Annotated in this window: 46 protein-coding genes, 3 rRNA genes and 1 riboswitch (2 of these 50 running past the window's edge); of the genes, 32 read left to right on the top strand and 17 right to left on the bottom strand. The window is 55.4% G+C overall.

The features are described from left to right. The 8 genes from secE to rpoC all read left to right on the top strand — a co-directional run. Positions 1–115: the end of a preprotein translocase subunit SecE gene (secE, locus tag KTH07_RS19085; protein ID WP_003862342.1), read on the top strand. It extends 269 nt beyond the left edge of the window; 115 of the gene's 384 nt are visible here — the last part of the coding sequence; the start codon falls outside the window, past its left edge; it ends in the stop codon at positions 113–115. A gap of 1 nt (position 116) precedes the next feature. After that, positions 117–662, top strand: coding sequence for a transcription termination/antitermination protein NusG (nusG, locus tag KTH07_RS19080; protein ID WP_003862341.1), 546 nt, complete (start codon positions 117–119; stop codon positions 660–662). Positions 663–818: 156 nt separating this feature from the next. Beyond that, positions 819–1,247, top strand: coding sequence for a 50S ribosomal protein L11 (rplK, locus tag KTH07_RS19075; RefSeq protein ID WP_003862340.1), 429 nt, complete (start codon positions 819–821; stop codon positions 1,245–1,247). A 3-nt stretch (positions 1,248–1,250) separates the two neighbouring features. Continuing rightward, positions 1,251–1,955 (top strand): 50S ribosomal protein L1, encoded by a 705-nt coding sequence (gene rplA / locus KTH07_RS19070; protein ID WP_006810530.1) that lies wholly within the window; start codon positions 1,251–1,253, stop codon positions 1,953–1,955. Between the two features lie 289 nt (positions 1,956–2,244). Further along, complete coding sequence (gene rplJ / locus KTH07_RS19065) at positions 2,245–2,742, top strand: 50S ribosomal protein L10 (RefSeq protein WP_003862338.1); 498 nt, start codon at positions 2,245–2,247, stop codon at positions 2,740–2,742. Positions 2,743–2,808: 66 nt separating this feature from the next. Further along, a complete protein-coding gene (rplL, locus tag KTH07_RS19060; protein WP_002445276.1) occupies positions 2,809–3,174 on the top strand; it encodes a 50S ribosomal protein L7/L12 in 366 nt (121 codons plus the stop codon). A gap of 319 nt (positions 3,175–3,493) precedes the next feature. Then, positions 3,494–7,522, top strand: a complete 4,029-nt coding sequence (gene rpoB, locus KTH07_RS19055) for a DNA-directed RNA polymerase subunit beta (protein WP_008503453.1) — start codon at positions 3,494–3,496, stop codon at positions 7,520–7,522. Between the two features lie 76 nt (positions 7,523–7,598). After that, positions 7,599–11,822: a DNA-directed RNA polymerase subunit beta' gene (rpoC, locus tag KTH07_RS19050; protein WP_017384083.1), complete on the top strand. Its 4,224-nt coding sequence runs from the start codon at positions 7,599–7,601 to the stop codon at positions 11,820–11,822. Positions 11,823–11,937: 115 nt separating this feature from the next. Here the strand turns inward: rpoC and KTH07_RS19045 are convergent, their stop codons facing one another. The 10 genes from KTH07_RS19045 to KTH07_RS19000 all read right to left on the bottom strand — a co-directional run bounded on the left by KTH07_RS19045 (position 11,938) and on the right by KTH07_RS19000 (position 20,722). Further along, positions 11,938–12,255, bottom strand: coding sequence for a PTS lactose/cellobiose transporter subunit IIA (locus KTH07_RS19045; protein WP_003862327.1), 318 nt, complete (start codon positions 12,253–12,255; stop codon positions 11,938–11,940). Further along, complete coding sequence (locus KTH07_RS19040) at positions 12,255–12,563, bottom strand: PTS sugar transporter subunit IIB (protein ID WP_010425948.1); 309 nt, start codon at positions 12,561–12,563, stop codon at positions 12,255–12,257. Before KTH07_RS19040 ends, KTH07_RS19045 begins: the two co-directional genes overlap by 1 nt. A gap of 180 nt (positions 12,564–12,743) precedes the next feature. After that, positions 12,744–14,285, bottom strand: a complete 1,542-nt coding sequence (locus KTH07_RS19035) for a sensor domain-containing diguanylate cyclase (protein WP_063162058.1) — start codon at positions 14,283–14,285, stop codon at positions 12,744–12,746. 338 nt (positions 14,286–14,623) lie between these two features. After that, complete coding sequence (gene thiH, locus KTH07_RS19030; RefSeq protein ID WP_015569973.1) at positions 14,624–15,751, bottom strand: 2-iminoacetate synthase ThiH; 1,128 nt, start codon at positions 15,749–15,751, stop codon at positions 14,624–14,626. After that, positions 15,751–16,518, bottom strand: a complete 768-nt coding sequence (gene thiG, locus KTH07_RS19025; protein WP_023302917.1) for a thiazole synthase — start codon at positions 16,516–16,518, stop codon at positions 15,751–15,753. The genes thiH and thiG overlap by 1 nt, the downstream gene beginning before the upstream one ends. 1 nt (position 16,519) lies before the next feature. Next, positions 16,520–16,720: a sulfur carrier protein ThiS gene (gene thiS, locus KTH07_RS19020; RefSeq protein ID WP_015569971.1), complete on the bottom strand. Its 201-nt coding sequence runs from the start codon at positions 16,718–16,720 to the stop codon at positions 16,520–16,522. Further along, positions 16,704–17,459 carry a thiazole biosynthesis adenylyltransferase ThiF gene (gene thiF, locus KTH07_RS19015; protein WP_023302918.1) on the bottom strand — a complete coding sequence of 252 codons (756 nt, stop codon included), beginning with the start codon at positions 17,457–17,459 and terminating at the stop codon, positions 16,704–16,706. The genes thiS and thiF overlap by 17 nt, the downstream gene beginning before the upstream one ends. Beyond that, a complete protein-coding gene (thiE, locus tag KTH07_RS19010; protein ID WP_017384079.1) occupies positions 17,446–18,087 on the bottom strand; it encodes a thiamine phosphate synthase in 642 nt (213 codons plus the stop codon). The genes thiF and thiE overlap by 14 nt, the downstream gene beginning before the upstream one ends. Next, entirely contained in the window at positions 18,087–19,982 is a 1,896-nt protein-coding gene (thiC, locus tag KTH07_RS19005) for a phosphomethylpyrimidine synthase ThiC (RefSeq protein ID WP_023302919.1), read from the bottom strand. The genes thiE and thiC overlap by 1 nt, the downstream gene beginning before the upstream one ends. A 78-nt stretch (positions 19,983–20,060) precedes the next feature. After that, positions 20,061–20,170: riboswitch (TPP riboswitch) on the bottom strand. Positions 20,171–20,224: 54 nt separating this feature from the next. Then, positions 20,225–20,722, bottom strand: coding sequence for an Rsd/AlgQ family anti-sigma factor (locus KTH07_RS19000; RefSeq protein ID WP_017384077.1), 498 nt, complete (start codon positions 20,720–20,722; stop codon positions 20,225–20,227). A gap of 95 nt (positions 20,723–20,817) precedes the next feature. Between KTH07_RS19000 and nudC the strand changes: the two genes are divergently transcribed. The 6 genes from nudC (at position 20,818) to KTH07_RS18970 (ending at position 25,170) form a co-directional block, all read left to right on the top strand. Continuing rightward, positions 20,818–21,591, top strand: coding sequence for an NAD(+) diphosphatase (nudC, locus tag KTH07_RS18995; protein ID WP_015569966.1), 774 nt, complete (start codon positions 20,818–20,820; stop codon positions 21,589–21,591). Positions 21,592–21,629: 38 nt separating this feature from the next. Further along, on the top strand, positions 21,630–22,694 hold the full coding sequence (gene hemE, locus KTH07_RS18990) for a uroporphyrinogen decarboxylase (protein ID WP_022650209.1): 1,065 nt from the start codon (positions 21,630–21,632) through the stop codon (positions 22,692–22,694). Between the two features lie 9 nt (positions 22,695–22,703). Further along, complete coding sequence (gene nfi, locus KTH07_RS18985; protein WP_023302920.1) at positions 22,704–23,375, top strand: deoxyribonuclease V; 672 nt, start codon at positions 22,704–22,706, stop codon at positions 23,373–23,375. 41 nt (positions 23,376–23,416) lie between these two features. After that, positions 23,417–24,007 (top strand): YjaG family protein, encoded by a 591-nt coding sequence (locus KTH07_RS18980; RefSeq protein ID WP_003862310.1) that lies wholly within the window; start codon positions 23,417–23,419, stop codon positions 24,005–24,007. A gap of 186 nt (positions 24,008–24,193) precedes the next feature. Next, complete coding sequence (gene hupA, locus KTH07_RS18975) at positions 24,194–24,466, top strand: nucleoid-associated protein HU-alpha (RefSeq protein WP_002445246.1); 273 nt, start codon at positions 24,194–24,196, stop codon at positions 24,464–24,466. Positions 24,467–24,477: 11 nt separating this feature from the next. Continuing rightward, positions 24,478–25,170 carry a DUF1481 domain-containing protein gene (locus tag KTH07_RS18970; RefSeq protein ID WP_017384076.1) on the top strand — a complete coding sequence of 231 codons (693 nt, stop codon included), beginning with the start codon at positions 24,478–24,480 and terminating at the stop codon, positions 25,168–25,170. A 48-nt stretch (positions 25,171–25,218) separates the two neighbouring features. Here KTH07_RS18970 and purD read toward each other — a convergent pair whose 3' ends face one another. Next, positions 25,219–26,511: a phosphoribosylamine--glycine ligase gene (gene purD / locus KTH07_RS18965; protein ID WP_015569963.1), complete on the bottom strand. Its 1,293-nt coding sequence runs from the start codon at positions 26,509–26,511 to the stop codon at positions 25,219–25,221. A 15-nt stretch (positions 26,512–26,526) separates the two neighbouring features. After that, positions 26,527–28,116, bottom strand: coding sequence for a bifunctional phosphoribosylaminoimidazolecarboxamide formyltransferase/IMP cyclohydrolase (purH, locus tag KTH07_RS18960; RefSeq protein WP_017384075.1), 1,590 nt, complete (start codon positions 28,114–28,116; stop codon positions 26,527–26,529). 563 nt (positions 28,117–28,679) lie between these two features. Here purH and KTH07_RS18955 point away from each other — a divergent pair. The 7 genes from KTH07_RS18955 (at position 28,680) to aceK (ending at position 39,658) form a co-directional block, all read left to right on the top strand. Beyond that, positions 28,680–30,210: ribosomal RNA gene (locus KTH07_RS18955) — 16S ribosomal RNA — on the top strand. A gap of 198 nt (positions 30,211–30,408) precedes the next feature. Continuing rightward, positions 30,409–33,307, top strand: a 23S ribosomal RNA gene (locus tag KTH07_RS18950). Positions 33,308–33,378: 71 nt separating this feature from the next. Beyond that, positions 33,379–33,494, top strand: a 5S ribosomal RNA gene (rrf, locus tag KTH07_RS18945). Together the 16S, 23S and 5S rRNA genes form the textbook arrangement of a ribosomal RNA operon. 218 nt (positions 33,495–33,712) lie before the next feature. Further along, the gene (gene metA, locus KTH07_RS18940; RefSeq protein ID WP_017382604.1) at positions 33,713–34,642 is read left to right on the top strand and encodes a homoserine O-succinyltransferase; all 930 of its coding nucleotides are present in this window, start codon (positions 33,713–33,715) and stop codon (positions 34,640–34,642) included. Between the two features lie 270 nt (positions 34,643–34,912). Continuing rightward, positions 34,913–36,514: a malate synthase A gene (gene aceB / locus KTH07_RS18935; RefSeq protein WP_023295752.1), complete on the top strand. Its 1,602-nt coding sequence runs from the start codon at positions 34,913–34,915 to the stop codon at positions 36,512–36,514. 31 nt (positions 36,515–36,545) lie between these two features. Continuing rightward, complete coding sequence (gene aceA / locus KTH07_RS18930) at positions 36,546–37,850, top strand: isocitrate lyase (protein WP_017694726.1); 1,305 nt, start codon at positions 36,546–36,548, stop codon at positions 37,848–37,850. Between the two features lie 56 nt (positions 37,851–37,906). Beyond that, positions 37,907–39,658 carry a bifunctional isocitrate dehydrogenase kinase/phosphatase gene (aceK, locus tag KTH07_RS18925; protein ID WP_017382607.1) on the top strand — a complete coding sequence of 584 codons (1,752 nt, stop codon included), beginning with the start codon at positions 37,907–37,909 and terminating at the stop codon, positions 39,656–39,658. 23 nt (positions 39,659–39,681) lie between these two features. Here the strand turns inward: aceK and iclR are convergent, their stop codons facing one another. Beyond that, positions 39,682–40,509, bottom strand: coding sequence for a glyoxylate bypass operon transcriptional repressor IclR (gene iclR / locus KTH07_RS18920; protein WP_003860353.1), 828 nt, complete (start codon positions 40,507–40,509; stop codon positions 39,682–39,684). Between the two features lie 193 nt (positions 40,510–40,702). Between iclR and metH the strand changes: the two genes are divergently transcribed. The 5 genes from metH (at position 40,703) to rluF (ending at position 47,767) form a co-directional block, all read left to right on the top strand. Further along, on the top strand, positions 40,703–44,386 hold the full coding sequence (gene metH, locus KTH07_RS18915) for a methionine synthase (protein ID WP_032620654.1): 3,684 nt from the start codon (positions 40,703–40,705) through the stop codon (positions 44,384–44,386). Between the two features lie 116 nt (positions 44,387–44,502). Continuing rightward, on the top strand, positions 44,503–46,134 hold the full coding sequence (locus KTH07_RS18910; RefSeq protein ID WP_003860350.1) for a Na/Pi cotransporter family protein: 1,632 nt from the start codon (positions 44,503–44,505) through the stop codon (positions 46,132–46,134). A gap of 95 nt (positions 46,135–46,229) precedes the next feature. After that, a complete protein-coding gene (locus KTH07_RS18905; protein WP_017382609.1) occupies positions 46,230–46,523 on the top strand; it encodes a type II toxin-antitoxin system CcdA family antitoxin in 294 nt (97 codons plus the stop codon). Beyond that, positions 46,523–46,840, top strand: a complete 318-nt coding sequence (locus tag KTH07_RS18900; protein ID WP_017382610.1) for a CcdB family protein — start codon at positions 46,523–46,525, stop codon at positions 46,838–46,840. Before KTH07_RS18905 ends, KTH07_RS18900 begins: the two co-directional genes overlap by 1 nt. Before the next feature lie 54 nt (positions 46,841–46,894). Next, complete coding sequence (gene rluF, locus KTH07_RS18895) at positions 46,895–47,767, top strand: 23S rRNA pseudouridine(2604) synthase RluF (RefSeq protein WP_003860347.1); 873 nt, start codon at positions 46,895–46,897, stop codon at positions 47,765–47,767. Here rluF and KTH07_RS18890 read toward each other — a convergent pair whose 3' ends face one another. From KTH07_RS18890 to lysC, 3 genes are all read right to left on the bottom strand, one after another. Then, a complete protein-coding gene (locus KTH07_RS18890; RefSeq protein ID WP_017382612.1) occupies positions 47,768–48,040 on the bottom strand; it encodes a DUF3811 domain-containing protein in 273 nt (90 codons plus the stop codon). It abuts the gene before it with no gap. A 50-nt stretch (positions 48,041–48,090) separates the two neighbouring features. Beyond that, on the bottom strand, positions 48,091–49,035 hold the full coding sequence (gene panS, locus KTH07_RS18885; RefSeq protein WP_023295757.1) for a ketopantoate/pantoate/pantothenate transporter PanS: 945 nt from the start codon (positions 49,033–49,035) through the stop codon (positions 48,091–48,093). A gap of 93 nt (positions 49,036–49,128) precedes the next feature. Beyond that, positions 49,129–50,478, bottom strand: a complete 1,350-nt coding sequence (gene lysC / locus KTH07_RS18880) for a lysine-sensitive aspartokinase 3 (RefSeq protein WP_006810501.1) — start codon at positions 50,476–50,478, stop codon at positions 49,129–49,131. 374 nt (positions 50,479–50,852) lie between these two features. Here lysC and pgi point away from each other — a divergent pair, with 374 nt between their 5' ends. From pgi to psiE, 6 genes are all read left to right on the top strand, one after another. Then, positions 50,853–52,502: a glucose-6-phosphate isomerase gene (gene pgi / locus KTH07_RS18875; protein ID WP_003860343.1), complete on the top strand. Its 1,650-nt coding sequence runs from the start codon at positions 50,853–50,855 to the stop codon at positions 52,500–52,502. 366 nt (positions 52,503–52,868) lie between these two features. Next, complete coding sequence (yjbE, locus tag KTH07_RS18870) at positions 52,869–53,111, top strand: exopolysaccharide production protein YjbE (RefSeq protein ID WP_032620653.1); 243 nt, start codon at positions 52,869–52,871, stop codon at positions 53,109–53,111. 63 nt (positions 53,112–53,174) lie between these two features. Continuing rightward, positions 53,175–53,813, top strand: coding sequence for a YjbF family lipoprotein (locus tag KTH07_RS18865; protein ID WP_017382614.1), 639 nt, complete (start codon positions 53,175–53,177; stop codon positions 53,811–53,813). Then, positions 53,810–54,547, top strand: a complete 738-nt coding sequence (locus tag KTH07_RS18860; RefSeq protein ID WP_015570167.1) for a capsule biosynthesis GfcC D2 domain-containing protein — start codon at positions 53,810–53,812, stop codon at positions 54,545–54,547. Before KTH07_RS18865 ends, KTH07_RS18860 begins: the two co-directional genes overlap by 4 nt. Continuing rightward, a complete protein-coding gene (locus tag KTH07_RS18855) occupies positions 54,547–56,643 on the top strand; it encodes a YjbH domain-containing protein (RefSeq protein ID WP_032620651.1) in 2,097 nt (698 codons plus the stop codon). Before KTH07_RS18860 ends, KTH07_RS18855 begins: the two co-directional genes overlap by 1 nt. Before the next feature lie 178 nt (positions 56,644–56,821). Beyond that, complete coding sequence (psiE, locus tag KTH07_RS18850) at positions 56,822–57,232, top strand: phosphate-starvation-inducible protein PsiE (RefSeq protein ID WP_000202963.1); 411 nt, start codon at positions 56,822–56,824, stop codon at positions 57,230–57,232. Positions 57,233–57,330: 98 nt separating this feature from the next. Here psiE and malG read toward each other — a convergent pair whose 3' ends face one another. After that, positions 57,331–57,671 carry the final stretch of a maltose ABC transporter permease MalG gene (gene malG / locus KTH07_RS18845; RefSeq protein WP_003860332.1) on the bottom strand. 550 nt of this gene lie beyond the right edge of the window, so only the last 341 of its 891 coding nucleotides appear in the window; its start codon lies off the right edge, out of view — the gene reads right to left on this strand; it ends in the stop codon at positions 57,331–57,333.

Here is a 57,671-nt window from a genome sequence, read left to right as displayed (position 1 = left end):
ATTGCACACCACGCTGATTGTAGCGGCGGTAACCGCTGTAATGTCACTGATCCTGTGGGGACTGGATGGTATTCTGGTTCGCCTGGTATCCTTTATCACTGGCCTGAGGTTCTGAGATGTCTGAAGCCCCTAAAAAGCGCTGGTACGTCGTTCAGGCGTTTTCCGGTTTTGAAGGCCGCGTAGCTACGTCGCTGCGTGAGCATATCAAATTACACAATATGGAAGAATTATTTGGCGAAGTTATGGTTCCGACCGAAGAAGTGGTTGAGATCCGTGGCGGCCAACGTCGCAAAAGCGAGCGTAAATTCTTCCCGGGTTACGTGCTGGTTCAGATGGTGATGAACGACGCGAGCTGGCACCTGGTGCGCAGCGTACCACGCGTGATGGGCTTTATCGGCGGCACATCTGACCGTCCGGCGCCAATCAGCGACAAAGAAGTTGATGCGATTATGAACCGCCTCCAGCAGGTTGGTGATAAACCGCGTCCGAAAACGCTGTTTGAACCGGGTGAGATGGTTCGTGTTAACGACGGTCCGTTTGCTGACTTCAATGGCGTCGTCGAAGAAGTGGACTACGAGAAGTCCCGCCTGAAAGTTTCCGTTTCTATCTTTGGTCGTGCGACCCCGGTAGAGCTGGACTTTGCTCAGGTAGAAAAAGCCTAAGCAGCGATCAAAAAAGCGACGATTTAATCGTTGCACAGGGCGCGAGATTGGAATACAATTTCGCGCCTTTTGTTTTTATGGGCCCCGGCCCGTAAAACGAATTTTATTCACGGGGAGCCTCTCCGAGGCGTTATTACCCAATCAGAGGATTTTAGAATGGCTAAGAAAGTACAAGCCTACGTCAAGCTGCAGGTTGCAGCAGGTATGGCGAACCCAAGTCCACCAGTTGGTCCAGCTCTGGGTCAGCAGGGTGTGAACATCATGGAATTCTGTAAAGCGTTCAACGCCAAAACTGAATCCATGGAAAAAGGTCTGCCAATCCCAGTTGTAATCACTGTTTACGCTGACCGTTCTTTCACTTTCGTTACCAAAACCCCTCCAGCAGCAGTTCTGCTGAAGAAAGCAGCGGGCATCAAGTCTGGTTCCGGTAAGCCGAACAAAGACAAAGTGGGTAAAATTTCCCGCGCTCAGTTGCAGGAAATCGCGCAGACCAAAGCTGCCGACATGACTGGTTCCGACATTGAAGCGATGACTCGCTCCATCGAAGGTACTGCACGTTCCATGGGCCTGGTAGTGGAGGACTAAGAAATGGCTAAACTGACCAAGCGCATGTCCGTGATCCGTGACAAAGTTGATGCGACCAAACAGTACGACATCAACGAAGCTATCGCTCTGCTGAAAGAACTGGCAACTGCTAAGTTCGTTGAAAGCGTTGACGTTGCCGTTAACCTGGGCATCGACGCTCGTAAATCCGATCAGAACGTTCGTGGCGCAACTGTACTGCCACACGGTACTGGCCGTTCCGTACGCGTAGCTGTATTTGCTCAGGGTGCAAACGCTGAAGCTGCTAAAGCTGCCGGCGCTGAACTGGTAGGTATGGAAGATCTGGCTGATCAGATCAAGAAAGGCGAAATGAACTTTGACGTTGTTATTGCTTCTCCAGATGCAATGCGCGTTGTTGGCCAGCTGGGCCAGGTTCTGGGTCCACGCGGCCTGATGCCAAACCCGAAAGTGGGTACTGTAACGCCTAACGTTGCTGAAGCGGTTAAGAACGCTAAAGCAGGTCAGGTTCGTTACCGTAACGACAAAAACGGCATCATCCACACCACCATCGGTAAAGTGGACTTTGACGCTGACAAACTGAAAGAAAACCTGGAAGCTCTGCTGGTTGCGCTGAAAAAAGCAAAACCAACTCAGGCGAAAGGCGTGTACATCAAGAAAGTTAGCATCTCCACCACCATGGGTGCAGGTGTTGCAGTTGACCAGGCTGGCCTGAGCGCTGCTGCAAACTAATGCCTTTACGTGGGCGGTGATTTTGTCTACAATCTTACCCCCACGTTTGCTAACAAAAGTTAGCGGCTAAAAGAATTGTTCGTTGGAGCCTGGCCTATCCAGGCCTCCGTCGAAGACCGCAGGTGTTTCGCAAGAAACTTAATCCCCTGCGTAGACGGTGACAGAACGCTAAGATTATTTTAAATACTCTGGCTTGTTTCTGCTCACCGTATTAAGACGCTCTTCCCGTTGGGTCGAGTGAAGTGAGTTCCGGAACATGAGTTCCGGCAAACATCCAGGAGCAAAGCTAATGGCTTTAAATCTTCAAGACAAACAAGCGATTGTTGCTGAAGTCAGCGAAGTAGCCAAAGGCGCGCTGTCTGCAGTAGTTGCGGATTCCCGTGGCGTTACTGTAGACAAAATGACTGAACTGCGTAAAGCAGGTCGTGAAGCTGGCGTATACATGCGTGTTGTTCGTAACACCCTGCTGCGTCGCGTAGTTGAAGGTACTCAGTTCGAGTGCCTGAAAGACACGTTTGTTGGTCCGACCCTGATTGCATACTCTATGGAACACCCGGGCGCTGCTGCTCGTCTGTTCAAAGAGTTCGCGAAAGCGAATGCAAAATTTGAGGTCAAAGCTGCAGCCTTTGAAGGTGAGTTGATCCCGGCATCGCAAATCGATCGCCTGGCAACCCTGCCGACCTACGAAGAAGCAATTGCACGCCTGATGGCAACCATGAAAGAAGCTGCGGCTGGCAAACTGGTTCGCACTCTGGCTGCTGTACGCGATGCGAAAGAAGCTGCTTAATCGCAGTTATCTTTATAAAGCATTTGCTTACGTATAAACTTATTCTGATTTTCAGGAACAATTTAAATGTCTATCACTAAAGATCAAATCATTGAAGCAGTAGCAGCTATGTCCGTAATGGACGTTGTAGAGCTGGTTTCTGCAATGGAAGAAAAATTCGGTGTTTCTGCTGCTGCTGCTGTAGCTGTAGCTGCGGGCCCGGCTGAAGCTGCTGAAGAAAAAACTGAATTCGACGTAATTCTGAAAGCTGCTGGCGCGAACAAAGTTGCTGTAATCAAAGCAGTACGTGGCGCAACTGGCCTGGGTCTGAAAGAAGCTAAAGACCTGGTAGAATCTGCTCCAGCTGCGCTGAAAGAAGGCGTGAGCAAAGACGACGCAGAAGCACTGAAAAAATCTCTGGAAGAAGCTGGCGCTGAAGTTGAAGTTAAATAAGCCAACTTTTCTGGTTGCAGCCTAAGTAATTAGGCTGATGGCTGGTGACTTTTTAGTCACCAGCCTTTTTGCGCTGTAAGGCATCAGCAGCATTTCACACTGTTTGACTGCTGGTTGTCCTGACAATGCTTGTTTCTATCGACGACTTAATATACTGCGACAGGGTGCTCGCTCTGTGTAAATCGCAATGAAATGGTTTAAGCGTGATAGCAACAGGTATTGCGGAAAGTATTCAATTTTCCGGTCCACAAAATGGTGTTGCACAAACTGTCCCTTCGTCGGACAGATGGGTCGACTTGTCAGCGAGCTGAGGAACCCTATGGTTTACTCCTATACCGAGAAAAAACGTATTCGTAAGGATTTTGGTAAACGTCCACAAGTTCTGGACATTCCATATCTCCTTTCTATCCAGCTTGACTCGTTCCAGAAGTTTATCGAGCAAGATCCTGAAGGGCAGTACGGCCTGGAAGCAGCCTTCCGTTCCGTGTTCCCGATTCAGAGCTACAGCGGTAATTCCGAGCTGCAGTACGTCAGCTACCGCCTTGGCGAACCGGTGTTTGACGTTCAGGAATGTCAGATCCGTGGCGTGACCTATTCCGCACCGCTGCGCGTAAAACTGCGTCTGGTGATCTACGAGCGCGAAGCGCCGGAAGGCACCGTAAAAGACATTAAAGAACAAGAAGTCTACATGGGTGAAATTCCACTCATGACGGACAACGGTACTTTCGTTATCAACGGTACTGAGCGTGTTATCGTTTCCCAGCTGCACCGTAGCCCGGGTGTCTTCTTCGACAGCGATAAAGGTAAAACGCACTCTTCCGGTAAAGTACTGTATAACGCACGCATCATTCCTTACCGTGGTTCATGGCTGGACTTCGAATTCGATCCAAAAGACAACCTGTTTGTCCGTATCGACCGTCGTCGTAAGCTGCCTGCAACCATCATTCTGCGTGCACTGAACTATACCACTGAGCAGATCCTGGACCTGTTCTTTGAGAAAGTGATCTTTGAAATCCGCGACAACAAATTGCAGATGGAGTTGGTGCCGGAACGTCTGCGTGGTGAGACCGCGTCGTTCGACATCGAAGCCGACGGCAAAGTGTATGTGGAAAAAGGTCGCCGTATCACCGCGCGCCACATCCGCCAGCTGGAAAAAGATGATATCAAACACATCGAAGTTCCGGTTGAATACATTGCAGGAAAAGTAGCCGCGAAAGATTACGTTGATGAATCAACTGGCGAGCTGATCTGCCCGGCGAACATGGAGCTGAGCCTGGATCTGCTGGCTAAGCTGAGTCAGGCTGGCCACAAACGTATCGAAACGCTGTTCACCAACGATCTGGATCACGGTCCGTACATCTCTGAGACTGTACGCGTCGACCCAACCAACGATCGTCTGAGCGCGCTGGTCGAAATCTACCGCATGATGCGTCCTGGTGAGCCACCAACTCGCGAAGCGGCTGAAAGCCTGTTCGAGAACCTGTTCTTCTCCGAAGACCGCTACGATCTGTCCGCGGTTGGTCGTATGAAGTTCAACCGTTCTCTGCTGCGCGACGAAATCGAAGGTTCCGGTATCCTGAGCAAAGACGACATCATTGAAGTGATGAAGAAGCTCATCGATATCCGTAACGGTAAAGGCGAAGTGGACGATATCGACCACCTCGGCAACCGTCGTATCCGTTCCGTAGGCGAAATGGCGGAAAACCAGTTCCGCGTTGGCCTGGTACGTGTAGAGCGTGCGGTGAAAGAGCGTCTGTCTCTGGGCGATCTGGATACCCTGATGCCTCAGGATATGATCAACGCCAAGCCGATTTCTGCGGCAGTGAAAGAGTTCTTCGGTTCCAGCCAGCTGTCTCAGTTCATGGACCAGAACAACCCGCTGTCTGAGATCACACACAAACGTCGTATCTCCGCACTCGGCCCAGGCGGTCTGACCCGTGAACGCGCAGGCTTTGAAGTTCGAGACGTACACCCGACTCACTACGGTCGCGTATGTCCAATCGAAACGCCTGAAGGTCCAAACATCGGTCTGATCAACTCCCTGTCCGTGTACGCACAGACGAACGAATACGGTTTCCTCGAGACCCCGTATCGTAAAGTGACCGACGGTGTTGTTACTGACGAAATTCATTACCTGTCTGCTATTGAAGAAGGCAACTACGTTATCGCTCAGGCGAACTCCAACCTGGATGACGAAGGCCACTTTGTAGAAGATCTGGTTACCTGCCGTAGCAAAGGCGAATCCAGCTTGTTCAGCCGCGACCAGGTTGACTACATGGACGTATCCACCCAGCAGGTGGTATCCGTCGGTGCGTCCCTGATCCCGTTCCTGGAACACGATGACGCCAACCGTGCATTGATGGGTGCGAACATGCAACGTCAGGCCGTTCCAACTCTGCGTGCTGATAAGCCGCTGGTTGGTACCGGTATGGAACGTGCTGTTGCCGTTGACTCTGGTGTTACAGCAGTTGCTAAGCGTGGCGGTACCGTTCAGTACGTTGACGCATCCCGTATCGTTATCAAAGTTAACGAAGACGAGATGTATCCGGGCGAAGCGGGTATCGACATCTACAACCTGACCAAATACACCCGTTCTAACCAGAACACCTGTATCAACCAGATGCCATGTGTGTCTCTGGGTGAGCCAGTTGAGCGCGGCGACGTGCTGGCAGACGGTCCGTCCACCGACCTCGGTGAACTGGCGCTCGGTCAGAACATGCGCGTAGCGTTCATGCCGTGGAACGGTTACAACTTCGAAGACTCCATCCTCGTCTCCGAGCGTGTGGTTCAGGAAGATCGTTTCACCACCATCCACATTCAGGAACTGGCATGTGTGTCCCGTGACACCAAGCTGGGGCCAGAAGAGATCACCGCTGACATCCCGAACGTGGGTGAAGCTGCGCTCTCTAAACTGGATGAATCCGGTATTGTTTACATCGGCGCGGAAGTGACCGGCGGTGACATTCTGGTTGGTAAGGTCACGCCGAAAGGCGAAACCCAGCTGACGCCAGAAGAGAAACTGCTGCGTGCTATCTTCGGTGAGAAAGCGTCTGACGTTAAAGACTCTTCTCTGCGCGTACCAAACGGTGTTTCCGGTACGGTTATCGACGTTCAGGTCTTCACCCGTGACGGCGTTGAGAAAGATAAGCGTGCGCTGGAAATCGAAGAGATGCAGCTCAAACAGGCTAAGAAAGACCTGTCTGAAGAACTGCAAATCCTCGAAGCAGGTCTGTTCAGCCGTATCTATGCGGTGCTGGTTGCCGGTGGCGTTGAAGCTGAGAAGCTCGACAAACTGCCACGCGATCGCTGGCTGGAACTGGGCCTGACCGACGAAGAGAAACAGAATCAGCTGGAACAGCTGGCTGAGCAGTATGACGAACTGAAACACGAGTTCGAGAAAAAACTCGAAGCGAAACGCCGCAAAATCACTCAGGGCGACGATCTGGCACCAGGCGTGCTGAAGATTGTTAAGGTGTATCTGGCTGTTAAACGTCAGATCCAGCCTGGTGATAAGATGGCAGGTCGTCACGGTAACAAGGGTGTTATCTCTAAGATCAACCCGATCGAAGATATGCCGCACGATGCTAACGGTACGCCGGTAGATATCGTACTGAACCCACTGGGCGTACCGTCTCGTATGAACATCGGTCAGATTCTGGAAACCCACCTGGGTATGGCTGCGAAAGGTATCGGCGATAAGATCAACGCCATGCTGAAACAGCAGCAGGAAGTCGCGAAACTGCGCGAGTTCATCCAGCGTGCCTACGATCTGGGTACCGACGTTCGTCAGAAAGTCGACCTGAACACCTTCAGCGATGAAGAAGTGCTGCGTCTGGCAGAGAACCTGCGCAAAGGTATGCCAATTGCAACGCCGGTATTCGACGGTGCAAAAGAAGCTGAAATTAAAGAGCTGCTGCAACTGGGTGGTCTGCCAACGTCTGGCCAGATTACGCTGTTTGACGGCCGTACCGGTGAACAGTTCGAGCGTCCGGTAACCGTAGGTTACATGTACATGCTGAAACTGAACCACCTGGTCGACGACAAGATGCACGCTCGTTCTACCGGTTCTTACAGCCTGGTTACTCAGCAGCCGCTGGGTGGTAAGGCTCAGTTCGGTGGTCAGCGCTTCGGGGAGATGGAAGTGTGGGCGCTGGAAGCATACGGCGCAGCATACACCTTGCAGGAAATGCTCACCGTTAAGTCTGATGACGTGAACGGTCGTACTAAGATGTATAAGAACATCGTAGACGGCAACCATCAGATGGAACCGGGCATGCCAGAATCCTTCAACGTACTGTTGAAAGAGATTCGTTCGCTGGGTATCAACATCGAACTGGAAGACGAGTAATTCTCGCTCAAACAGGTCACTGCTGTCGGGTTAACGCCCGACAGCAGAGTGTGCTAACTCCGACGGGAGCAAATCCGTGAAAGACTTATTAAAGTTTCTGAAAGCGCAAACTAAAACCGAAGAGTTTGATGCGATCAAAATTGCTCTGGCTTCGCCAGACATGATCCGTTCATGGTCTTTCGGTGAAGTTAAAAAGCCGGAAACCATTAACTACCGTACGTTCAAACCTGAGCGTGACGGCCTTTTCTGTGCGCGTATTTTCGGGCCAGTAAAAGATTACGAGTGCCTGTGCGGTAAGTACAAGCGCCTGAAACACCGTGGTGTGATCTGTGAGAAGTGCGGCGTTGAAGTGACCCAGACCAAAGTACGCCGTGAGCGTATGGGCCACATCGAGCTGGCGTCTCCGACCGCTCACATCTGGTTCCTGAAATCTCTGCCGTCCCGTATCGGTCTGCTGCTGGATATGCCGCTGCGCGATATCGAACGTGTTCTGTACTTCGAATCTTATGTGGTTATCGAAGGCGGGATGACCAATCTGGAACGTAACCAGATCCTGACCGAAGAACAGTATCTGGACGCGCTGGAAGAGTTCGGTGACGAATTCGACGCGAAGATGGGTGCGGAAGCTATCCAGGCCCTGCTGAAGAGCATGGATCTGGAGCAAGAGTGTGAAACTCTGCGCGAAGAGCTGAACGAAACCAACTCCGAAACCAAGCGTAAAAAGCTGACCAAGCGTATCAAACTGCTGGAAGCGTTCGTTCAGTCTGGTAACAAACCAGAGTGGATGATCCTGACCGTTCTGCCGGTTCTGCCGCCAGATCTGCGTCCGCTGGTTCCGCTGGATGGTGGTCGTTTCGCAACGTCGGATCTGAACGATCTGTACCGTCGCGTGATCAACCGTAACAACCGTCTGAAACGTCTGCTGGATCTGGCTGCGCCGGACATCATCGTACGCAACGAAAAACGTATGCTTCAGGAAGCAGTCGATGCCCTGTTGGATAACGGTCGTCGTGGTCGTGCGATCACCGGTTCTAACAAACGTCCTCTGAAATCTTTGGCCGACATGATCAAAGGTAAGCAGGGTCGTTTCCGTCAGAACCTGCTCGGTAAGCGTGTTGACTACTCCGGTCGTTCTGTAATCACCGTAGGTCCATACCTGCGTCTGCATCAGTGCGGTCTGCCGAAGAAAATGGCACTGGAGCTGTTCAAACCGTTCATCTACGGCAAGCTGGAACTGCGTGGCCTCGCCACCACCATCAAAGCCGCGAAGAAAATGGTTGAGCGTGAAGAAGCTGTCGTTTGGGATATCCTGGACGAAGTGATCCGCGAACACCCGGTACTGCTGAACCGTGCACCAACTCTGCACCGTCTGGGTATCCAGGCCTTTGAGCCAGTCCTGATCGAAGGTAAAGCGATCCAGCTGCACCCGCTGGTTTGTGCGGCCTATAACGCCGACTTCGATGGTGACCAGATGGCTGTTCACGTACCGCTGACGCTGGAAGCCCAGCTCGAAGCGCGTGCGCTGATGATGTCTACCAACAACATCCTGTCTCCAGCGAACGGTGAACCTATCATCGTTCCTTCTCAGGACGTTGTACTGGGTCTGTACTACATGACCCGTGACTGTGTTAACGCCAAAGGCGAAGGCATGGTGCTGACTGGCCCGAAAGAAGCTGAGCGTATTTATCGCGCTGGCCTGGCCTCTCTGCATGCGCGCGTTAAAGTGCGTATCACCGAATACGAAAAAGATGAAAACGGCGAGTTCGTTGCGCACACCAGCCTGAAAGACACGACCGTTGGCCGTGCCATTCTGTGGATGATCGTACCGAAAGGTCTGCCTTTCTCCATCGTCAACCAGGCGCTGGGCAAGAAAGCGATCTCCAAAATGCTGAACACCTGTTACCGCATTCTGGGTCTGAAGCCGACCGTTATCTTCGCTGACCAGACAATGTACACCGGCTTTGCTTATGCAGCGCGTTCAGGTGCATCTGTTGGTATCGATGACATGGTCATCCCAGAGAAGAAACACGAGATCATCTCTGAAGCGGAAGCTGAAGTTGCTGAGATCCAGGAGCAGTTCCAGTCTGGTCTGGTAACCGCAGGCGAACGTTACAACAAAGTTATCGATATCTGGGCTGCGGCGAACGATCGTGTATCTAAAGCGATGATGGATAACCTGCAAACCGAAACCGTGATTAACCGTGACGGCGTAGAAGAGCAGCAGGTCTCCTTCAACAGCATCTACATGATGGCCGACTCCGGTGCGCGTGGTTCTGCGGCACAGATTCGTCAGCTGGCAGGTATGCGTGGTCTGATGGCGAAGCCAGATGGCTCCATCATCGAAACGCCAATCACCGCGAACTTCCGTGAAGGTCTGAACGTACTCCAGTACTTCATCTCCACGCACGGTGCGCGTAAAGGTCTGGCGGATACCGCACTGAAAACGGCGAACTCCGGTTATCTGACGCGTCGTCTGGTTGACGTTGCGCAGGATCTGGTCGTCACCGAAGACGATTGTGGCACCCTCGAAGGTATCACCATGACCCCGGTTATCGAGGGTGGTGATGTTAAAGAGCCGCTGCGCGATCGCGTACTGGGTCGTGTGACCGCGGAAGACATTCTGAAGCCGGGCACCGCAGACATTCTGGTTCCACGCAACACCCTGCTGCACGAACAGTGGTGTGACCTGCTGGAAGCGAACTCTGTTGACTCCGTGAAAGTGCGTTCCGTTGTATCCTGTGACACCGACTTTGGTGTGTGTGCGCACTGCTACGGTCGTGACCTGGCGCGTGGCCACATCATCAACAAAGGTGAGGCTATCGGCGTTATCGCGGCACAGTCCATCGGTGAGCCGGGTACACAGCTGACGATGCGTACGTTCCACATCGGTGGTGCGGCATCTCGTGCGGCTGCTGAATCCAGCATCCAGGTGAAAAACAAAGGTAGCATCAAGCTCAGCAACGCGAAGTCGGTTGTGAACTCCAGCGGTAAACTGGTTATCACTTCCCGTAACACCGAGCTGAAGCTGATCGACGAATTCGGTCGTACCAAAGAGAGCTATAAAGTGCCTTACGGTGCGGTTATGGCGAAAGGTGATGGCGAGCAGGTTGCTGGCGGTGAAACCGTTGCAAACTGGGATCCACACACCATGCCGGTTATCACCGAAGTAAGTGGTTTCATCCGCTTCACTGACATGATCGACGGCCAGACCATTACTCGTCAGACCGACGAGCTGACCGGTCTGTCTTCTCTGGTGGTTCTGGATTCTGCTGAACGTACTACCGGCGGTAAAGATCTGCGTCCTGCACTGAAAATCGTTGATGCTCAGGGCAACGACGTTCTGATCCCTGGTACCGATATGCCTGCGCAGTACTTCCTGCCGGGTAAAGCGATTGTACAGCTGGAAGATGGCGTACAGATCAGCTCTGGTGACACCCTGGCGCGTATTCCTCAGGAATCCGGCGGTACCAAGGACATCACCGGTGGTCTGCCACGCGTTGCGGACCTGTTCGAAGCACGTCGTCCGAAAGAGCCTGCGATCCTGGCTGAAATCAGCGGTATCATCTCCTTCGGTAAAGAGACCAAAGGTAAGCGCCGCCTGGTTATTACGCCAGTAGATGGCAGCGAGCCGTACGAAGAGATGATTCCTAAGTGGCGTCAGCTCAACGTGTTCGAAGGTGAACGCGTAGAACGTGGTGACGTGGTTTCCGATGGTCCAGAAGCGCCGCACGACATCCTGCGTCTGCGTGGTGTGCATGCTGTTACCCGTTACATTGTTAACGAAGTACAGGACGTATACCGTCTGCAAGGCGTTAAGATTAACGATAAACACATTGAAGTTATCGTTCGTCAGATGCTGCGTAAAGCAACCATCGAAAACGCGGGCAGCTCCGACTTCCTGGAAGGCGAGCAGGTTGAATACTCACGCGTTAAGATCGCTAACCGCGATCTGGAAGCGAACGGCAAAATCGGTGCGACCTTCGCACGCGATCTGTTGGGTATCACCAAAGCGTCTCTGGCAACCGAGTCCTTCATCTCTGCTGCATCGTTCCAGGAAACCACTCGTGTCCTGACCGAAGCGGCTGTTGCAGGTAAACGTGATGAACTGCGCGGTCTGAAAGAGAACGTTATCGTGGGTCGTCTGATCCCGGCCGGTACCGGTTATGCGTACCACCAGGATCGTATGCGTCGTCGCGCAGCGGGCGAACTGCCAGCTGCACCGCAGGTGACTGCCGAAGATGCATCCGCGAGCCTTGCAGAACTGCTGAACGCAGGTCTGGGCGGTTCCGACAACGAGTAATCGTTGATGCCCGGTAGGTAAAATTACCGGGCATATGAATCACAGGTCGGGTAAGCGTAGCGCCACCCGACAATAAAAAACCCGCCTCGGCGGGTTTTTTTACATCTGTATGTCTTCAGTTCACTAACGGGATACGTCGATAAAGCTCAATCATATCGCCCGCCAGATCCTGAATAACCATCGCGTTCATCAGGTGATCCTGAGAGTGAACGGTGATCAGGTTAACCGGAAGTTTCCCGGTCCCTTCATCAAGACCGATAAGCTGCGTCTGGATCGTATGCGCATGTTTCACATATTCACGCGATTCTTCCATCGCTTTCTCGGCTTCATCAAAGTCGCCTTTTCGCGCCATCTGCAACGCCGTCAGGGCCGCGCTGCGCGCTGCGCCTGCGTTGACAAGCAGTTCCATAATCGTGGTTTCTAAGTCTTCCATTATGACTCCAGAAGTTTGAGCGCTTTTTCCAGTACGGCATCACCTTTCATCATGCCGTAATCCATCATGTCGATGACCGCAACCTTTTTTCCGAGCGGATCGGCCTGCGCCTGGAGTTTTGCCTGTTCGTATTTAACCTGTGGCCCCAGTAATACGATATCAGCCGTCGCGATGTTATCTTTAAACTCCGCGACCGGAACGGCTTTAATGGTTACTTCGACTCCTTTTTTCTGCGCGGCATCTTTCATACGTTGAACCAGCATGCTGGTTGACATTCCCGCTGCACAGCATAAAACGATGTTCTTCATAGTCAGCCTCGATCTACATGTGTTTATTGATAATTATCCCGTGCAGACCGCTTCAACAACCGCTTTACCGCGATTGTGTGTCAGGCATCACAAAGAAATCGGCATTTTTCTGAAACCGGTTACAATTTTACAGCGGAGAGCATTCTGCCCGTCAGATCGGGCAGAATTTGAGGAAGGGTATTATCGGCAGGCCGTGCTTACGATGCGGTTTTTACCCTGTTGTTTAGCGGTATACAGCGCTTCATCTACGCTACCGATAAATTGTTCCAGCGGTTCGAAGTGCCACTCTCCCATCCCGGCGCTGAAGGTCACTCGCAGGTTCTCTTCCCGCCAGGTCCGCTTTTCAACGGCGGTGCGCCAGGCTTCCAGTAGCGCGTGCGCGGAGTTCATCAGCTCGGCCGGGAATATCACGCCGAACTCTTCTCCACCGTAGCGGTAAACGGAAACGTGGTGCGGCTGCATGATCTGAATACCTTCCCGCGCCACGTTGCGCAGCACAATATCCCCGCTCAGGTGGCCCCAGGTGTCGTTAATGGATTTGAAGTTATCGATGTCGATCAGCGCCAGAACGAAGGGTTGATGAGCGGTCAGCAGCTCATCCACATCGTTATCGAACGCACGGCGATTTTTGCAGCCTGTCAGCGCATCATGGGTGGCCTGACGGACATAGGCCAGCTCGCGTTCTTTATTGGTTCGAATGGTATGGCTGAGCATCGCCTCAAGGCGTGGTGCCTGGTTGACGTCGCCGGTTTTGATGGCGTTGATAATGTTCATCAGCACAGAACGCGAGGCATGACGAAGGTAAAGCCCGAACAAAATGATGATGATTGCCGCCAGCGCAAATCCCCAGCCGACGACGGTGGTTTCATGCCGGGTGATGACGTTAAGCGTGGCATCGGAGACCCGATAAATCACAAACCAGTCCGGATTGGTGAAAGAGTAGTAGTAATACCAGGTTTTACTTTTGGGGTCGAAAAGATGGCCTTCGCCGCTGGTCATTTTGTCCATCAGCGCTTCGCTTACGTACTGCTTAAAGAGCGCCCCCGTGTCCGGATGCAGCACAACGGCGCCGTCACGCTCCACGACAAAAAACTCACCCTGAACAGGCGCCACCATCTGGCGCAGGGTATACCCCATGGACGTTAAATCAAGATGGAAAGCGAGCGTGCCCTTCAGACGGCCTTCCGGTGAAATGACCGGCTTATAGAGGGTGACAGTAGGATGTTGGGTGAAATAGTCCAGATAGGGGCGGGTGTAGTGAGGAAAGTTGCTGGCTTCCGCTTGCCCGACAAACCATGGGCGGGTTCTGGCGTCGAACGACTTACTTTTCTCCGTTGGCAGCACTTCCGGCGCGCGCAGATGGCGCCCTTCTGTGTCCGCCAGAGAGATAGACGACACCGTCGGCATCAGGTTCTGCAAATGCATCAACATCTGCAAACCGTGTGTCGGATCGATATTTATTGTCTGATTTACTCTGTCGTTACGGGCGAAGTACATCGCAGCGCGACCAAGAATATAGTCATTTTCTCGCAGGATGGATTCGGTATAGTTCACCGCCAGATTATGGGTGAAATTACCATTAATTTTATGATAATCCTCAAGAAAATCCTTTCTCTGTGAAAGGATGACCGGGATGGCGATCAGCGCGAAACTGAACAGGATCCCCGCGAAGCTGACCATAATTGGCCGGGTAAAAGAGAGCTTTTTACTGTGGAGTGCCATGAGTTGTACATCAATCCAGATGGTAGACGCGTTGCGTCTGTCGATACCCTCAGCATAGTCGCTGTCCGGTTGCTGGTAGTAAATTATACAGAAGGCGATTACCGACGAGATGATTTATCTTAAGCGTAGATAAGAAACGACGTATTTATTGTATCAATTGAATTTTGTTTAAGAGGCGGAGGGCAGGGCGAAACGAGGAAGAAGCATTTTCACCCTGGTCAGCGTCCGTTGCTGACGTGGTTAAGCATAAGAAAACCGGGCAGATCGCCTCAATCGCCCGGTTATGATCTTACGAGCCGCCTCGTAACCTTTTCGCATTTTTGCAGACAGTTTCAGCGCTAATGCGAGGCTCTTCCCAGCCAGCTATCCCAGTCTTTCCACACCGGCTGTAGCCCCTGTGCAGTCAGGGCTTCCGCCACCGCTTCGGGCCGTCGGCCGTCGTGCGGTGCAAACTGTTCCAGTTCCGGGTGATCGTCCGCGTAACCGCCCGGCTGCGTTTTGGAAAAGGCGCTGACGTTATTGATCGCCAGCGGGATCGCGCGGTCGCGAAACGCGGGGGATTCACGCGTGGAGAGCGACAATTCCACTTCCGGCGCGAACAGGCGAAATGCACACAGGGTTTGCACCAGCTGGCGCTCATCCATCAGCGAGGCGGGTTCAACGCCTCCCGTACAGGGACGCAGTCGCGGGAAAGAGATGGAATAGCGGCTTTGCCAGTACTGCTGCTGTAGCCACAGCAGATGCTCCGCCACCATATAGCAGTCCACCCGCCAGCTGTCGGACAGACCGATAAGCGCGCCCAGCCCAATTTTATCGATACCGGCGCGCCCCAGCCTATCCGGCGTTTCCAGCCGGAAGATGAAATCCTGCTTCTTCCCTTTCAGGTGATGCCGGGCATAGGTCGCCTCATGGTAGGTTTCCTGATAAACCATTACGCCGTCCAGCCCGAGGGTTTTCAGCTCCGCATATTCCTCCTGCGACAGAGGCTGCACTTCCATTTGCAACGAGGCAAATTCGCGGCGGATGGCCGGAAGATGCTGGCGAAAATAGTCCATCCCCACTTTGCCCTGATGTTCACCCGTCACCAGCAGGAGATGTTCAAAACCCATCTCACGAATAGCCGCACACTCGCGGGCGATCTCATGCTCATCCAGCGTTTTACGCTTAATACGGTTGCTCATGGAGAAACCACAGTAGGTGCAGTCATTGGCGCACAGATTAGAAAGATAGAGCGGCACGTAAAAGCTCACCGTGTTGCCAAAACGCTGGCGGGTGAGGCGTTGCGCGCGCTGGGCCATCGGTTCAAGGTACGCGCTGGCTGCCGGAGAAAGCAGGGCCATCAAATCTTCGCGCGTCAAATGTTTGGCTGTTAATGCCCGCTCTACGTCCGCAGAGGTTTTACTGTTGATGCGTAAGGCAATATCGTCCCAGTTAAGCTGACGCCAGCGATCGGTAAAGGTAGCCATCAGAGCGCCTCCAGAAAATCGGTCAGCGGGCTGGTGGCCTGCGCCTGAACACTGCGCGAGCCGGGGCCGGACTGCCGAGCCAGCAGACCGGACTCGACGGCAAGGCGGAACGCACGCGCCATCATCACCGGGTCGTCGGCCACCGCAATCGCGGTATTGACCAGCACCGCATCGGCCCCCATCTCCAGTGCCTGCGCGGCGTGACTGGGTACGCCGATGCCCGCATCCACCACCACGGGCACGGTCGCCTGCTCGATGATGATCTCCAGCATCGCCCGGGTCTCCAGTCCCTGGTTGGAGCCAATGGGCGCCCCTAGCGGCATTACAGCCGCGCAGCCGACCTCTTCCAGACGCTTGCACAGCACAGGATCGGCACCACAGTAGGGCAGAACGGTAAACCCCTGCTGCACCAGCTTCTCTGCCGCTTTCAGGGTTTCGATCGGATCGGGCAACAGCCAGCGGGCGTCCGGATGAATTTCCAGCTTCAGCCAGCGGGTGCCGAGCGCTTCCCGCGCCAGTTGCGCAGCGAAAATTGCTTCCTCGGCCGTTTTCGCACCGGAGGTATTCGGTAAGAGCGTCACGCCTGCCTCCAGTAACGGCGCAAGTATGGCATCGTTGTGCTGACGCAAATCCACGCGCTTCATCGCCAGCGTCACCAGCTGGCTGCCGCTTTCACGAATGGCATCCACCATCAGTTGCGGGGAGGCGAATTTTCCGGTTCCGGTAAACAGATGTGAATCAAAGACTTTGTCGGCAATACGTAACATCTCAGCCCCCTGCGATAACCTGAAACAGCAGGATCTGGTCGCCCTCATTGACCTGCTGATGTTCCCACCGCTCGCGCGGCAGGATCTGTTGATTGAGCGCCAGCGCCGTTCCCGGCTTCAGCTGGCGCAGCATGTCGAGCAGGGCGGCAACGGTGAGATCGTCGTCGCACGTCATCGGCTCATCGTTAAACAGAATGCGCATTGCGGCCTCCGCATACCGGGCAGTGGCTGGCACGGTTTAACGCCAGATGACGCCAGCCGCTGGAGCGGGCGTCGAACAGCCGCAGCGTGTTGCGTTCTGTCTCCATGCCGCTGAGCAACTTGATGGCCTCCAGCGCCTGAAGAGTACCCATCACGCCCACCACCGGGCCCAGAATGCCTGCCGTGCGGCAGTTACGCTCCGGTTCAGCCTCGTCCGGCCACAGGCAGCGGTAGCAGCCCTGTGCCCACGGCGGCGTAAGCACCATTATTTGCCCACCGAAACCGACCGCGCTGGCGGTGATCAGCGGCGTGTTCTGCGCAACACAGGCCGCGTTGATGGCCTGACGTGTCGCCATATTGTCCGTACAGTCCAGCACCACGTCGGCAAGGGCCACTTCGCGTTGCAGATCTTCCCCGCTCAGCCGCGTCTGGAGTGCGACCAGTTCGATATCGGGGTTAAGCTGGTTCAGCCGCTGGCGCGTAACGTGCGCTTTAGGCTGGTTGATATCTTCTGTCGTAAAGAGAATTTGCCGTTGCAGATTGCTGAGATGTACCTCGTCGTCATCGGCCAGCACCAGCGTGCCCACGCCCGCGCCGGCCAGATACAGCGCGGCGGGGGTGCCTAATCCGCCCAGACCGACAATCAGTACCCGGCTGGCGAGCAGCTTTTGCTGCCCCTCGATGGCGATATCCTCCAGCAGGATCTGGCGGCTGTAACGCATAAAATCACGATCTTTCATCACCTGCTCCTGCCAGTTGTAAAAGCTGCGCGGTGGCGGCCTGCCAGTCTGCCGCCTGGGTGATAGCGCTGACGACGGCGATACTGCCGACGCCGGTCTCCAGCACCGCGGGCGCACGTTCAAGGCTGATCCCGCCGATGGCGACGGTGGGGTAATCGGCAAGGCGCTTAACGTGGGCCGCCAGCTGCGTCAAACCCTGTGGAGCGGACGGCATCTGTTTGGTTTGCGTCGGGAAAACGTGCCCGAGCGCGATATAAGAGGGGCGGGCCGCCAGCGCCACGTCGATCTCCATATCGTCGTGGGTGGAGACGCCCAGCCGCAGACCGGCGTCACGGATCGCGTTGAGATCGGTCGTTTCCAGATCTTCCTGTCCCAGATGCACGCCGTACGCCTGGTGTTTAACCGCCAGCCGCCAGTAGTCGTTGATAAACAGGCGGGCGTGGTAGCGACGTCCCAGCGCGATAGCGGCGACCACGTCGGCCTCCACCTCTTCATCGCGTTTATCCTTGATGCGTAGCTGGAGGGTGCGAACGCCAGCTTCCAGCAGGCGGGCGATCCACGCCACGCTGTCCACCACCGGGTAAAGCCCTAAGCGGAAGGGGACAGGGGGGAAATCAGGCTGGTACATTATGCCTCCTCTTTTTTGAGGTAGATTTCGCCGCCTTTCGCGCGGAAGGTTTCCGACATGTCCGCCATGCCGACTTCAATGGTCTGCGCGGCGGCATAATCACGTACTTCCTGGCTGATTTTCATCGAGCAGAATTTAGGTCCGCACATGGAGCAGAAGTGCGCCACTTTGCCCGATTCCTGCGGCAGGGTTTCGTCGTGATAGGCGCGGGCGGTGAACGGATCGAGGGCCAGGTTAAACTGGTCTTCCCAGCGGAATTCAAAGCGCGCTTTGGACATGGCGTTGTCGCGGATTTGCGCGCCCGGATGGCCTTTCGCCAGATCCGCCGCGTGGGCGGCAATCTTGTAGGTGATCAGCCCCTGCTTCACGTCCTCTTTGTTTGGCAGCCCGAGGTGCTCTTTCGGCGTCACGTAGCAGAGCATGGCGCAGCCGAACCAGCCGATCATCGCCGCGCCAATGCCTGACGTGAAGTGGTCGTAGCCCGGCGCAATATCGGTGGTCAACGGCCCCAGGGTGTAGAACGGTGCTTCGTGGCAGTGCTCCAGCTCCTCGGTCATGTTGCGACGGATCATCTGCATCGGCACATGGCCCGGGCCTTCAATCATCACCTGCACATCGTACTCCCAGGCGATTTTGGTCAGCTCGCCCAGCGTGTGCAGCTCGGCAAACTGCGCCTCGTCGTTAGCATCGCGGATGGAGCCAGGACGCAGGCCGTCGCCCAGCGACAGGGAGACGTCGTACGCGGCGCAAATTTCGCAGATTTCGCGGAAGTGTTCGTAGAGGAAGTTTTCCTGATGATGGGAAAGGCACCATTTCGCCATAATCGAACCGCCGCGTGAGACGATACCGGTCAGACGTTTCGCCGTCATCGGCACGTAGCGCAGCAGCACGCCCGCGTGGATGGTGAAGTAGTCCACGCCCTGCTCGGCCTGCTCCAGCAGCGTGTCGCGGAACGCTTCCCAGGTGAGGTTTTCGGCGATGCCGTTGACCTTCTCCAGCGCCTGATAAATCGGGACGGTGCCAATCGGCACCGGGCTGTTACGCAGGATCCACTCGCGGGTCTCATGAATATAGCGGCCAGTGGAAAGGTCCATCACCGTGTCCGCGCCCCAGCGCGTCGACCAGACCAGCTTTTCCACCTCTTCTTCGATGGATGACGTCACCGCTGAGTTGCCGATGTTGGCGTTGACCTTCACCAGGAAGTTGCGGCCGATAATCATCGGCTCGGATTCCGGATGGTTGATATTGGCGGGGATAATGGCGCGCCCGGCGGCCACTTCGTCACGCACAAATTCCGGCGTGATGTTTTCCGGCAGGCGAGCGCCAAACCCTTCACCAGGATGCTGGTGGCGCAGCACTTCGCTGCGGATGCGCTCGCGGCCCATGTTTTCGCGGATGGCGATGAACTCCATCTCCGGCGTGACGATACCCTGGCGCGCGTAGTGCAGCTGGGTGACGCATTTGCCCGCTTTAGCGCGTTTTGGCGTCAGAAGGCCGGTAAAGCGCAGCGCGTCCAGACCGTCGTCGGCCAGGCGCGCGTTGGTGTACGCCGAGCTGCGCACGCTCAGCTCTTCGCAGTCGTTACGGGCGTCAATCCACGGCTGGCGCAGTTTTGCCAGACCCTGCTGTACGTTGATAGCAACAGAAGGATCGCCGTACGGGCCGGAGGTGTCGTATACCGGCACGGCTTCGTTGTCTTCAAACTGCGGGTTCTCTTTGCTGCCGCCGATAAGCGTCGGGCTGAGCTGGATTTCGCGCATCGGGACGCGGATATCAGCCTGTGAGCCGGAAATGTAGATGCGTTTCGAGTTCGGGAAAGCGGTGCCTTCCAGGGTGTCGATGAAGCGTTGTGCGTGTTCGCGCTGTTCGCGGCGGGTCAGTTTTGCAGTAGACATAGCTCATTCCAGATGTGAAGGACATGGCTTGTCAGACGACGGATGAAGCAAGAGAAGATCGCCGGGGGGCGATACAACAGCAGTGTGACTCTTGTTCCCTTCGCAGGTATTAACCTGATCAGGTTCCGCGGATCCCGAATTAACGGTCTCAGCCCGTGCTTTCACACTGGGCACTCCGACAAGAAAATTCCCCCTCGTGAGAGGGGCGAATGGTTGTAAATTACTCGTTAACGATTAAGAACTCAAGCAGGGCGCGCAACGTTATCGCTGGTGCTGATATTCAGGTTGTTGTCCAGCACGAGGGCGATGAGCTTGTCTTCCAGCGTGAATCGCTCTTCCAGCGCTTCGCCAAGGTCGGAAAGCGCCTGCTGAAACTCAAGATAGTTATCGTGATCGATAGCGTTCTCTAGCGTGGAATCGTAGTAGTCCATGATCTGCTGGGTGTTGGCTTCCAGCAGCGGACAGAGTTTGCTGGCCGCTAAATACGGCGTTGTCCCTTCCATTTCGCGGATAATGCGTTCATAAAGGTTGAAATGGCCGTCGGAAAGGTAGTCGACCAGGCTCTGACAGAAGTCGTCCAGCGCTTTTTCATTCAGCCGCATAAAGGATTCTTTGCCAGGCTTAAGACCAACCAGATTGTAATACGCCACGAGTAGATGCTTGCGCACATGTAGCCAGCGATCCACCAGGGTGTTACTTCCTCCAACGCGCTCAGTCAGGCTTTCCAGCTGGTTTAACATGGTCGACTCCATAAGGTTTAGAATGGGATCTGCTTATCCAAAATGTAACCATAATGCTAACAACATGTCAGTGAAGCGAAGGTAGTGCAATAGATATGGATCGTATTATTGAAAAATCAGATCTGGGTTGGTGGATCGTCAGTCACGAACAAAAATTATGGCTGCCCGGTGGGGAGATACCCTACGGTGCGGCAGACATCTTCGATCTCGTCGGCCAACCGGCGCTGCGGATCGGCGAGTGGCAGGGCGATCCGGTATGGTTGATCCAACAGGCTCGTCGTCAGGATATGGGATCCGTTCGTCAGGTGTTGGATCGGGATGTCGGCCTGTTCCAGCTGGCGGGGCGCGGCGTGCAGCTGGCGGAGTTTTACCGCTCGCACAAATACTGCGGCTACTGCGGCCACACCATGCACCCGAGCAAAACCGAGTGGGCAATGCTTTGCGGCCACTGCCGTGAACGCTATTACCCGCAAATCGCACCGTGCATCATTGTCGCCATCCGCCGTGATGATTCCATCCTGCTGGCGCAGCATACCCGCCATCGCAACGGCATTCACACCGTCCTCGCCGGGTTCGTGGAAGTCGGCGAAACGCTGGAACAGGCGGTGGCGCGCGAGGTGATGGAGGAGAGCGGCATTAAGGTGAAAAACCTGCGCTATGTGACATCGCAGCCGTGGCCGTTCCCGATGTCCCTGATGACCGCGTTTATGGCGGAATACGACAGCGGCGAGATTGTTATCGATCAGAAAGAGCTGCTGGAGGCGAACTGGTATCGCTACGACGATTTACCGCTGCTGCCCCCACCGGGAACGGTGGCGCGTCGCCTGATAGAAGATACCGTGGCAATGTGTCGGGCCGAGTATGAGTAGTGTTACACTGACGGACTGACGCAATAAGGAACTGCAAAATGACCGAACTGAAGAACGATCGTTATCTGCGTGCGCTGCTGCGCCAGCCCGTTGATGTCACCCCGGTGTGGATGATGCGCCAGGCGGGACGCTATCTGCCAGAGTACAAAGCCACGCGCGCGCAGGCAGGCGATTTTATGTCGCTGTGCAAAAACGCCGAGCTGGCCTGTGAAGTGACGCTCCAGCCGCTGCGCCGCTTCCCGCTCGATGCCGCCATTCTTTTTTCGGACATTCTCACCATTCCGGATGCGATGGGCCTTGGGCTCTATTTCGAAACCGGAGAAGGCCCGCGTTTTACCTCTCCGATCAAAAGCAAAGCCGACGTTGATAAGCTGCCGATCCCCGATCCTGAAGGCGAGCTGGGCTATGTGATGAACGCCGTGCGCACCATTCGCCGCGAACTGAAAGGCGACGTGCCGCTGATTGGCTTCTCCGGTAGTCCGTGGACGCTGGCCACCTACATGGTGGAAGGCGGCAGCAGCAAAGCCTTTACCGTCATCAAAAAGATGATGTACGCCGAGCCGCTGGCCCTGCATGCCCTGCTCGACAAGCTGGCGAAGAGCGTCACGCTCTATCTCAACGCGCAGATTAAAGCGGGCGCGCAGTCGGTGATGATTTTCGACACCTGGGGCGGCGTGCTGACCGGACGTGATTATCAGCAGTTCTCCCTGTACTACATGCACAAAATTGTCGATGGCCTGCTGCGTGAAAACGAAGGCCGTCGCGTGCCGGTGACGCTGTTTACCAAAGGCGGCGGTCAGTGGCTGGAAGCGATGGCGGCCACCGGCTGCGACGCGCTGGGCCTCGACTGGACCACCGATATTGCCGATGCGCGCCGTCGCGTGGGGGACAAAGTGGCGCTCCAGGGCAACATGGATCCGTCCATGCTCTATGCGCAGCCTGCCCGTATCGAAGAAGAAGTGTCGACTATACTGTCTGGTTTCGGCCAGGGCGAAGGCCACGTCTTCAACCTCGGTCACGGTATTCATCAGGATGTACCGCCAGAACACGCTGGCGTATTTGTGGAGGCGGTGCATCGGCTTTCTGCCCAGTATCATAAGTAAGGAGTGGTTATGGATCTCGCGTCGCTACGCGCTCAGCAAATCGAACTGGCTTCATCAGTGATCCGCGAGGATCGTCTGGATACGGACCCTCCGCGGTACATTGGCGGGGCGGACGTCGGATTTGAGCAGGGCGGTGAAGTGACGCGAGCGGCGATGGTGGTGCTGAAATACCCTTCGCTGGAGCTGGTGGAGTACAAGGTGGCGCGTATCGCCACTACCATGCCCTATATCCCCGGCTTTCTCTCCTTCCGCGAATATCCCGCGCTGCTGGCCGCGTGGGAGCAACTCTCGCGAAAACCCGATCTGCTGTTTGTTGATGGGCATGGTATCTCCCATCCGCGTCGCTTAGGCGTCGCCAGCCACTTTGGTCTGCTGGTGGACGTGCCGACCATCGGCGTGGCGAAAAAACGCCTGTGCGGCGCGTTTGAGCCGCTCTCTGCCGAACCGGGCGCGCTGGCGCCGCTTATCCATAAAGGCGAGCAGCTGGCGTGGGTCTGGCGCAGTAAAGCGCGCTGCAACCCGTTGTTTATCGCCACCGGGCATCGGGTCAGCATGGATAGCGCACTGGCGTGGGTGCAACGCTGTATGAAGGGCTACCGTTTACCGGAGCCAACCCGCTGGGCTGACGCCGTGGCCTCTTCACGTCCGGCATTCATTCGTTGGCAGGAAATTCAGCCGTGATTCAGGTAAACTGCGGCTAATTTTCGATTCGAGACATCATCATGTTACAAAACCCGATTCATCTGCGCCTTGAGAAGCTGGAAAGCTGGCAGCACGTGACGTTTATGGCTTGCCTGTGCGAGCGCATGTATCCCAACTATGCCGCGTTCTGCAAGCAGACGGCGTTTGGCGAAGGCCAGATTTATCGTCGTATCCTGGATTTAATCTGGGAGACGCTGACGGTCAAAGATGCGAAGGTAAATTTTGACTCTCAGCTCGAAAAGCTGGAAGAGGCTATTCCGGCTGCGGATGATTTCGACCTGTATGGCGTCTACCCGGCCATTGATGCCTGTGTGGCGTTGAGCGAGCTGATCCACTCCCGTCTGAGCGGTGAAACCCTGGAACACGCCATTGAAGTCAGTAAGGCATCCATTACCACCGTTGCGATGCTGGAAATGACCCAGGAAGGCCGTGAAATGACCGACGAGGAGCTGCGTGCTAACCCGGCGGTTGAACAGGAATGGGATATTCAGTGGGAAATTTTCCGTCTGCTGGCGGAGTGTGAAGAACGTGATATTGAGCTGATCAAAGGGCTTCGCGCGGACCTTCGCGAGGCCGGTGAGAGCAATATTGGTATAATTTTTAACCAATGAGACAACAAAACGTGATTTAACGCCTGTTTTGTCACTCCTCGACTCTTCCCTTTCGCCCCCCGTCTGGTCTACATTTGGGGGGCGAAAAAAAGTGGCTATCGGTGCGTGTATGCAGGAGAGTGCTTTTTTGGCATTTTCGTCGCACTCGATGCTTAGCAAGCGATAAACACATTGAAAGGATAACTTATGAACAAGACTCAACTGATTGATGTAATTGCGGACAAGGCTGATCTGTCTAAAGTGCAGGCTAAAGCTGCTCTGGAATCTACCCTGGCTGCTATTACTGAGTCTCTGAAAGAAGGCGATGCTGTACAACTGGTTGGTTTCGGTACCTTCAAAGTGAACCACCGCGCTGAGCGTACTGGCCGCAACCCGCAGACCGGTAAAGAAATCAAAATCGCCGCAGCTAACGTGCCGGCATTTGTTTCTGGTAAAGCACTGAAAGACGCAGTTAAGTAAGACGCGTGGCAGTGAACAGTTTTAACGAAGGGGCGGCAACGCCCCTTTTGTCATTCTGGCGTGGAACGCTCGCGCTGGCAGGCGTACTGTTGCTGTCTGCCTGTAGCCATGATTCCTCACTCCCCCCGTTTACCGCCAGCGGCTATGCTGACAACCAGGGTGCGGTCAGGATCTGGCGCAAAGATTCCAGCGATGAAGTCCATATGCTCACCGCATTCAGCCCGTGGCATAACGGCAACACCTCGACCGCAGAATACCGCTGGCAGGGCGATGCGCTGTCGCTCATTGAACTGAATATCTACAGTAAGACTCCCGAACACGTGAAGGTGCGTTTCGACGACCACGGCGAGCTGAGCTTTATGCAGCATGAGGTCAGTGGACTGAAACAGCAGCTTTCCAGCGATCAGGTCGCTCTCTACCGCTACCGTGCTGAACAACTCCGCCAGACCAGCGATGCGCTGCGTCAGGGCCGCGTGGTGCTGCGCCAGGGGCGCTGGCATGCCGACGGCACGGTGACCACCTGCGAAGGGCAGACGGTGAAGCCTGAGCTTGAATCCTGGGCAACCGAACACATTCAGCGTCGTCAGCGGCATTCATCTGTGGAGGTGAGTGTGGCATGGCTGGAAGCGCCGGAAGGCTCTCAGCTGTTGCTGGTGGCGAATGAAGATTTCTGCACCTGGCAGCCGACAGAGAAGAGTTTCTGACGTAAATCCCCTCTCCCTGTGGGAGAGGGTTAGGGTGAGGGTGTGAAATTACTCTCCCTGCTCCCGCGCAATGGCACGATAGCCGATATCCTGGCGGCTGAAGCTGCCATTCCAGTGAATATCCGCCATCAGCGCATAGGCGCGCTTCTGCGCCTCTGCCACGGTCTGGCCCAGCGCGGTCGCACACAGCACGCGACCGCCGTTGGTGAGCACGCGGTCGTCGTCAGAGAGCTTTGTACCGGCGTGGAACACCTTCGCACCGTCAATCTCTTCCAGCGGCAGGCCGTGGATCTCATCTCCGGTGTTGTAGCTACCCGGATAGCCACCCGCAGCAATCACCACACCTAAAGAGGCACGCTCGTCCCACTCGGAAGTTTTCTCGTCCAGCTTCCCTTCGCACGCCGCCAGACACAGATCAACCAGATCGGACTTCATGCGCAGCATGATCGGCTGGGTTTCCGGATCGCCGAAGCGGCAGTTGAATTCAATCACCTTCGGGTTACCCTGCTTGTCGATCATCAGGCCTGCGTAAAGGAAACCGGTGTAGGTATTGCCTTCCGCAGCCATCCCCTTCACGGTTGGCCAGATGATGCGGTCCATGGTGCGCTGGTGTACTTCGTCAGTGACCACCGGAGCAGGGGAGTAAGCTCCCATCCCGCCGGTGTTTGGCCCCGTGTCGGCATTGCCTACGCGCTTGTGATCCTGGCTGGTCGCCATCGGCAGAACGTGCTCGCCGTCAACCATCACGATAAAGCTCGCTTCTTCGCCGTCGAGGAACTCTTCAATCACGATGCGGTGGCCCGCGTCGCCAAAGGCGTTACCCGCCAGCATATCCTGCACGGCGGCTTCCGCTTCTTCGAGGGTCATCGCCACGATAACGCCTTTCCCGGCAGCCAGGCCGTCGGCTTTGATCACAATCGGCGCGCCTTTTTCACGCAGGTAAGCCAGAGCAGGCTCTACCTCGGTGAAGTTCTGATATTCCGCCGTCGGGATGTTATGACGCGCGAGAAAATCTTTGGTGAAGGCTTTTGAGCCTTCCAGCTGCGCAGCCCCTTCCGTTGGGCCGAAAATTTTCAGGCCCGCGGCGCGGAAGGCATCTACAACGCCGATCACCAGCGGTGCTTCCGGGCCAACAATCGTCAGATCGATATTCTCGTTTTGGGCAAAGCTCAGCAGCGCCGGGATGTCGGTTACACCGATGGCGACGTTCTGTAGTGCGGGCTCCAGCGCGGTCCCGGCGTTACCCGGTGCCACAAAGACGGTTTCAACCTGCGGAGACTGCGCTGCTTTCCACGCCAGGGCGTGCTCGCGCCCGCCGTTACCAATCACTAATACTTTCATTTTCTGCTCCGGGAATTAATGGCGGAAGTGGCGCATGTCGGTGAAGATCATTGCGATGCCATGCTCGTCGGCAGCGGCAATCACTTCGTCATCACGGATTGAACCGCCAGGCTGGATCACACAGGTGATGCCCACAGCAGCGGCCGCGTCGATACCGTCACGGAACGGGAAGAAGGCGTCAGAAGCCATGGCGGAACCTTTGACTTCCAGACCTTCGTCACCTGCTTTAATACCCGCGATTTTCGCAGAGTAAACGCGGCTCATCTGGCCTGCGCCTATTCCGATGGTCATGTTCTCTTTGGCGTAGACGATGGCGTTGGATTTCACAAACTTCGCCACTTTCCAGCAGAACAGCGCGTCACGCAGTTCCTGCTCGGTTGGCTGACGTTTGGTGACGACACGCAGATCGGCTTCGCCCACCATACCCAGATCGCGGTCCTGAACCAGCAGCCCGCCGTTCACGCGCTTGAAGTCCAGGCCCGGGACGCGTTCTGCCCACTGGCCGCAAACCAGTACGCGCACGTTCTGTTTCGCCGCGGTGATTTTCAGCGCCTCTTCGGATGCTGATGGCGCGATGATCACTTCGACAAACTGACGGGAGATGATGGCCTGCGCGGTTTCCGCATCCAGCTCGCGGTTGAAGGCGATAATGCCGCCGAACGCGGAGGTCGGGTCGGTTTTGTAGGCGCGATCGTAAGCTTCCAGAATAGACGCACTTACCGCAACGCCGCATGGGTTGGCGTGCTTGACGATAACGCAGGCTGGCTCGCTGAACTCTTTCACGCATTCCAGCGCGGCGTCGGTATCGGCAATGTTGTTATAGGAGAGGGCTTTGCCCTGTACCTGCTGGGCAGTCGCTACAGAGGCTTCTTTTACCTCTTCTTCTATATAGAAGGCAGCCTGCTGGTGGCTGTTCTCGCCGTAACGCATATCCTGCTTCTTAATGAAGTTCAGATTCAGGGTGCGCGGGAAGCGGCCAGAAGGATCTTTGCTTTCACCGTGGTAGGCAGGTACCAGGCTACCGAAGTAGTTGGCGATCATGCTGTCGTAGGCGGCGGTATGCTCGAAGGCTTTGATGGCGAGATCGAAACGCGTTTCAAGCGTCAGGGACCCTTCGTTGGCATCCATCTCATTAATAATGGCGTTGTAGTCACTACTCTTTACCACGATGGCCACATCTTTATGGTTCTTGGCTGCGGAGCGCACCATGGTCGGGCCGCCGATGTCGATATTCTCAACAGCGTCTTCCAGAGAACAGCCTTCGCGGGCAACGGTCTGGGCGAACGGGTAGAGGTTAACGACCACCATGTCGATGGGGGCAATATTGTGCTGCTCCATAATGCTGTCGTCCTGACCGCGACGGCCCAGAATACCGCCGTGCACTTTCGGATGCAGGGTTTTGACGCGTCCATCCATCATTTCCGGGAAACCGGTGTAATCGGACACTTCGGTTACCGGCAGACCTTTCTCTGCTAACAGGCGCGCGGTGCCACCTGTAGAAAGCAGCTCCACACCGCGTGCGGAAAGTGCCTGAGCGAATTCGACGATACCGGCTTTATCAGAAACACTGAGCAGAGCGCGGCGGACTGGACGACGTTGTTGCATGGTAAATCCCCTGGATTTCACGATTACAGAGAGCGTTAGATGAATTTTCTAGCGAAAAACTCATCTAACACACCTGACGAGGCATCCTTGTGAAGCGCGAGCATTTTAACGAAAACGTTTGCGCAACGCTCGCATATTTTTACTTTTTCGTATCATTGTGGATAAGTCTGTGCGTAAAAAGGTATAAGGCGGGGTTTTGCTGTGGAATGCAGCAGTCAGTCATTTTTCTGTCATTTAGCGGTTGCGGCCTGCGGAGAACTCCCTATAATGCGCCTCCATCGACACGGCGGATGTGAATCACTTCACAGATAACCCGGTCGGCTGAAGAGAAAAAATCCTGAAATAACGGGTTGACTCTGAAAGAGGAAAGCGTAATATACGCCACCTCGCGACAGAGCGCTGAAGCGCGTCGCAACTGCTCTTTAACAATTTATCAGACAATCTGTGTGGGCACTCAAAGTGACATGGATTCTTAATGTCCTCGGACACTAAATGAATACCAAGTCTCAACGAGTGAACACGTAATTCATTACGAAGTTTAATTCATTGAGCATCAAACTTTTAAATTGAAGAGTTTGATCATGGCTCAGATTGAACGCTGGCGGCAGGCCTAACACATGCAAGTCGAACGGTAACAGGAAGCAGCTTGCTGCTTCGCTGACGAGTGGCGGACGGGTGAGTAATGTCTGGGAAACTGCCTGATGGAGGGGGATAACTACTGGAAACGGTAGCTAATACCGCATAACGTCGCAAGACCAAAGAGGGGGACCTTCGGGCCTCTTGCCATCGGATGTGCCCAGATGGGATTAGCTAGTAGGTGGGGTAACGGCTCACCTAGGCGACGATCCTAGCTGGTCTGAGAGGATGACCAGCCACACTGGAACTGAGACACGGTCCAGACTCCTACGGGAGGCAGCAGTGGGAATATTGCACAATGGGCGCAAGCCTGATGCAGCCATGCCGCGTGTATGAAGAAGGCCTTCGGGTTGTAAAGTACTTTCAGCGGGGAGGAAGGCGATAAGGTTAATAACCTTGTCGATTGACGTTACCCGCAGAAGAAGCACCGGCTAACTCCGTGCCAGCAGCCGCGGTAATACGGAGGGTGCAAGCGTTAATCGGAATTACTGGGCGTAAAGCGCACGCAGGCGGTCTGTCAAGTCGGATGTGAAATCCCCGGGCTCAACCTGGGAACTGCATTCGAAACTGGCAGGCTAGAGTCTTGTAGAGGGTAGAATTCCGTGTAGCGGTGAAATGCGTAGAGATCTGGAGGAATACCGGTGGCGAAGGCGGCCCCTGGACAAAGACTGACGCTCAGGTGCGAAAGCGTGGGGAGCAAACAGGATTAGATACCTGGTAGTCCACGCCGTAAACGATGTCGACTTGGAGGTTGTGCCCTTGAGGCGTGGCTTCCGGAGCTAACGCGTTAAGTCGACCGCCTGGGAGTACGGCCGCAAGGTTAAAACTCAAATGAATTGACGGGGCCCGCACAAGCGGTGGAGCATGTGGTTTAATTCGATGCAACGCGAAGAACCTTACCTACTCTTGACATCCAGAGAACTTAGCAGAGATGCTTTGGTGCCTTCGGGAACTCTGAGACAGGTGCTGCATGGCTGTCGTCAGCTCGTGTTGTGAAATGTTGGGTTAAGTCCCGCAACGAGCGCAACCCTTATCCTTTGTTGCCAGCGGTCCGGCCGGGAACTCAAAGGAGACTGCCAGTGATAAACTGGAGGAAGGTGGGGATGACGTCAAGTCATCATGGCCCTTACGAGTAGGGCTACACACGTGCTACAATGGCGCATACAAAGAGAAGCGACCTCGCGAGAGCAAGCGGACCTCATAAAGTGCGTCGTAGTCCGGATTGGAGTCTGCAACTCGACTCCATGAAGTCGGAATCGCTAGTAATCGTGGATCAGAATGCCACGGTGAATACGTTCCCGGGCCTTGTACACACCGCCCGTCACACCATGGGAGTGGGTTGCAAAAGAAGTAGGTAGCTTAACCTTCGGGAGGGCGCTTACCACTTTGTGATTCATGACTGGGGTGAAGTCGTAACAAGGTAACCGTAGGGGAACCTGCGGTTGGATCACCTCCTTACCTTAAAGAACCTGCCTTTGCAGTGCTCACACAGATTGTCTGATGAATGATGAACTTCTGAATGTACTTTTGAGTGCATTAAGAAGTTTTGCTCTTTAAAAATCTGGATCAAGCTGAAAATTGAAACGACACACAGCTCATGTGTGTTCGAGTCTCTCAAATTTTCGCAATCAGAAGTGAAACATCTTCGGGTTGTGAGGTTAAGCGACTAAGCGTACACGGTGGATGCCCTGGCAGTCAGAGGCGATGAAGGACGTGCTAATCTGCGAAAAGCGCCGGCGAGGTGATATGAACCTTTGACCCGGCGATGTCCGAATGGGGAAACCCAGTGCAATCCGTTGCACTATCGTTAACTGAATACATAGGTTAACGAGGCGAACCGGGGGAACTGAAACATCTAAGTACCCCGAGGAAAAGAAATCAACCGAGATTCCCCCAGTAGCGGCGAGCGAACGGGGAGCAGCCCGGAGTCTGAATCAGCTTGTGTGTTAGTGGAACGGTCTGGAAAGTCCGACGGTACAGGGTGATAGTCCCGTACACGAAAGCACACTTGCTGTGAACTCGAAGAGTAGGGCGGGACACGTGGTATCCTGTCTGAATATGGGGGGACCATCCTCCAAGGCTAAATACTCCTGACTGACCGATAGTGAACCAGTACCGTGAGGGAAAGGCGAAAAGAACCCCGGCGAGGGGAGTGAAAAAGAACCTGAAACCGTGTACGTACAAGCAGTGGGAGCCTCTTTATGGGGTGACTGCGTACCTTTTGTATAATGGGTCAGCGACTTATATTCTGTAGCAAGGTTAACCGTATAGGGGAGCCGAAGGGAAACCGAGTCTTAACTGGGCGTTAAGTTGCAGGGTATAGACCCGAAACCCGGTGATCTAGCCATGGGCAGGTTGAAGGTTGGGTAACACTAACTGGAGGACCGAACCGACTAATGTTGAAAAATTAGCGGATGACCTGTGGCTGGGGGTGAAAGGCCAATCAAACCGGGAGATAGCTGGTTCTCCCCGAAAGCTATTTAGGTAGCGCCTCGTGAACTCATCTTCGGGGGTAGAGCACTGTTTCGGCTAGGGGGCCATCCCGGCTTACCAACCCGATGCAAACTACGAATACCGAAGAATGTTATCACGGGAGACACACGGCGGGTGCTAACGTCCGTCGTGAAGAGGAAACAACCCAGACCGCCAGCTAAGGTCCCAAAGTCATGGTTAAGTGGGAAACGATGTGGGAAGGCACAGACAGCCAGGATGTTGGCTTAGAAGCAGCCATCATTTAAAGAAAGCGTAATAGCTCACTGGTCGAGTCGGCCTGCGCGGAAGATGTAACGGGGCTAAACCATGCACCGAAGCTGCGGCAGCGACGCTTATGCGTTGTTGGGTAGGGAGCGTTCTGTAAGCCGTTGAAGGTGTGCTGTGAGGCATGCTGGAGGTATCAGAAGTGCGAATGCTGACATAAGTAACGATAAAGCGGGTGAAAAGCCCGCTCGCCGGAAGACCAAGGGTTCCTGTCCAACGTTAATCGGGGCAGGGTGAGTCGACCCTAAGGCGAGGCCGAAAGGCGTAGTCGATGGGAAACAGGTTAATATTCCTGTACTTGGTGTTACTGCGAAGGGGGACGGAGAAGGCTATGTCAGCCGGGCGACGGTTGTCCCGGTTTAAGCATGTAGGCGGAGGTTCCGGTAAATCCGGTACCTTTAACGCTGAGGTGTGATGACGAGGCACTACGGTGCTGAAGTGATAAATGCCCTGCTTCCAGGAAAAGCCTCTAAGCATCAGGTAACACGAAATCGTACCCCAAACCGACACAGGTGGTCAGGTAGAGAATACCAAGGCGCTTGAGAGAACTCGGGTGAAGGAACTAGGCAAAATGGTGCCGTAACTTCGGGAGAAGGCACGCTGATGTGTAGGTGAAGCCCCTGCGGGTGGAGCTGAAATCAGTCGAAGATACCAGCTGGCTGCAACTGTTTATTAAAAACACAGCACTGTGCAAACACGAAAGTGGACGTATACGGTGTGACGCCTGCCCGGTGCCGGAAGGTTAATTGATGGGGTTAGCGGCAACGCGAAGCTCTTGATCGAAGCCCCGGTAAACGGCGGCCGTAACTATAACGGTCCTAAGGTAGCGAAATTCCTTGTCGGGTAAGTTCCGACCTGCACGAATGGCGTAATGATGGCCAGGCTGTCTCCACCCGAGACTCAGTGAAATTGAACTCGCTGTGAAGATGCAGTGTACCCGCGGCAAGACGGAAAGACCCCGTGAACCTTTACTATAGCTTGACACTGAACACTGGTCCTTGATGTGTAGGATAGGTGGGAGGCTTTGAAGCGTGGACGCCAGTCTGCGTGGAGCCAACCTTGAAATACCACCCTTTAATGGCTGGTGTTCTAACGTAGACCCGTTACCCGGGTTGCGGACAGTGTCTGGTGGGTAGTTTGACTGGGGCGGTCTCCTCCCAAAGAGTAACGGAGGAGCACGAAGGTTGGCTAATCCTGGTCGGACATCAGGAGGTTAGTGCAATGGCATAAGCCAGCTTGACTGCGAGCGTGACGGCGCGAGCAGGTGCGAAAGCAGGTCATAGTGATCCGGTGGTTCTGAATGGAAGGGCCATCGCTCAACGGATAAAAGGTACTCCGGGGATAACAGGCTGATACCGCCCAAGAGTTCATATCGACGGCGGTGTTTGGCACCTCGATGTCGGCTCATCACATCCTGGGGCTGAAGTAGGTCCCAAGGGTATGGCTGTTCGCCATTTAAAGTGGTACGCGAGCTGGGTTTAGAACGTCGTGAGACAGTTCGGTCCCTATCTGCCGTGGGCGCTGGAGAATTGAGGGGGGCTGCTCCTAGTACGAGAGGACCGGAGTGGACGCATCACTGGTGTTCGGGTTGTCATGCCAATGGCACTGCCCGGTAGCTAAATGCGGAAGAGATAAGTGCTGAAAGCATCTAAGCACGAAACTTGCCCCGAGATGAGTTCTCCCTGAGACCTTGAGTCTCCTGAAGGAACGTTGAAGACGACGACGTTGATAGGTCGGGTGTGTAAGCGCAGCGATGCGTTGAGCTAACCGATACTAATGAACCGTGAGGCTTAACCTTACAACGCCGAAGGTGTTTTGGCGAAGAGACAGACAATCAAATTTCAGCCTGATACAGATTAACAGAATTTGCCTGGCGGCTTTAGCGCGGTGGTCCCACCTGACCCCATGCCGAACTCAGAAGTGAAACGCCGTAGCGCCGATGGTAGTGTGGGGTCTCCCCATGTGAGAGTAGGGAACTGCCAGGCATCAATCAAGAAGAACCCCGTACCGTAAGGTGCGGGGTTTTTTGCTTTGTACGTTCTGAAAAGTCGGGTGGTGGCCCAGCTTTACCCGCCCTACATGCTCTCCCTCCTTGAAACTTTCTCACCTTTCGCTTGCAGACTCGACATTAACCCCGTTTCTGGGTATCGTTAGCTGTCTGGATGTCTAAACGTTTATACGTATGCTGTGAGGATTTAAGGTTATGCCGATTCGGGTGCAGGACGAGCTACCAGCCGTCAATTTCTTGCGTGAAGAGAATGTCTTCGTAATGACAACTTCGCGTGCTTCTGGTCAGGAAATTCGCCCGCTGAAGGTGCTGATCCTTAATCTGATGCCAAAGAAGATCGAAACGGAGAACCAGTTCCTGCGTTTGCTCTCCAACTCTCCGCTTCAGGTTGATATCCAGCTGCTGCGCATTGACGCGCGTGAGTCACGCAACACGCCTGCTGAGCATCTGAATAACTTCTACTGTAATTTTGAAGATATTCGCGATGAGAATTTCGATGGACTGATCGTCACCGGCGCACCGCTGGGTCTGGTGGAATTTAATGACGTTGCCTACTGGCCACAGATCAGGCAGGTGCTGGAGTGGGCAAAAGATCACGTCACGTCCACCTTGTTTGTCTGTTGGGCGGTACAGGCCGCGCTGAATATCCTCTATGGCATTCCCAAGCAAACCCGCAGCGACAAACTTTCTGGCGTATACGAACACCACATTCTTCACCCGCATGCGCTGCTGACGCGTGGTTTCGATGACACTTTCCTGGCCCCGCATTCTCGCTACGCCGATTTTCCGGCACAGCTGATCCGCGATTACACCGACCTGGAAATCCTGGCCGAAACGGAAGACGGCGATGCCTACCTGTTCGCCAGTAAAGACAAACGCATCGCGTTCGTTACCGGCCATCCTGAGTACGATCCGCATACCCTCGCCTCAGAGTATTTTCGTGACGTTGAAGCGGGTCTGAATCCGGATGTCCCGTACAACTATTTCCCGAAAAATGATCCGCAAAACACGCCTCGGGCAACCTGGCGTAGCCACGGAAATTTGCTGTTTACCAACTGGCTCAACTATTACGTCTACCAGATTACACCGTACGATCTGCGCCACATGAATCCGACGCTGGAGTAATCGTCTGCATTAAACGATCCTAAAGCGTTTCAGCTATTCAGATCAGGCACCTTCGGGTGCCTTTTTTATTTCCGAAATCCAACTCAACATCGAAGAAAACTTTAATTCCATATTAATCATACAGTTGTGATTAGATATAAATTAAAATGGAAATTGTTTTTGATTTTGGGAAAATTATAGATAGTCTTAATTCTGCTGAGCGAAAACTACACAACGATCTTTCGCTCGCGTCGGGGGCGTGATTTTGGATCTTTGATGAGGAGCAGAACGATGACTCAACAGGCAACAACGGTCGATGAACTGACCTTTACCCAGCCGAATGGTGAACAAGAACAGCAAGTTTTGACGGCAGAAGCGGTAGAGTTTCTGACTGAACTGGTGACTCGCTTTACGCCACAGCGTAATAAACTGCTGGCGGCGCGCATTCATCAACAGCAGGAGATCGATAACGGCAAGTTGCCAGGGTTTATTTCGGAAACCGCTTCCATTCGTCATGGTGAATGGAAAATTCGCGGAATCCCTGAAGATTTACAGGATCGTCGCGTAGAGATCACCGGTCCGGTAGAGCGCAAAATGGTGATCAACGCCATGAATGCCAACGTCAAAGTATTTATGGCGGACTTCGAAGATTCCCTCGCGCCGGACTGGCAGAAAGTTATCGACGGGCAGATCAACCTGCGCGACGCCGTCAACGGCACCATCAGCTATACCAACGAAGCCGGTAAAATTTACCAGCTCAAACCGAATCCGGCGGTGCTGATCTGCCGCGTACGCGGTCTGCATTTGCCAGAAAAACACGTCACCTGGCGCGGAGAAGCGATTCCGGGCAGCCTGTTCGACTTTGCGCTGTACTTCTTTCACAACTATAAAAACCTGCTGGCGAAAGGCAGCGGCCCCTATTTCTATCTGCCGAAAACCCAGTCCTGGCAGGAAGCGGCGTGGTGGAGTGAAGTCTTCAGCTACGCAGAAGACCGCTTTGGCCTGCCGCGCGGCACCATTAAGGCCACGCTGCTGATTGAAACCCTGCCTGCCGTATTCCAGATGCATGAGATCCTCCATGCGCTGCGTGACCATATTGTGGGCCTGAACTGCGGCCGTTGGGATTACATCTTCAGCTACATCAAAACCCTGAAAAACCATGCCGACCGGGTATTGCCGGATCGTCAGGTTGTCACCATGGATAAACCGTTCCTCAGCGCCTACTCGCGCCTGCTGATTAAGACCTGCCACAAACGCGGCGCCTTTGCGATGGGCGGTATGGCGGCGTTTATCCCGAGCAAAGATGCAGAGCGTAACAATCAGGTGCTCAACAAGGTGAAAGCCGATAAAGAGCTGGAAGCCCGTAATGGCCACGACGGGACGTGGATTGCCCATCCTGGTCTGGCCGATACGGCGATGGAAGTCTTTAACCGCGTACTCGGCGACAACAAAAACCAGCTGTTTGTCACCCGTGAAGACGATGCGCCAATCGCAGAAGAACAGTTGCTGGCGCCGTGTGCGGGCGAACGCACGGAAGAGGGGATGCGCGCCAACATTCGCGTCGCCGTGCAGTACATCGAGGCATGGATCTCAGGCAACGGCTGCGTGCCTATCTACGGCCTGATGGAAGATGCCGCCACGGCGGAAATTTCACGTACCTCCATCTGGCAGTGGATCCATCATCAAAAAACGCTCAGCAACGGCAAACCGGTAACCAAAGCCCTGTTCCGTCAGATGCTGGCCGAAGAGATGCGGGTCATCCAGGACGAACTGGGCGAGCACCGCTTCAGCAGTGGGCGTTTTGACGATGCCGCACGTCTGATGGAGCAAATCACCACCTCTGATGACTTAATCGACTTCCTGACCCTGCCGGGCTACCGCTTCCTGGCGTAATTCACCACATAACAATATGGAGCATCTGCACATGAAAACCCGTACCCAACAGATCGAAGAGTTACAAAAAGAGTGGACCCAACCGCGCTGGGAAGGCATTCGCCGTCCGTACAGCGCAGAGGAAGTGGTGAAGTTACGCGGCTCGGTTAACCCGGAATGTACGCTGGCGCAGAACGGCGCGGCGAAAATGTGGGATCTGCTGCATGGGGGGTCTAAAAAAGGCTATATCAACAGCCTCGGCGCGCTGACCGGCGGTCAGGCATTGCAGCAGGCGAAGGCCGGCATTGAGGCTATCTATCTTTCCGGCTGGCAGGTCGCGGCGGATGCTAACCTTGCCTCCAGCATGTATCCGGATCAATCTCTTTATCCGGCGAACTCGGTGCCGTCAGTGGTGGATCGGATCAACAATACCTTCCGCCGTGCGGATCAGATCCAGTGGGCCGCGGGTATCGAACCCCACGATCCGCGTTTTATCGACTATTTCCTGCCGATCGTCGCCGATGCGGAAGCCGGTTTCGGCGGCGTGCTGAACGCCTTTGAGCTGATGAAATCCATGATTGAGGCCGGTGCAGCGGCCGTTCACTTTGAAGATCAGCTGGCGTCGGTGAAGAAGTGCGGGCATATGGGCGGGAAAGTGCTGGTGCCAACCCAGGAAGCGATCCAGAAGCTGGTTGCCGCGCGTCTGGCTGCTGACGTGCTCGGCGTGCCGACGCTGGTGATTGCCCGTACCGATGCTGACGCGGCGGACCTGATCACCTCTGACTGCGACCCGTATGACAGCGAATTCATTACCGGCGAACGTACCAGCGAAGGGTTCTATCGCACACATGCCGGTATTGAACAGGCGATCAGCCGCGGCCTGGCGTATGCCCCTTACGCCGACCTGGTCTGGTGTGAAACCTCCACGCCGGATCTGGCGCTGGCGAAGCGCTTTGCCGATGCGATTCATGCGAAGTATCCGGGCAAGCTGCTGGCCTATAACTGTTCGCCGTCCTTCAACTGGCAAAAGAATCTGGACGATACGACCATCGCCAGCTTCCAGCAGCAATTGTCAGATATGGGCTACAAGTACCAGTTCATCACCCTGGCGGGTATCCACAGCATGTGGTTCAACATGTTCGACCTGGCGCACGCCTACGCGCAGGGCGAAGGCATGAAGCACTACGTTGAGAAGGTACAGCAGCCAGAATTTGCGGCGGGCAAAGAGGGATATACCTTCGTTTCGCACCAGCAGGAAGTGGGGACCGGCTACTTCGATAATGTGACCACGATTATTCAGGGCGGGACCTCCTCCGTCACGGCATTAACGGGCTCAACGGAAGAAGCACAGTTCTAATCTTTTCCCCCCCCCTCTCCCCCCTCGGGGAGAGGGTTGGGGTGAGGGGGGAATTTATGTCGCGTGGTCTGGAATTACTGATTGCCCAAACTATTTTGCAGGGCTTCGATGCCCAGTATGGCCGCTTTCTGGAAGTCACCTCCGGCGCGCAACAGCGTTTTGAGCACGCCGACTGGCATGCGGTTCAGCAGGCCATGAAGCAGCGTATCCATCTTTATGATCACCACGTAGGTCTGGTGGTGGAGCAACTGCGCTGTATCACCGACGGTAAAAGCCCGGATGCGGAATTTTTACTGCGCGTGAAAGAGCATTACACCCATCTGTTACCCGACTACCCGCGCTTCGAGATTGCGGAGAGCTTTTTCAACTCCGTCTATTGCCGGTTATTTGACCATCGCTCATTATCTCCTGAGCGGTTATTTATCTTCAGCTCCCAGCCGGAGCGCCGCTTCCGTACCATTCCGCGTCCGCTGGCGAAAGATTTCTTTCCCGATCGCGGCTGGGAAAAGCTCCTGCACCGCGTCTTAACGGATTTGCCGCTGCGCCTGCCGTGGGAGAATAAACCCCGGGATATCGGCTATATCCACGCATATCTCAGTGAAACCTTCGGCGAGGCGGTGCTCAGCCGCAGCCATTTGCAGGTTGCCAACGAGCTTTTCTACCGGAATAAGGCCGCCTGGCTGGTGGGCAAACTGGTTACGCCGACAGCTATCGTGCCGTTTCTGCTACCCATTCACCGTACCGACGACGGGGAACTGTTTGTCGATACCTGCCTGACTACCAGCGCTGAGGCCAGTATCGTATTTGGCTTCGCCCGTTCCTATTTCATGGTCTATGCCCCACTGCCTGCCGCCTTGGTGGAGTGGCTGCGCGAGATCCTGCCGGGCAAAACCACCGCCGAGCTGTATATGGCGATTGGCTGTCAGAAGCATGCCAAAACGGAAAGTTATCGGGAATACCTGCGTTATGTCACCACGGCTGATGAGCAGTTTATCGAAGCGCCGGGGATCCGCGGCATGGTGATGCTGGTTTTCACACTGCCGGGCTTCGACCGCGTGTTTAAGGTGATTAAGGATAAATTTGCCCCGCAGAAAGAGATGACCGCCGCTCACGTCCGCGCCTGCTATCAGCTGGTTAAAGAGCACGATCGCGTCGGGCGAATGGCCGATACCCAGGAGTTTGAAAACTTTGTGCTGGATAAGCAGCAGATCGATCCGGCGCTGATGTCGCTGCTAATGCAGGAAGCGCCGACGAAAATTACCGATCTTGGCGATAAGATTGCGATTAGCCATCTCTACATCGAACGCCGGATGGTGCCGCTAAATATCTGGCTGGAGCAATCCGAAGGCCAGGCTTTACGAGACGCCATTGAAGAGTACGGCAATGCGATTCGCCAGCTCGCCGCCGCCAATATTTTCCCCGGCGACATGCTGTTTAAAAACTTCGGCGTCACCCGTCACGGGCGGGTGGTGTTCTACGATTACGATGAAATTTGCTACATGACCGAGGTGAACTTCCGCGATATCCCGCCGCCGCGCTACCCGGAAGATGAACTGTCCAGCGAGCCGTGGTACAGCGTATCGCCGGGCGATGTGTTTCCGGAGGAGTTTCGCCACTGGCTTTGTGCCGACCCGCGCATCGGGCCGCTATTCGAAGAGATGCATGCCGATCTGTTCCGCGCCAGCTACTGGCGCGGGCTGCAAACGCGGATCAAAAATGGGCACGTGGAAGATGTCTACGCTTACCGCCGCAAGCAGCGGTTTTGCATCCGCTTTTCTCCCTCTCCCTGTGGGAGAGGGCCGGGGTGAGGGCATCAGGCGGCAATGCACGTTTAACGAATCCCACCATACGCCAGCGTCACCTCTTTCGCGGCCTTAATCACCATCGCGCCCAGCTCGGTGACGCGGTCGTCGGTCATACGTGAAATCGGCCCGGAGATGGAGATGGCGGCAAACGGCTCGCGGTGCTCGTCAAAAATACAGGATGCCAGGCAGCGCAGGCCCAGCGCATGCTCCTCATCATCAAACGAATAGCCGCGCTTGCGGGTTAAAGCCAGATCTTCTTTCAGATGCACCGGCGACACCAGCGTGGCGTGAGTATAGGCGTGCAGCCCTTTACGGTGCAGCAGCCCCGTTACCTGCTCTTCGCTCAGCTGCGAGAGAAACGCTTTCCCTGCGCCAGAGGCGTGCATCGGCAGCTTGCCGCCAATCGGTGCGGACATGCGCATCAGCTGCGTACACTGCACCTGGTCGATGATAATCGCCTGGTGATCGCTCTGATCCAGCACGGCCAGGTTTACCGTCTCGCCGGACTCCTCCATCAGCTTGCGCAGAATCGGGTGGACAATCGCCAGCAGGTTGCGGCTTTGCAGGAAGCTGCTGCCGACAATAAACGCATGCGCCCCCACCGCCCAGTGTCCCAGCTCGCCCACCTGACGCACGAAGCCCAGCTGCTGCATGGTGGTCAGCAGACGGTGCGTGGTGGAGTTCGGCAGGCCAGCCTGCTGCGCCAGCTCCGTCAGGGCCACGCTACCATGCGATTCGGCTATCCATTCCAGCAGCTTCAGGCCGCGCGTCAGGGATTGAACCTGTCCGCCTGGTTGTGCAGCGGTGGTTGCAGCAGGTTTTCTGCCGCGTTTAGCGGGAACGGTCGTAACCATGACGAACTCCTTTTTCTGTATCGTGGAAATCATTTTCGTTTTATTTGGTGGTTTTGCAACCGCTTTCCTGACTGATCGGAGGAGTGATAGTGAACATGTCTCATGTTACCGCTGTGTGACTTTTCGACCCTGCGAGATTATGCCAGTATGGAACGCAGCCTTTTGGCCTTGTTGAGCGTTGTCGGGAGCAAGTGTGAGCAGCAAAGTAGAGCAACTGCGTGCGCAGTTAAATGAACGAATTCTGGTGCTGGACGGCGGCATGGGCACCATGATCCAGGGCTATCGTCTGAGTGAAGACGATTTCCGCGGCGAGCGCTTTGCCGACTGGCCTTGTGACCTGAAAGGGAACAATGACCTGCTGGTGTTAAGCAAACCGTCTGTTATCAGGGATATCCACAACGCTTACTTCGAAGCGGGTGCGGATATTGTTGAAACCAACACCTTCAACTCGACAACCATCGCCATGGCGGATTACCAGATGGAATCCCTGTCGGCGGAGATCAACTTTGAAGCGGCGAAGCTGGCGCGCGCCTGCGCCGACGAATGGACGGCCCGTACGCCGGACAAGCCGCGCTACGTAGCCGGGGTGCTGGGCCCAACCAACCGCACCGCGTCGATTTCTCCGGACGTCAACGACCCGGCGTTTCGGAACATCACCTTTGACCAGCTGGTGGCCGCGTATCGTGAGTCCACTAAAGCGCTGGTGGAAGGCGGCTCCGACCTGATCCTGATTGAAACCGTATTCGACACCCTCAACGCTAAAGCCGCGATTTACGCGGTGAAAGAGGAGTTCGAGGCGCTGGGCGTCGACCTGCCGATCATGATTTCCGGCACCATCACCGACGCCTCGGGGCGCACACTTTCCGGCCAGACAACCGAAGCGTTTTATAACTCCCTGCGCCACGCCGAAGCGCTCTCCTTTGGCCTCAACTGTGCGCTGGGGCCGGACGAGCTGCGCCAGTACGTGCAGGAGCTTTCGCGCATCGCAGAGTGCTACGTCACCGCCCACCCGAACGCCGGTCTGCCGAACGCGTTTGGTGAGTACGATCTGGATGCCGACACCATGGCGGCGCAAATCCGCGAATGGGCCGAATCTGGTTTCCTCAACATCGTCGGCGGCTGCTGCGGCACCACGCCGGAGCATATCGCCGCCATGAGCCGCGCCGTCGCCGGGCTTCCACCGCGCAAGCTACCCGAGCTTCCGGTAGCCTGTCGTCTGTCCGGCCTGGAGCCGTTGACCATCGGCGACGACAGCCTGTTTGTGAACGTGGGTGAACGTACTAACGTTACCGGTTCTGCGAAGTTCAAGCGCCTGATCAAAGAAGAGAAGTACAGCGAAGCGCTGGACGTTGCTCGCCAGCAGGTAGAAAGCGGGGCGCAGATCATCGATATCAACATGGATGAGGGGATGCTCGATGCCGAAGCGGCAATGGTGCGTTTCCTCAACCTGATTGCCGGTGAGCCGGATATCGCCCGCGTGCCGATCATGATTGACTCCTCCAAGTGGGTGGTCATCGAAAAAGGGCTGAAGTGCATTCAGGGCAAAGGCATCGTTAACTCCATCTCGATGAAAGAGGGCGTCGATACCTTTATCCACCACGCGAAGCTGGTCCGTCGCTACGGAGCCGCCGTGGTGGTGATGGCCTTCGATGAAGTGGGCCAGGCCGATACCCGCGAACGCAAAATTGAGATTTGCCGCCGCGCGTACAAAATTTTGACCGAAGAGGTGGGTTTCCCGCCGGAAGACATCATCTTCGACCCGAACATCTTCGCCGTCGCGACCGGCATCGAAGAGCACAACAACTACGCTCAGGACTTCATCGGCGCGTGTGAAGACATTAAACGCGAGCTACCGCATGCGCTGATCTCCGGCGGCGTGTCGAACGTGTCGTTCTCGTTCCGCGGCAATGACCCGGTGCGTGAGGCGATCCACGCCGTGTTCCTTTACTACGCCATCCGCAACGGGATGGACATGGGGATCGTCAACGCTGGCCAGCTGGCAATTTACGACGATCTGCCAGCCGAGCTGCGCGACGCCGTAGAAGACGTGATCCTCAATCGTCGTGACGACGCCACCGAACGCATGCTGGATCTGGCGGAAAAATACCGCGGCAGTAAATCTGACGAATCAGCCAACGTTCAACAGGCCGAATGGCGCTCCTGGGATGTGAATAAGCGTCTGGAATACTCGCTGGTAAAAGGCATTACCGAGTTTATCGAGCAGGATACCGAGGAAGCGCGTCAGCAGGCCGCCCGTCCGATTGAAGTGATCGAAGGGCCGCTGATGGACGGCATGAACGTGGTCGGCGATCTGTTCGGCGAGGGCAAAATGTTCCTGCCGCAGGTGGTGAAATCCGCCCGCGTCATGAAGCAGGCGGTGGCGTATCTGGAACCCTTTATCGAAGCCAGCAAAGAGAAGGGCTCCAGTAACGGTAAAATGGTCATCGCCACCGTGAAGGGCGACGTACACGACATCGGCAAAAACATCGTTGGCGTGGTGTTGCAGTGTAATAACTACGAAATTATCGATCTTGGCGTGATGGTCCCGGCGGATAAAATCCTCAGGACCGCGCGCGAAGTGAATGCGGATCTGATTGGTCTTTCCGGGCTGATTACGCCTTCGCTTGACGAAATGGTCAACGTGGCAAAAGAGATGGAGCGCCAGGGCTTTACCATTCCACTGCTGATTGGCGGGGCAACCACCTCGAAAGCCCACACGGCGGTGAAAATCGAGCAGAACTACAGTGGGCCGACGGTGTATGTTCAAAACGCCTCGCGCACTGTGGGCGTGGTCTCCGCGCTGCTGTCCGACACCCAGCGCGATGACTTTGTCGCCCGCACCCGCAAAGAGTATGAAACCGTCCGCATTCAGCATGGACGTAAGAAACCGCGCACGCCGCCGGTTTCGCTTCAGGCGGCGCGCGATAACGATCTGGCGTTCGACTGGTCCAGCTATACGCCGCCGGTCGCACACCGTCTGGGCGTGCAGGACGTGACGGCCAGCATCGAAACGCTGCGTAACTACATCGACTGGACGCCGTTCTTCATGACCTGGTCGCTGGCGGGCAAATATCCGCGCATTCTTGAAGATGAGGTGGTGGGCGAAGAGGCGAAGCGCCTGTTTAAAGATGCTAACGACATGCTCGACAGGCTGAGCGCAGAGAAAGCCCTCAACCCGCGCGGCGTGGTGGGGCTGTTCCCGGCGAACCGCGTGGGCGACGACGTGGAAATCTACCGCGATGAAACCCGCACCCACGTGCTGGCCGTGAGCCACCACCTGCGCCAGCAAACCGAGAAAGTGGGCTTTGCCAACTACTGCCTGGCGGATTTCGTCGCACCGAAACTCTCCGGTAAAGCCGACTATATCGGCGCCTTTGCCGTAACCGGTGGTCTGGAAGAAGACGCGCTGGCGGATGCGTACGACGCGCAGCACGATGATTACAACAAAATCATGGTGAAAGCGATCGCCGACCGTCTGGCGGAAGCCTTCGCTGAATATCTGCATGAACGCGTACGTAAGGTGCACTGGGGCTACGCGGCGAATGAGAATCTCAGCAACGAGGAGCTGATCCGCGAAAATTACCAGGGCATTCGTCCGGCGCCGGGGTATCCGGCCTGCCCGGAACACACAGAAAAGGGCACTATCTGGAAGTTGCTGGACGTCGAAGCGCATACTGGCATGAAGCTCACCGAGTCGTTCGCCATGTGGCCGGGCGCGTCCGTTTCCGGCTGGTATTTCAGCCACCCGGACAGCAAGTACTTCGCCGTGGCACAGCTTCAGCGCGATCAGATTGAGGATTACGCCCTGCGTAAAGGCATGAGCGTGTCAGAGGTGGAACGCTGGCTGGCGCCGAATTTGGGCTACGACGCAGACTAACGTCACTTTTCCTTACAACAAACAGGGCACCGCTATGGTGCCTTGTCTCTTTCTTACGTTTAAACCCTTATACTGAACCTCAGGAAAACGAATAACGATAAGGAGGAATGCCTACCGTGTTGACGTTGTTACACCTGCTCTCCGCAGTCGCACTGCTGGTATGGGGCACCCATATCGTTCGTACCGGCGTGATGCGTGTGTTTGGCGCACGTTTACGTACCGTTCTCAGCGGCAGCGTTGAGAAGAAGCCGCTCGCCTTCTGCGCGGGTATTGGCGTCACGGCGCTGGTGCAAAGCAGCAACGCCACCACCATGCTCGTCACCTCGTTCGTGGCGCAGGATCTGGTGGCGCTCGCCCCGGCGCTGGTGATTGTCCTTGGCGCCGACGTCGGTACCGCGCTGATGGCGCGTATCCTGACATTCGATCTCTCCTGGCTGTCGCCACTACTGATTTTTATCGGCGTCATTTTTTTCCTCGGCCGTAAGCAAAGCCGTGCCGGGCAGCTTGGCCGCGTCGGTATTGGCCTCGGGCTGATCCTGCTGGCACTGGAGCTGATTGTGCAGGCTGTCACGCCGATCACCCAGGCCAACGGTGTGCAGGTCATCTTCGCCTCGTTAACCGGCGATATTATGCTGGATGCGCTGATCGGCGCGGTATTCGCCATCGTCAGCTACTCCAGCCTGGCAGCGGTCCTGCTGACGGCGACCTTAACCGCCGCAGGGGTAATTTCCTTCCCGGTGGCGCTGTGCCTGGTGATCGGTGCCAACCTCGGCTCTGGCCTGCTGGCGATGCTCAACAACAGCGCCGCCAACGCTGCCGCCCGCCGGGTGGCGCTGGGGAGTTTACTGTTTAAGCTGGTGGGTAGCCTGATCATTCTGCCGTTTGTGCACCCGCTGGCGAACCTGATGGATAATCTCTCTCTGCCGAAAGCGGAGCTGGTGATCTACTTCCACGTCTTCTACAACCTGGTGCGCTGTCTGGCGATGGTGCCGTTTGCCGCGCCGATGGCCCGCTTCTGCGAGCGGCTTATTCGTGATGAACCGGAGCTGGACGCGCGCCTTAAACCGAAGCATCTGGACACCTCGGTGCTGGATACTCCTGCGCTGGCAATCGCCAATGCCGCCCGCGAAACGCTGCGCATGGGCGACGCGATGGAAACCATGCTGGAAGGGCTGCAAAAGGTGATGCACGGCGAGCCGCGCGAAGAAAAAGAGCTGCGCAGGCTGGCGGACGATATCAACGTGCTGTATACCGCCATCAAGCTCTATCTGGCGCGGATCCCCCAGGACGAGCTGGCGGAAGAGGAGTCGCGCCGCTGGGCGGAAATCATCGAGATGTCGCTTAACCTGGAGCAGGCTTCGGATATTGTCGAGCGTATGGGCAGTGAAATCGCAGACAAATCCCTGGCCGCACGCCGGGCGTTTTCTGTTGAAGGGCTGAAAGAGCTGGAAGCGCTGCACGAACAGCTGGTCAGCAACCTGAAGCTGGCGATGTCGGTCTTCTTCTCCAGCGACGTGCCGAGCGCGCGCCGCCTGCGCCGCAATAAGCATCGTTTCCGCATCCTTAATCGCCGCTACTCACACGCCCACGTTGAGCGTCTGCACCAGCAGAACGTGCAGAGTATCGAGACCAGCTCCCTGCACCTGGGGCTGCTGGGGGATATGAAGCGTCTCAACTCGTTGTTCTGTGCGGTGGCGTACAGCGTGATGGAGCAGCCGGATGAAGACGATGAGCGGGATGAGTATTAATCTCTGAAAGCGCCTCGCAAAACCCTTTTGTGAGGCGTGACACCTTCTAAAGAGCAATTCATTCTTAAGGCCTTGCATTTTTAAGGGAATAGAAAATGCTCGTTTATTACGCTACACTTCGCCAATTCATGCGCATTCCAATGGGGGTTATCATGCGCACTACTAATGGCATTAAAAAATCAGTCAATGTTTCGTTAGCACCAGAAATTCTTGAAGAAGCGCGACGTCTTAAGCTCAATCTCTCTGCTGTACTCACGGCCGCTCTACAGGAGCAGTTTCGTGCGCATCAGCGCGCAGAGTGGTTAGCAGAAAATAAAGCGTCTATAGAGGCCATTAACCAGTGGGTTGATGAAAACGGCTCCTTTAGTGACTTTCAGAGGTCATTCTGATGGAGCAATATTTTGCTTATGCGAATGAAGGTAATGGGAAAAAAGCATATCCATGGCTTATTAATATGCAGCACCCTGTTGCTAATGTGATGAAACATGTACTGGTTGCTCCCGCCGTTGAATTAAGCCAGTTGGGCGGCATTCGTCCGCCTGCGAAAGTGTGCCCTGTCGTTGAAATCGCGGGTAAGTCCTGCGTTGTCATGATGCATATGCTGTCAGGCATCTCTTCAAAAGAGTTAGGTGAACGCGTTGCCGATCTTACTAACAGCAGTGCTTCATTGCGGGATGCACTCGATTTTCTGATCAGCGGTTACTAGGACTTTTTTGTCAGACGCAAGGTAAGGTATATTTCGCCCTTCACAGGAGAAACTATGCTGCCAACTCAATCAACCCGATTAAACAAATACATTAGCGAGAGCGGGATCTGCTCACGTCGCGAGGCTGACCGTTACATTGAACAGGGTAACGTGTTTCTTAACGGCAAACGCGCCACCATTGGCGATCAGGTAGTGCCTGGCGATGTGGTGAAAGTGAATGGTCAGGTCATCGAACCGCGTGATGCCGAAGACCTGGTGTTTATCGCGTTGAACAAGCCGGTTGGGATTGTCAGCACTACGGAAGATGGCGAGCGGGACAACATTGTTGATTTCGTGAACCACAGCAGCCGTATCTTCCCGATTGGTCGCCTGGATAAGGACTCTCAGGGGTTAATTTTCCTGACTAATCACGGCGATCTGGTGAACAAAATTCTGCGTGCCGGTAACGACCATGAGAAAGAGTACATTGTTACGGTGAACAAGCCGGTCACGGACGAGTTCATCCGGGGAATGGGCGCAGGCGTGCCGATTCTGGGCACCGTGACGAAGAAGTGTAAAGTCAGAAAAGAGGCGCCGTTTGCGTTTCGTATCACGCTGGTGCAGGGCCTGAATCGCCAGATCCGCCGCATGTGCGAGTACTTCGGTTATGAAGTGACGAAGCTGGAACGCACGCGCATCATGAACGTCAGCCTGTCTGGGATCCCGCTGGGCGAGTGGCGTGACTTAACGGATGACGAGCTGATCGAGCTGTTCAAACTTATCGAGAACTCCTCGTCCGAAGCGAAGCCGAAAGCTAAAGCCAAACCGAAAACGCAGGCGATTAAGCGTCCGGTGGTGAAGGCACCGCAGGCGGAAGAGAAAGGGCGGGGCAAGCCGGGCAACGGAAAACGCTTTACCCAGCCGGGGCGCAAAAAGAAAGGGCGCTGATTAGCGCCTTCCACGGGTTGATGTGCTGGCGGACCAGGAAAAAGTCGCCTCTGCATCGGGTTTATAAGCCTGCTCTTTTTTCAGCTTGCGGGCTTTTTTCGCCGCGGCATCACGTTGCGCCATCAGTTTATCGATGTACTCTTTTTTAACCTGATTGGTTTCGGCGTTCGTCAGCGTGCGGCCATGCGCGATGCGGGCGCGGTCGAGAAGCGTTTTCAGTTCGCGCTGCTCGGCTTCGGTCATGTCTTTCTGGGTCAAACGTGGTGTAGCCATTGCTGAAGCCTCCTGATGGGGAGGCTTCAGTGTAAAGCAAGCCGGGTCAATTAACCCTGTTTCACCGCATCTTTTTTCGGTTGGTCATCAATCGGCTTACCGGACCAGTATCCTGCTAACAGCGAACCGGACAGGTTGTGCCAGACGGAGAACAGCGCCCCCGGTAGCGCTGCCAGCGGTGAGAAGTAAATTTTACCCAGCGCCGCCGCCAGGCCGGAGTTCTGCATCCCCACTTCGATCGCCAGCGTGCGGCAGGTGGATTCGTCAAAGCCAAACAGCTTTCCGCCCCAGTAACCGCCCAGCAGACCAATAGTGTTATGCAGCACAACCGCGACGATCACCACAAAGCCCACCGAAGCGATGTGCGATGCGGAACCGGCTACCACGGCGCTGATAATGGCCAGAATGCAGACCATCGAAAACGCGGGCAGATACGGCTCAACCGCTTTCACCACCCGCGGGAAGAGATGGTGGATCACCAGCCCCAGCGCAATCGGGATCACCACGATTTGCAGGATGCTGAGCAGCATGCCCATCACGTCCACCTGGATATGCGCGTCCACATACAGGCGGGTTAACAGCGGCGTGGCAATCACGCCCACCAGCGTGGAAACCGACGAGATGGTGACGGAGAGCGCCACGTCGCCTTTCGCCAGATAGATCATGACGTTAGATGCCGTACCGCTGGCTACGCTCCCCACCAGCACCATCCCGGCGGAAAGGTCGGGCGGCATCTTAAAGGCCATCGCCAGCAGCCAGGCCGCGAGCGGCATCACCAGGTAGTGCAGGAAAATCCCTGCGGCAACCGGCGCCGGGCGAGACAGCACGCGTTTGAAATCATCAATTTTCAGATGCACGCCCATGCCGAACATAATCAGCATCAGCAGCGTGGTGACCCACGGACCAATGCCCGTGAACGTGGTGGGAGTGTAATACGCGAGTACGGAGAGCAGCAGCGCCCATAACGGGAACAGCCGCGTGATGGCGGATAACATAGTGGTTTCCTTGCAGTATTGTCGTGTTGTTTAGTTATGAAAAAGCCGGGTCTGTGCCCGGCTTGTAGATAATGTTTATCGTGCTAACGAATTTTATTCAAACAAATTCTGATGAAGTTTCTGCACCACCTGCTCCGCCTGGTCGGCTGGTACCAGGAAGCAGAGGTTGTAGCTGGACGCGCCGTAGCAAATCATGCGGATATTGAACGGGTCGAGCACGCCGAACACCTCTTTGCCCACGCCGCACGCGCGCGACAGCTTATTACCGATGATGGCAACCAGCGCCAGATCTTCTTCCACCTCCACGCGGCACAACTCGGAAAGCTCAATCAGCAGCGACTGCGTCAGCAGGGTGTCGCCGGTAGAGGTGGAGCCGGTGGTGTCGAGCGTCAGCGCGATGCTGACTTCTGACGTGGTGATCAGGTCCACGGAGATATTGTGGCGCGCCAGGATGCCAAACACTTCCGCCAGAAATCCACGGGAGTGCAGCATATTATGGCTGTGCAGGGTAACCAGCGTCTGCTTACGACGCAGGGCCAGCGCGCGGAACAGCGGTGGGTTCTCGGTTTTCTTGCAGACCAGCGTCCCGCCCGCCTTTGGATCTTTACTGGAGCCAACGAAGACCGGAATGTCGCTGCGCACGGCGGGCAGCAGCGTGGCCGGGTGCAGCACTTTCGCGCCGAAAGTCGCCATTTCAGCCGCTTCTTCAAAGGCGATCACGTCAATACGTTTTGCCGCAGAGACCACGCGTGGGTCGGTGGTGTAGATACCCGGCACGTCCGTCCAGATATCCACGCGGGTGGCGTGCAGGGCTTCACCCAGCAGGGCGGCGGTGTAGTCGCTGCCGCCACGGCCCAGCGTGGTTGTGCGCCCTTTGGCTTCGCTGCCGATAAAGCCCTGGGTGATCACTATGCCTTCATCCAGGCGCGGGGCAAGCTGCTGGTTAGTCAGCTCAGCCAGGGCTTCCACGTCCGGCTCGGCGCGGCCAAAGCGGTCGCTGGTGCGCATCACTTTACGCACGTCGAACCACTGCGCCTGAATATTGCGCTCGCGCATGATCTCAACGAACAGCAGTGTGGACATCAGTTCGCCGTGGCTGACCAGTTCATCGGTCAGTGCGCTGGAGGTGGCCAGCGACGCGGCTTCTGCCAGGGTGGTGATATTTTCCAGCAGGCGTTCCACTTCCTCACGAATGACGTTCGGGTTTTGCAGACGCTCGAGAATGTCGAACTGAATTTTGCGCAGTGCATCCAGCTTCACGAAACGCTCGGTCGCTTCCAGTCCTTCAGACAGGGAAACCAGCAGGTTCGTCACGCCGGCTGAGGCGGAAAGCACCACCAGGCGGGTATTCGGATCGGCCAGCACCACATCGGCGCTGCGGTTCATGGCATCGTAGTCTGCCACACTGGTGCCGCCAAACTTGGCGACCACAAAACTCGTCATAACAACCTCGTGTCAGGGAATGAATAGAGCGACCTTGGCACAAGAATGAAGCGAGAACAGGTGCAGGCGCAAAATACGGCCCTATAAATAAAATGCGGGGGAGGTCCTGTCAATGCTGGGATTATGCGGATTTTTCATGGGGGGGTACCCCTCAGAAACAGGACTTATAACAGGCCCATATTTTATGCTCCTTTTTCCCCCTTTTTGACCAACATTTCGCCACGCCGGAAGGGCGCGACAGCAGCTATACTTTTCGGGTCTTTTCACCTGCGTTTGATGCAGACCAGGGCAATGGCATAAAAACCATCACAATTTTTATTTGCAGGCGCTACAATCGACCGCAGTCACAATTCTCAAATCAGAAGAGTATTGCTATGAAAAACATCAACCCAACGCAGACCGCTGCATGGCAGGCACTACAGAAACATTTTGATGAAATGAAAGACGTCACTATCGCGGATCTGTTCGCGAAAGATGCCGATCGTTTCAGCAAGTTTTCCGCCACCTTCGATGACCTGATGCTGGTGGATTTCTCCAAGAACCGTATCACCGAAGAGACGCTGGCGAAGCTGCAAGATCTGGCGAAAGAGACTGAGCTGGCAGATGCCATCAAATCCATGTTCTCCGGTGAGAAAATCAACCGCACCGAAGACCGTGCCGTCCTGCACGTGGCCCTGCGTAACCGTAGCAATACGCCAATTATCGTAGACGGCAAAGATGTGATGCCGGAAGTGAACGCGGTGCTGGAAAAGATGAAAACCTTCTCTGAAGCGATCATCTCAGGTAGCTGGAAAGGCTACACCGGCAAAGCGATCACCGACGTCGTAAACATCGGTATCGGCGGCTCTGACCTCGGCCCGTTCATGGTGACCGAGGCGCTGCGCCCGTACAAAAACCACCTCAACATGCACTTCGTGTCCAACGTCGATGGGACTCACATCGCTGAAGTGCTGAAAAAGGTGAACCCGGAAACCACGCTGTTCCTGGTGGCGTCTAAAACCTTCACCACTCAGGAAACCATGACCAACGCCCACAGCGCGCGCGACTGGTTCCTGAAAACCGCGGGCGACGAAAAGCACGTGGCGAAACACTTTGCGGCGCTGTCCACCAACGGTAAAGCGGTGGGTGAGTTCGGTATTGATACCGCGAACATGTTTGAGTTCTGGGACTGGGTGGGCGGCCGCTACTCACTGTGGTCTGCGATCGGTCTGTCCATCATCCTGTCCGTGGGCTTCGACAACTTCGTTGAACTGCTCTCCGGCGCGCACGCGATGGACAAACACTTCTCCACCACCGCGCCTGAGAAAAACCTGCCGGTGCTGCTGGCGCTGATCGGGATCTGGTACAACAACTTCTTCGGCGCTGAAACCGAAGCGATTCTGCCGTACGACCAGTACATGCACCGCTTTGCGGCCTACTTCCAGCAGGGCAACATGGAATCCAACGGCAAGTACGTTGACCGTAACGGCAACGCGGTGGATTACCAGACTGGCCCAATCATCTGGGGCGAGCCGGGCACCAACGGCCAGCACGCGTTCTACCAGCTGATCCACCAGGGTACCAAAATGGTACCGTGCGATTTCATCGCCCCGGCGATTACGCACAACCCACTGTCCGACCACCATCCGAAGCTGCTGTCTAACTTCTTCGCCCAGACCGAAGCGCTGGCGTTCGGTAAATCCCGCGAGGTGGTTGAGCAGGAATACCGTGACCAGGGTAAAGATCCGGCTACGCTGGAGCACGTTGTGCCGTTTAAAGTATTCGAAGGCAACCGTCCAACTAACTCCATTCTGCTGCGCGAAATCACGCCGTTCAGCCTGGGTGCGCTGATTGCCCTCTACGAGCACAAAATCTTCACTCAGGGCGCTATTCTGAACATCTTCACCTTTGACCAGTGGGGCGTTGAGCTGGGCAAACAGCTGGCAAACCGCATTCTGCCAGAGCTGGGTGACGATAAAGCGATCGACAGCCACGACAGCTCCACTAATGGTCTGATTAACCGTTATAAAGCCTGGCGTGCGTAATAAATATGTCATGAACAATGCCGGCGATATGCCGGCATTTTTTTATCGGATAATTCCTGATGTCTGTTAGTTATCTCAAATTCTGAATCTGAGTTTAATCCGAAAAAGACGGTAACCCCGTTAATTGCTGAGGTTTATTTTAAGAAAATACGGAGTGATGCTTTAATGTTCTTATATTATAAATGTTTGATTTATAGTGATTATATATTTCCTTGATTCTATTTTCCTTCCACTTTTAACCATTAGTCTGAAAACCTCATCCCTATTTACCCCCACGGTAAACCCACTGCTTTAGTTGTGTATACTCGAATCCGCCTGAATTTCTTTTCGGGCAAATCTCCATTCATTCATTGAAGGGAAATTGTTATGAAGAAAGTACTGTATGGCATTTTTGCCATATCTACGCTTGCGGCGACGTCTGTCTATGCAGCTCCGGTCCAGGTCGGGGAAGCAGCAGGGTCGGCAGCGACGTCTGCGTCTGCGGGGAGTTCTACCGCAGCCAGCACCAGCGCCGTAAGTTCAGCCGTGGGTGTCGCGCTGGCGGCAACCGGTGGCGGTGATGGCTCCAATACCGGAACCACGACCACTACGACGACCAGCACCCAGTAATAACGGGTGTTTTAATCATAACCACACTTCGGTGTGGTTATTTCGCCCCTTCGGAGAAGAGTCGTGAAGCGACCTGCAATCATCCTGATTTGCCTGCTGTTGCAGGCGTGCTCAGCTACCACCAAAGGGCTGGGCCACTCACTGTGGGACAGCATGTTCGGCACGCCGGGCGTGCATCTGACCGATGACGAACTTCAGAACATGCCGTATGCCAGCCAGTACATGCAGCTAAACGATGGTCCGCAACTGTTTGTGGTGCTCGCTTTCGATGAAAACGGGCAGCAGAAATGGGTGACGCAGGATCAGGCCACCATCGTGACACAGCATTCCCGCATCGTGAAAACGTTGCTCGGCGGCGACAACCTGCTTGAGGTGAACAACCTGGCTGAAGATCCGCTCATCAAGCCGAATCAGATCGTCGATGGCGCAAGCTGGACGCGCACGATGGGCTGGACCGAGCATAAACAGGTGCGCTACGCCACGGCCCGCTCCACCTTCCGCTGGGACGGTACGGACAGTGTCAAAGTGGGCAGCGACGAAACGCAGGTGCGCGTGCTGGATGAAGAAGTGACAACCGATCAGGCCACCTGGCATAACCGCTTCTGGGTGGACGAAGAGGGGCAAATCCGCCAGTCCTTACAGTATCTCGGTGCCGGTTTCTTCCCGGTGAAGGCCACCCTGATCAAGGCGGCGAAATCATGAAAATGTTCATCCACATTGCGCTTCTCGCCAGCCTGACCTCGCCGCTGGCGTGGTCTGCGGGAACGGTACAGGTCTACACCCCGGACAGCGAAAAACCTAAAACCTTAACCAATGCCGGGCATCTGCTCGATCTGGTGGGGCAGCCGAGGCTGGCGAAAAGCTGGTGGACCGGGGCGGTGATCAGCGAGCGTCAGGCGACGATCGTAGCGGAACAAAAACATCAGGCGCTGCTCGCCCGACTGAGCGGGCTGGCACAACAGGAAGATACCGACGATGCCGCGGCCATTACTAGCCTGCGTCAACAGCTTCAGGCGGTTAAGGTGACGGGGCGCCAGAAGGTGAATCTGGATCCGGATGAGGTGCGCGTTGCGGAAAACGGCAATCCGTCGCTGGAAGGGGACTATACCCTGTGGCTTCCGGCTCAGCCTTCCACCGTCACCGTGATGGGGCTTCTCAGCAGCCCTGGCAAAAAGCCGTTTACGCCGGGCCGGGACGTGGCGAGCTATCTCGACGAGCAAAGTCTGCTCAGCGGAGCGGATAACAGCTATGCCTGGGTGGTCTATCCGGACGGGCATACGCAGAAAGCGCCGGTGGCTTACTGGAATAAACGCCATATCGAACCTATGCCAGGCAGCATCATTTTTGTCGGTTTTGCCGACCATTTCTGGACGAAAGCGTATGACGGGCTTAATGCCGATATCCTTCGCTCCCTGATACAGCGGATACCGGAATAATGAAAAAAACCTATCTCTACAGCATGCTTGCACTGTGCGTGAGTTCCGCCTGTCATGCAGAAACGTATCCGGCACCCATCGGCCCGTCGCAGTCCGATTTTGGCGGCGTGGGCTTACTGCAAACCCCAACCGCGCGTATGGCCCGCGAGGGGGAAATCAGCCTTAACTATCGCGATAACGATCAGTACCGTTACTACTCTGCGTCCGTGCAGCTGTTCCCCTGGCTGGAGACCACGCTGCGCTACACCGACGTGCGTACAAAACAGTACAGCAGCGTGGATGCCTTCTCCGGCGACCAGACTTATAAAGACAAAGCTTTCGACGTGAAGCTGCGCCTGTGGGAAGAGAGCTACTGGATGCCGCAGGTCTCCGTTGGTGCGAAGGATATCGGCGGGACCGGCCTGTTTGACGCGGAATACATCGTGGCCAGCAAAGCCTGGGGACCGTTTGATTTCTCACTCGGTCTGGGATGGGGCTATCTCGGCACCAGCGGCAACGTCAAAAATCCGTTCTGTACCTACAGCGATAAATACTGCTACCGCGATAACAGCTACCAGAAAGCGGGCTCCATCAACGGGGACCAGATGTTCCACGGCCCGGCCTCGCTGTTTGGTGGCGTGGAGTATCAAACACCGTGGCAGCCGTTACGTCTGAAGCTGGAGTACGAAGGAAACGACTACTCGCAGGACTTCGCCGGGAAAATTGAGCAAAAGAGCAAGTTTAACGTCGGCGCCATTTACCGCGTCACCGACTGGGCCGACGTTAACCTCAGCTATGAGCGCGGTAATACCCTGATGTTTGGCTTTACCCTGCGCACTAACTTTAACGACATGCGGCCGCACTACAATGACAACCCGCGGCCAAAATATCAGCCGGAGCCGCAGGATGCGATCATTCAGCACTCCGTGGTAGCGAACCAGCTGACGCTGCTGAAATATAACGCGGGCCTGGCGGATCCAAAGATCCAGACCAAAGGCGATACGCTGTACGTCATCGGCGAGCAGGTAAAATACCGCGACTCCCGCGAAGGGATCGAGCGCGCCAACCGGATCGTCATGAACGATCTGCCGGAGGGGATCCGCACGATCCGCGTGACGGAGAACCGCCTCAACCTGCCGCAGGTCACAACCGAAACCGATGTTGCCAGCCTTAAGCGTCATCTTGAAGGCGAACCGCTGGGACATGAAACCGAGCTGGTACAAAAACGCGTTGAGCCGGTGGTGCCAGAGAGCACCGAGCAGGGCTGGTATATCGATAAATCCCGCTTCGATTTCCATATCGATCCGGTGCTGAACCAGTCCGTGGGTGGGCCGGAAAACTTCTACATGTATCAGCTGGGGGCGATGGCGACGGCGGATCTGTGGGTGACCGACCACCTGTTGACCACCGGTAGTCTGTTCGGCAACATTGCTAACAACTACGACAAATTTAACTACACCAACCCGCCGAACGATTCAAAACTGCCGCGCGTGCGTACCCGCGTTCGCGAATATGTGCAGAACGATATCTACGTGAATAACCTCCAGGCCAACTACTTCCAGTACTTCGGCAACGGCTTCTACGGCCAGGTTTACGGTGGCTATCTGGAAACCATGTTCGGCGGCGCCGGGGCAGAAGTGCTTTATCGTCCTGTCGACAGCAACTGGGCGTTTGGGGTTGATGCCAACTACGTGAAACAGCGTGACTGGCGCAGCGCGCAGGACATGATGAAGTTCACCGACTACAGCGTCAAAACCGGCCACCTGACCGCCTACTGGACGCCGTCGTTCGCGCAGGACGTGCTGGTGAAAGCCAGCGTCGGCCAGTATCTGGCGGGTGATAAGGGCGGTACGCTGGATATCTCCAAACACTTCGACAGCGGCGTGGTGGTGGGCGGCTATGCCACCATCACCAACGTTTCGCCAGACGAGTACGGGGAAGGGGACTTCACCAAAGGGGTGTACGTGTCGATTCCGCTGGATCTGTTCTCATCAGGCCCAACCCGCAGCCGTGCGGCAGTGGGCTGGACGCCGCTGACGCGCGACGGCGGTCAGCAGCTTGGACGTAAATTCCAGCTGTATGATATGACCAGCGATAAGAACATTAACTTCCGCTGATGCTTATTTGCCCGGTGGCGCTGCGCTTACCGGGCCTACGAGAGTGTTTTTGTAGGCCGGGCAAACGCAGTGCCGCCCGGCAAGAATGTTCATCTGGACAAAACATAAACAAAAAATATAGATCCCCGTCACATTTTTGCGTTATACAGGAACCTCGCCCTGGAGAATGAGGTGCTGTATGACATCCCTGACGCGTCCGCGCGTTGAGTTTATCTCAACGATACTCCAGACCGTGCTGAACCTCGGTCTGCTGAGCCTTGGCCTGATCCTGGTCGTTTTTCTGGGTAAGGAGACGGTGCATCTGGCGGATGTGCTGTTCGCCCCTGAGCAAACCAGCAAATACGCGCTGGTGGAAGGCCTGGTGGTCTACTTTCTCTACTTTGAATTTATCGCCCTGATTGTGAAGTACTTTCAGTCCGGCTTTCACTTCCCGCTGCGCTATTTTGTCTACATTGGCATCACCGCCATTGTGCGGCTGATCATCGTCGATCATAAATCCCCGCTCGACGTGCTGATCTACTCGGCGGCGATCCTGCTGCTGGTGATCACCCTCTGGCTGTGCAACTCGAAGCGGCTGAAACGCGAATAAAAAAAAATGGCGGCCCGGAGGCCGCCGAATAACAGTCACAAGTTGGTTCAATACAATACGTCTAAAGTTGAGGGTTGCAGTGGCATAACAAATGAAACTTAACCTTTCACACCGCCCGCCGTCAGGCCGTTGACCAGCCAGCGCTGGGCCAGCAGGAACACCACGGTAATCGGGATGGCAGAGAGGACGGCCGCCGCGGCAAAGTCGCCCCACAGGTAGTTTTGCGGGTTGAGGTACTGCTGCATACCGACGGCAAGGGTGTAGCTGTTCACGTCGCGCAGTAACAGTGAGGCGACCGGGACTTCGGTGATGGCGGCGATAAACGACAGGATAAATACCACCGCCAGAATCGGCACCGACAGCGGCAACAGCACCAGACGGAACGCCTGCCACGGGGTTGCGCCATCCAGCGCTGCCGCTTCTTCCAGCGAGCCGTCGA

Source organism: Enterobacter cloacae complex sp. ECL72, assembly GCF_019056635.1.
In the GTDB taxonomy this organism is placed as follows: domain Bacteria; phylum Pseudomonadota; class Gammaproteobacteria; order Enterobacterales; family Enterobacteriaceae; genus Enterobacter; species Enterobacter hormaechei_C.
This window is presented reverse-complemented; position numbering and strand designations above follow the sequence as displayed.

Bases quoted from the DNA above. Each gene is read 5' to 3' on its own strand.
- psiE (WP_000202963.1), top strand. From the start codon at position 56,822: ATGACATCCCTGACGCGTCCGCGCGTTGAGTTTATCTCAACGATACTC.
- rplJ (WP_003862338.1), top strand. From the start codon at position 2,245: ATGGCTTTAAATCTTCAAGACAAACAAGCGATTGTTGCTGAAGTCAGC.
- rluF (WP_003860347.1), top strand. From the start codon at position 46,895: ATGCTGCCAACTCAATCAACCCGATTAAACAAATACATTAGCGAGAGC.
- rplA (WP_006810530.1), top strand. From the start codon at position 1,251: ATGGCTAAACTGACCAAGCGCATGTCCGTGATCCGTGACAAAGTTGAT.
- thiH (WP_015569973.1), bottom strand. From the start codon at position 15,751: ATGGCTACCTTTACCGATCGCTGGCGTCAGCTTAACTGGGACGATATT.
- nusG (WP_003862341.1), top strand. From the start codon at position 117: ATGTCTGAAGCCCCTAAAAAGCGCTGGTACGTCGTTCAGGCGTTTTCC.
- KTH07_RS18855 (WP_032620651.1), top strand. From the start codon at position 54,547: ATGAAAAAAACCTATCTCTACAGCATGCTTGCACTGTGCGTGAGTTCC.
- yjbE (WP_032620653.1), top strand. From the start codon at position 52,869: ATGAAGAAAGTACTGTATGGCATTTTTGCCATATCTACGCTTGCGGCG.
- aceB (WP_023295752.1), top strand. From the start codon at position 34,913: ATGACTCAACAGGCAACAACGGTCGATGAACTGACCTTTACCCAGCCG.
- aceK (WP_017382607.1), top strand. From the start codon at position 37,907: ATGTCGCGTGGTCTGGAATTACTGATTGCCCAAACTATTTTGCAGGGC.
- thiC (WP_023302919.1), bottom strand. From the start codon at position 19,982: ATGTCTACTGCAAAACTGACCCGCCGCGAACAGCGCGAACACGCACAA.
- metA (WP_017382604.1), top strand. From the start codon at position 33,713: ATGCCGATTCGGGTGCAGGACGAGCTACCAGCCGTCAATTTCTTGCGT.
- rpoB (WP_008503453.1), top strand. From the start codon at position 3,494: ATGGTTTACTCCTATACCGAGAAAAAACGTATTCGTAAGGATTTTGGT.
- rplK (WP_003862340.1), top strand. From the start codon at position 819: ATGGCTAAGAAAGTACAAGCCTACGTCAAGCTGCAGGTTGCAGCAGGT.
- KTH07_RS19045 (WP_003862327.1), bottom strand. From the start codon at position 12,255: ATGGAAGACTTAGAAACCACGATTATGGAACTGCTTGTCAACGCAGGC.
- KTH07_RS19000 (WP_017384077.1), bottom strand. From the start codon at position 20,722: ATGTTAAACCAGCTGGAAAGCCTGACTGAGCGCGTTGGAGGAAGTAAC.
- purD (WP_015569963.1), bottom strand. From the start codon at position 26,511: ATGAAAGTATTAGTGATTGGTAACGGCGGGCGCGAGCACGCCCTGGCG.
- KTH07_RS19040 (WP_010425948.1), bottom strand. From the start codon at position 12,563: ATGAAGAACATCGTTTTATGCTGTGCAGCGGGAATGTCAACCAGCATG.
- purH (WP_017384075.1), bottom strand. From the start codon at position 28,116: ATGCAACAACGTCGTCCAGTCCGCCGCGCTCTGCTCAGTGTTTCTGAT.
- KTH07_RS18980 (WP_003862310.1), top strand. From the start codon at position 23,417: ATGTTACAAAACCCGATTCATCTGCGCCTTGAGAAGCTGGAAAGCTGG.
- lysC (WP_006810501.1), bottom strand. From the start codon at position 50,478: ATGACGAGTTTTGTGGTCGCCAAGTTTGGCGGCACCAGTGTGGCAGAC.
- thiE (WP_017384079.1), bottom strand. From the start codon at position 18,087: ATGTACCAGCCTGATTTCCCCCCTGTCCCCTTCCGCTTAGGGCTTTAC.
- pgi (WP_003860343.1), top strand. From the start codon at position 50,853: ATGAAAAACATCAACCCAACGCAGACCGCTGCATGGCAGGCACTACAG.
- thiG (WP_023302917.1), bottom strand. From the start codon at position 16,518: ATGTTACGTATTGCCGACAAAGTCTTTGATTCACATCTGTTTACCGGA.
- KTH07_RS18890 (WP_017382612.1), bottom strand. From the start codon at position 48,040: ATGGCTACACCACGTTTGACCCAGAAAGACATGACCGAAGCCGAGCAG.
- KTH07_RS18905 (WP_017382609.1), top strand. From the start codon at position 46,230: ATGCTCGTTTATTACGCTACACTTCGCCAATTCATGCGCATTCCAATG.
- KTH07_RS18860 (WP_015570167.1), top strand. From the start codon at position 53,810: ATGAAAATGTTCATCCACATTGCGCTTCTCGCCAGCCTGACCTCGCCG.
- rplL (WP_002445276.1), top strand. From the start codon at position 2,809: ATGTCTATCACTAAAGATCAAATCATTGAAGCAGTAGCAGCTATGTCC.
- iclR (WP_003860353.1), bottom strand. From the start codon at position 40,509: ATGGTTACGACCGTTCCCGCTAAACGCGGCAGAAAACCTGCTGCAACC.
- hemE (WP_022650209.1), top strand. From the start codon at position 21,630: ATGACCGAACTGAAGAACGATCGTTATCTGCGTGCGCTGCTGCGCCAG.
- nfi (WP_023302920.1), top strand. From the start codon at position 22,704: ATGGATCTCGCGTCGCTACGCGCTCAGCAAATCGAACTGGCTTCATCA.
- nudC (WP_015569966.1), top strand. From the start codon at position 20,818: ATGGATCGTATTATTGAAAAATCAGATCTGGGTTGGTGGATCGTCAGT.
- thiS (WP_015569971.1), bottom strand. From the start codon at position 16,720: ATGCGCATTCTGTTTAACGATGAGCCGATGACGTGCGACGACGATCTC.
- panS (WP_023295757.1), bottom strand. From the start codon at position 49,035: ATGTTATCCGCCATCACGCGGCTGTTCCCGTTATGGGCGCTGCTGCTC.
- KTH07_RS18900 (WP_017382610.1), top strand. From the start codon at position 46,523: ATGGAGCAATATTTTGCTTATGCGAATGAAGGTAATGGGAAAAAAGCA.
- thiF (WP_023302918.1), bottom strand. From the start codon at position 17,459: ATGAAAGATCGTGATTTTATGCGTTACAGCCGCCAGATCCTGCTGGAG.
- KTH07_RS19035 (WP_063162058.1), bottom strand. From the start codon at position 14,285: ATGGCACTCCACAGTAAAAAGCTCTCTTTTACCCGGCCAATTATGGTC.
- aceA (WP_017694726.1), top strand. From the start codon at position 36,546: ATGAAAACCCGTACCCAACAGATCGAAGAGTTACAAAAAGAGTGGACC.
- hupA (WP_002445246.1), top strand. From the start codon at position 24,194: ATGAACAAGACTCAACTGATTGATGTAATTGCGGACAAGGCTGATCTG.